This is a genomic window from Pantoea sp. FN0307 (assembly GCF_050113815.1).
Lineage (GTDB): Bacteria > Pseudomonadota > Gammaproteobacteria > Enterobacterales > Enterobacteriaceae > Mixta > Mixta alhagi.
This window is the reverse complement of sequence record NZ_JBNJSO010000006.1, coordinates 111607-168748: the sequence shown is the minus strand read 5'-3', so window position 1 is coordinate 168748 and position 57142 is coordinate 111607. Positions and strand designations below refer to the sequence as shown.

The 57142-nt window shown below is 54.2% G+C and carries 53 protein-coding genes and 1 pseudogene (2 of these 54 running past the window's edge); 28 read left to right on the top strand and 26 right to left on the bottom strand.

The annotated features are described in order from the left end of the window. The 4 genes in view from ACQE3Z_RS16890 to ACQE3Z_RS16875 are tightly spaced (at most 1 nt apart) and all read left to right on the top strand, a layout consistent with a single transcriptional unit that may run on beyond the window. Window positions 1-1939 carry the 3' end of a hemagglutinin repeat-containing protein gene (locus ACQE3Z_RS16890; protein ID WP_426974675.1) on the top strand. Its footprint begins 9902 nt before the window's first position, so only the last 1939 of its 11841 coding nucleotides appear in the window; its start codon lies off the left edge, out of view; it ends in the stop codon at window positions 1937-1939. A gap of 1 nt (window position 1940) precedes the next feature. Beyond that, window positions 1941-2189, top strand: coding sequence for a hypothetical protein (locus tag ACQE3Z_RS16885; protein WP_426974674.1), 249 nt, complete (start codon window positions 1941-1943; stop codon window positions 2187-2189). 1 nt (window position 2190) lies between these two features. Next, complete coding sequence (locus tag ACQE3Z_RS16880; protein ID WP_426974673.1) at window positions 2191-3249, top strand: VENN motif pre-toxin domain-containing protein; 1059 nt, start codon at window positions 2191-2193, stop codon at window positions 3247-3249. Further along, window positions 3246-3707 carry an immunity 42 family protein gene (locus ACQE3Z_RS16875; RefSeq protein WP_250652002.1) on the top strand — a complete coding sequence of 154 codons (462 nt, stop codon included), beginning with the start codon at window positions 3246-3248 and terminating at the stop codon, window positions 3705-3707. Before ACQE3Z_RS16880 ends, ACQE3Z_RS16875 begins: the two co-directional genes overlap by 4 nt. A gap of 47 nt (window positions 3708-3754) precedes the next feature. Here ACQE3Z_RS16875 and ACQE3Z_RS16870 read toward each other — a convergent pair whose 3' ends face one another. From ACQE3Z_RS16870 to norV, 4 genes are all read right to left on the bottom strand, one after another. Continuing rightward, a complete protein-coding gene (locus tag ACQE3Z_RS16870) occupies window positions 3755-3934 on the bottom strand; it encodes a SymE family type I addiction module toxin (protein ID WP_426974672.1) in 180 nt (59 codons plus the stop codon). A gap of 157 nt (window positions 3935-4091) precedes the next feature. Then, the gene (gene tehB, locus ACQE3Z_RS16865; RefSeq protein ID WP_426974671.1) at window positions 4092-4955 is read right to left on the bottom strand and encodes an SAM-dependent methyltransferase TehB; all 864 of its coding nucleotides are present in this window, start codon (window positions 4953-4955) and stop codon (window positions 4092-4094) included. A 14-nt stretch (window positions 4956-4969) separates the two neighbouring features. Beyond that, window positions 4970-6103, bottom strand: coding sequence for an NADH:flavorubredoxin reductase NorW (gene norW / locus ACQE3Z_RS16860; protein WP_426974670.1), 1134 nt, complete (start codon window positions 6101-6103; stop codon window positions 4970-4972). A gap of 4 nt (window positions 6104-6107) precedes the next feature. Continuing rightward, window positions 6108-7574: an anaerobic nitric oxide reductase flavorubredoxin gene (norV, locus tag ACQE3Z_RS16855; protein WP_426974669.1), complete on the bottom strand. Its 1467-nt coding sequence runs from the start codon at window positions 7572-7574 to the stop codon at window positions 6108-6110. Between the two features lie 157 nt (window positions 7575-7731). Between norV and norR the strand changes: the two genes are divergently transcribed. The 5 genes from norR to ACQE3Z_RS16830 all read left to right on the top strand — a co-directional run bounded on the left by norR (window position 7732) and on the right by ACQE3Z_RS16830 (window position 15218). Beyond that, window positions 7732-9249 (top strand): nitric oxide reductase transcriptional regulator NorR, encoded by a 1518-nt coding sequence (gene norR, locus ACQE3Z_RS16850; protein WP_426974668.1) that lies wholly within the window; start codon window positions 7732-7734, stop codon window positions 9247-9249. Between the two features lie 180 nt (window positions 9250-9429). After that, the gene (locus ACQE3Z_RS16845) at window positions 9430-9951 is read left to right on the top strand and encodes a DUF2778 domain-containing protein (RefSeq protein ID WP_426974667.1); all 522 of its coding nucleotides are present in this window, start codon (window positions 9430-9432) and stop codon (window positions 9949-9951) included. A 443-nt stretch (window positions 9952-10394) separates the two neighbouring features. Then, window positions 10395-11774 carry a glycoside-pentoside-hexuronide (GPH):cation symporter gene (locus ACQE3Z_RS16840; protein ID WP_426974666.1) on the top strand — a complete coding sequence of 460 codons (1380 nt, stop codon included), beginning with the start codon at window positions 10395-10397 and terminating at the stop codon, window positions 11772-11774. After that, complete coding sequence (locus ACQE3Z_RS16835; protein ID WP_426974665.1) at window positions 11771-13813, top strand: glycoside hydrolase family 31 protein; 2043 nt, start codon at window positions 11771-11773, stop codon at window positions 13811-13813. The genes ACQE3Z_RS16840 and ACQE3Z_RS16835 overlap by 4 nt, the downstream gene beginning before the upstream one ends. A gap of 427 nt (window positions 13814-14240) precedes the next feature. Continuing rightward, on the top strand, window positions 14241-15218 hold the full coding sequence (locus tag ACQE3Z_RS16830; RefSeq protein WP_426974664.1) for an Rpn family recombination-promoting nuclease/putative transposase: 978 nt from the start codon (window positions 14241-14243) through the stop codon (window positions 15216-15218). A 149-nt stretch (window positions 15219-15367) separates the two neighbouring features. Here the strand turns inward: ACQE3Z_RS16830 and ACQE3Z_RS16825 are convergent, their stop codons facing one another. The 3 genes from ACQE3Z_RS16825 to ACQE3Z_RS16815 form a co-directional block, all read right to left on the bottom strand. Next, a complete protein-coding gene (locus tag ACQE3Z_RS16825; RefSeq protein WP_426974663.1) occupies window positions 15368-16162 on the bottom strand; it encodes an SIR2 family protein in 795 nt (264 codons plus the stop codon). Then, entirely contained in the window at window positions 16159-16719 is a 561-nt protein-coding gene (locus tag ACQE3Z_RS16820) for a non-canonical purine NTP pyrophosphatase (protein WP_426974662.1), read from the bottom strand. The genes ACQE3Z_RS16825 and ACQE3Z_RS16820 overlap by 4 nt, the downstream gene beginning before the upstream one ends. A gap of 155 nt (window positions 16720-16874) precedes the next feature. Further along, window positions 16875-20678 carry an NAD(P)-binding protein gene (locus ACQE3Z_RS16815; RefSeq protein ID WP_426974748.1) on the bottom strand — a complete coding sequence of 1268 codons (3804 nt, stop codon included), beginning with the start codon at window positions 20676-20678 and terminating at the stop codon, window positions 16875-16877. A 695-nt stretch (window positions 20679-21373) separates the two neighbouring features. Between ACQE3Z_RS16815 and zapE the strand changes: the two genes are divergently transcribed. Together zapE and ACQE3Z_RS16805 are read left to right on the top strand one after the other, a co-directional pair. Beyond that, window positions 21374-22405 (top strand): cell division protein ZapE, encoded by a 1032-nt coding sequence (gene zapE / locus ACQE3Z_RS16810; protein WP_426974661.1) that lies wholly within the window; start codon window positions 21374-21376, stop codon window positions 22403-22405. Window positions 22406-22565: 160 nt separating this feature from the next. After that, a complete protein-coding gene (locus ACQE3Z_RS16805) occupies window positions 22566-23423 on the top strand; it encodes a glucose 1-dehydrogenase (protein WP_426974660.1) in 858 nt (285 codons plus the stop codon). Window positions 23424-23470: 47 nt separating this feature from the next. Here ACQE3Z_RS16805 and ACQE3Z_RS16800 read toward each other — a convergent pair whose 3' ends face one another. From ACQE3Z_RS16800 to ACQE3Z_RS16780, 5 genes are all read right to left on the bottom strand, one after another. Continuing rightward, window positions 23471-24292, bottom strand: a complete 822-nt coding sequence (locus ACQE3Z_RS16800; RefSeq protein ID WP_426974659.1) for a Cof-type HAD-IIB family hydrolase — start codon at window positions 24290-24292, stop codon at window positions 23471-23473. A gap of 164 nt (window positions 24293-24456) precedes the next feature. Continuing rightward, on the bottom strand, window positions 24457-24792 hold the full coding sequence (locus ACQE3Z_RS16795) for a hypothetical protein (protein WP_426974658.1): 336 nt from the start codon (window positions 24790-24792) through the stop codon (window positions 24457-24459). 59 nt (window positions 24793-24851) lie between these two features. Further along, window positions 24852-26240, bottom strand: a complete 1389-nt coding sequence (gene sad / locus ACQE3Z_RS16790) for a succinate-semialdehyde dehydrogenase (protein WP_426974657.1) — start codon at window positions 26238-26240, stop codon at window positions 24852-24854. Between the two features lie 576 nt (window positions 26241-26816). Continuing rightward, complete coding sequence (locus ACQE3Z_RS16785) at window positions 26817-27053, bottom strand: hypothetical protein (protein ID WP_085067774.1); 237 nt, start codon at window positions 27051-27053, stop codon at window positions 26817-26819. 148 nt (window positions 27054-27201) lie between these two features. Then, window positions 27202-27372: a hypothetical protein gene (locus ACQE3Z_RS16780; RefSeq protein ID WP_249893730.1), complete on the bottom strand. Its 171-nt coding sequence runs from the start codon at window positions 27370-27372 to the stop codon at window positions 27202-27204. 479 nt (window positions 27373-27851) lie between these two features. Here ACQE3Z_RS16780 and ACQE3Z_RS16775 point away from each other — a divergent pair, with 479 nt between their 5' ends. Next, window positions 27852-28046 (top strand): hypothetical protein, encoded by a 195-nt coding sequence (locus ACQE3Z_RS16775; RefSeq protein WP_085067772.1) that lies wholly within the window; start codon window positions 27852-27854, stop codon window positions 28044-28046. 53 nt (window positions 28047-28099) lie between these two features. Here the strand turns inward: ACQE3Z_RS16775 and ACQE3Z_RS16770 are convergent, their stop codons facing one another. The 6 genes from ACQE3Z_RS16770 to ACQE3Z_RS16745 all read right to left on the bottom strand — a co-directional run bounded on the left by ACQE3Z_RS16770 (window position 28100) and on the right by ACQE3Z_RS16745 (window position 33848). Beyond that, on the bottom strand, window positions 28100-28774 hold the full coding sequence (locus tag ACQE3Z_RS16770; protein ID WP_426974656.1) for an ABC transporter ATP-binding protein: 675 nt from the start codon (window positions 28772-28774) through the stop codon (window positions 28100-28102). Further along, on the bottom strand, window positions 28767-29606 hold the full coding sequence (locus tag ACQE3Z_RS16765; protein WP_426974655.1) for an ABC transporter ATP-binding protein: 840 nt from the start codon (window positions 29604-29606) through the stop codon (window positions 28767-28769). The genes ACQE3Z_RS16770 and ACQE3Z_RS16765 overlap by 8 nt, the downstream gene beginning before the upstream one ends. Next, window positions 29596-30453, bottom strand: a complete 858-nt coding sequence (locus tag ACQE3Z_RS16760; protein ID WP_426974654.1) for an ABC transporter permease — start codon at window positions 30451-30453, stop codon at window positions 29596-29598. The genes ACQE3Z_RS16765 and ACQE3Z_RS16760 overlap by 11 nt, the downstream gene beginning before the upstream one ends. After that, entirely contained in the window at window positions 30450-31502 is a 1053-nt protein-coding gene (locus ACQE3Z_RS16755; protein ID WP_426974653.1) for an ABC transporter permease, read from the bottom strand. Before ACQE3Z_RS16755 ends, ACQE3Z_RS16760 begins: the two co-directional genes overlap by 4 nt. Next, window positions 31502-33070, bottom strand: a complete 1569-nt coding sequence (locus tag ACQE3Z_RS16750; RefSeq protein ID WP_426974652.1) for an ABC transporter substrate-binding protein — start codon at window positions 33068-33070, stop codon at window positions 31502-31504. Before ACQE3Z_RS16750 ends, ACQE3Z_RS16755 begins: the two co-directional genes overlap by 1 nt. 121 nt (window positions 33071-33191) lie before the next feature. Then, a complete protein-coding gene (locus ACQE3Z_RS16745) occupies window positions 33192-33848 on the bottom strand; it encodes a CPBP family intramembrane glutamic endopeptidase (RefSeq protein WP_426974651.1) in 657 nt (218 codons plus the stop codon). 216 nt (window positions 33849-34064) lie between these two features. Between ACQE3Z_RS16745 and ACQE3Z_RS16740 the strand changes: the two genes are divergently transcribed. The 3 genes from ACQE3Z_RS16740 (at window position 34065) to ACQE3Z_RS16730 (ending at window position 38052) form a co-directional block, all read left to right on the top strand. Continuing rightward, entirely contained in the window at window positions 34065-36677 is a 2613-nt protein-coding gene (locus ACQE3Z_RS16740; RefSeq protein WP_426974650.1) for a bifunctional diguanylate cyclase/phosphodiesterase, read from the top strand. A gap of 262 nt (window positions 36678-36939) precedes the next feature. Further along, window positions 36940-37236: an I78 family peptidase inhibitor gene (locus tag ACQE3Z_RS16735; protein WP_426974649.1), complete on the top strand. Its 297-nt coding sequence runs from the start codon at window positions 36940-36942 to the stop codon at window positions 37234-37236. Between the two features lie 273 nt (window positions 37237-37509). Next, window positions 37510-38052, top strand: a complete 543-nt coding sequence (locus ACQE3Z_RS16730) for a GNAT family N-acetyltransferase (RefSeq protein ID WP_426974648.1) — start codon at window positions 37510-37512, stop codon at window positions 38050-38052. A 44-nt stretch (window positions 38053-38096) separates the two neighbouring features. On the opposite strand, the gene ACQE3Z_RS16725 is transcribed toward ACQE3Z_RS16730, so the two are convergent. Next, window positions 38097-38351 carry a biofilm development regulator YmgB/AriR family protein gene (locus ACQE3Z_RS16725; protein ID WP_085067763.1) on the bottom strand — a complete coding sequence of 85 codons (255 nt, stop codon included), beginning with the start codon at window positions 38349-38351 and terminating at the stop codon, window positions 38097-38099. 398 nt (window positions 38352-38749) lie between these two features. On the opposite strand from ACQE3Z_RS16725, the gene cspE reads away from it, so the two are divergent. After that, entirely contained in the window at window positions 38750-38962 is a 213-nt protein-coding gene (gene cspE, locus ACQE3Z_RS16720; protein WP_085067762.1) for a transcription antiterminator/RNA stability regulator CspE, read from the top strand. 184 nt (window positions 38963-39146) lie between these two features. Here the strand turns inward: cspE and ACQE3Z_RS16715 are convergent, their stop codons facing one another. Further along, complete coding sequence (locus ACQE3Z_RS16715; RefSeq protein WP_250652022.1) at window positions 39147-39320, bottom strand: general stress protein; 174 nt, start codon at window positions 39318-39320, stop codon at window positions 39147-39149. Between the two features lie 487 nt (window positions 39321-39807). Here ACQE3Z_RS16715 and iraP point away from each other — a divergent pair, with 487 nt between their 5' ends. Then, window positions 39808-40062, top strand: a complete 255-nt coding sequence (gene iraP / locus ACQE3Z_RS16710) for an anti-adapter protein IraP (RefSeq protein ID WP_085067761.1) — start codon at window positions 39808-39810, stop codon at window positions 40060-40062. Between the two features lie 44 nt (window positions 40063-40106). On the opposite strand, the gene proC is transcribed toward iraP, so the two are convergent. Beyond that, window positions 40107-40919, bottom strand: coding sequence for a pyrroline-5-carboxylate reductase (proC, locus tag ACQE3Z_RS16705; protein ID WP_426974747.1), 813 nt, complete (start codon window positions 40917-40919; stop codon window positions 40107-40109). Between the two features lie 157 nt (window positions 40920-41076). Here proC and ACQE3Z_RS16700 point away from each other — a divergent pair. Together ACQE3Z_RS16700 and ACQE3Z_RS16695 are read left to right on the top strand one after the other, a co-directional pair. Continuing rightward, a pseudogene (locus tag ACQE3Z_RS16700) lies at window positions 41077-41187 on the top strand (YetF domain-containing protein); the annotation flags it as partial. 11 nt (window positions 41188-41198) lie between these two features. Then, window positions 41199-41684: a YaiI/YqxD family protein gene (locus ACQE3Z_RS16695; RefSeq protein ID WP_426974647.1), complete on the top strand. Its 486-nt coding sequence runs from the start codon at window positions 41199-41201 to the stop codon at window positions 41682-41684. A gap of 102 nt (window positions 41685-41786) precedes the next feature. Here ACQE3Z_RS16695 and ACQE3Z_RS16690 read toward each other — a convergent pair whose 3' ends face one another. Continuing rightward, entirely contained in the window at window positions 41787-42518 is a 732-nt protein-coding gene (locus ACQE3Z_RS16690; RefSeq protein WP_426974646.1) for a DUF2076 domain-containing protein, read from the bottom strand. 260 nt (window positions 42519-42778) lie between these two features. On the opposite strand from ACQE3Z_RS16690, the gene aroL reads away from it, so the two are divergent. The 4 genes from aroL to ppnP all read left to right on the top strand — a co-directional run bounded on the left by aroL (window position 42779) and on the right by ppnP (window position 45523). Continuing rightward, complete coding sequence (gene aroL / locus ACQE3Z_RS16685) at window positions 42779-43303, top strand: shikimate kinase AroL (RefSeq protein ID WP_426974645.1); 525 nt, start codon at window positions 42779-42781, stop codon at window positions 43301-43303. Between the two features lie 185 nt (window positions 43304-43488). Next, on the top strand, window positions 43489-43680 hold the full coding sequence (locus tag ACQE3Z_RS16680; protein ID WP_250652027.1) for a YaiA family protein: 192 nt from the start codon (window positions 43489-43491) through the stop codon (window positions 43678-43680). 802 nt (window positions 43681-44482) lie between these two features. Continuing rightward, the gene (locus ACQE3Z_RS16675) at window positions 44483-45160 is read left to right on the top strand and encodes an AroM family protein (RefSeq protein WP_426974644.1); all 678 of its coding nucleotides are present in this window, start codon (window positions 44483-44485) and stop codon (window positions 45158-45160) included. Between the two features lie 78 nt (window positions 45161-45238). Beyond that, window positions 45239-45523 carry a pyrimidine/purine nucleoside phosphorylase gene (gene ppnP / locus ACQE3Z_RS16670; protein WP_085067753.1) on the top strand — a complete coding sequence of 95 codons (285 nt, stop codon included), beginning with the start codon at window positions 45239-45241 and terminating at the stop codon, window positions 45521-45523. 79 nt (window positions 45524-45602) lie between these two features. On the opposite strand, the gene rdgC is transcribed toward ppnP, so the two are convergent. Next, window positions 45603-46514 (bottom strand): recombination-associated protein RdgC, encoded by a 912-nt coding sequence (gene rdgC, locus ACQE3Z_RS16665; RefSeq protein ID WP_250652029.1) that lies wholly within the window; start codon window positions 46512-46514, stop codon window positions 45603-45605. Between the two features lie 144 nt (window positions 46515-46658). On the opposite strand from rdgC, the gene mak reads away from it, so the two are divergent. Next, window positions 46659-47567, top strand: coding sequence for a fructokinase (gene mak / locus ACQE3Z_RS16660; RefSeq protein WP_426974643.1), 909 nt, complete (start codon window positions 46659-46661; stop codon window positions 47565-47567). A gap of 16 nt (window positions 47568-47583) precedes the next feature. On the opposite strand, the gene ACQE3Z_RS16655 is transcribed toward mak, so the two are convergent. The 3 genes from ACQE3Z_RS16655 to sbcD all read right to left on the bottom strand — a co-directional run bounded on the left by ACQE3Z_RS16655 (window position 47584) and on the right by sbcD (window position 52926). Beyond that, window positions 47584-47955 (bottom strand): cell envelope integrity protein TolA, encoded by a 372-nt coding sequence (locus tag ACQE3Z_RS16655; RefSeq protein ID WP_426974642.1) that lies wholly within the window; start codon window positions 47953-47955, stop codon window positions 47584-47586. A gap of 70 nt (window positions 47956-48025) precedes the next feature. Further along, window positions 48026-51700 carry an SbcC/MukB-like Walker B domain-containing protein gene (locus tag ACQE3Z_RS16650; protein ID WP_426974641.1) on the bottom strand — a complete coding sequence of 1225 codons (3675 nt, stop codon included), beginning with the start codon at window positions 51698-51700 and terminating at the stop codon, window positions 48026-48028. Then, window positions 51697-52926 carry an exonuclease subunit SbcD gene (gene sbcD, locus ACQE3Z_RS16645; protein ID WP_426974640.1) on the bottom strand — a complete coding sequence of 410 codons (1230 nt, stop codon included), beginning with the start codon at window positions 52924-52926 and terminating at the stop codon, window positions 51697-51699. The genes ACQE3Z_RS16650 and sbcD overlap by 4 nt, the downstream gene beginning before the upstream one ends. Window positions 52927-53162: 236 nt before the next feature. On the opposite strand from sbcD, the gene phoB reads away from it, so the two are divergent. The 4 genes from phoB to ACQE3Z_RS16625 all read left to right on the top strand — a co-directional run. Beyond that, on the top strand, window positions 53163-53852 hold the full coding sequence (gene phoB / locus ACQE3Z_RS16640; RefSeq protein WP_085067747.1) for a phosphate response regulator transcription factor PhoB: 690 nt from the start codon (window positions 53163-53165) through the stop codon (window positions 53850-53852). 14 nt (window positions 53853-53866) lie between these two features. Continuing rightward, entirely contained in the window at window positions 53867-55186 is a 1320-nt protein-coding gene (phoR, locus tag ACQE3Z_RS16635) for a phosphate regulon sensor histidine kinase PhoR (protein WP_426974639.1), read from the top strand. A 12-nt stretch (window positions 55187-55198) separates the two neighbouring features. Next, the gene (locus tag ACQE3Z_RS16630) at window positions 55199-56116 is read left to right on the top strand and encodes a PstS family phosphate ABC transporter substrate-binding protein (protein ID WP_250652035.1); all 918 of its coding nucleotides are present in this window, start codon (window positions 55199-55201) and stop codon (window positions 56114-56116) included. Between the two features lie 194 nt (window positions 56117-56310). Continuing rightward, window positions 56311-57142: the 5' portion of a cobalamin-independent methionine synthase II family protein gene (locus ACQE3Z_RS16625; RefSeq protein ID WP_426974638.1), read on the top strand. It continues 272 nt past the right edge of the window; the window shows 832 of its 1104 coding nt (coding positions 1-832); it begins with the start codon at window positions 56311-56313; its stop codon lies beyond the right edge, outside the window.

Below are 57142 nucleotides of genomic sequence, written 5' to 3'. Positions count from 1 at the left end.
TATCGGGCGTGACCTGGCAATTAGCAGCCAGCAGGACAGCGATCGTTACGACTCGAAGCAGACCAGCTTTGGGGCGGGCGGTAGCTTTACCTTTGGCTCGATGAGTGGCTCCGGTTACATCAGTCTCAGCCAGGACAAAATGCGCAGCCGCTACAACAGCGTGCAGGAGCAGAGCGGCATCTTTGCCGGCGACGGCGGCTTTGACATCACCACCGGCAGCCACACGCAGCTGGACGGCGCGGTGATTGCCTCCACGGCAACTGCGGATAAGAACCGCCTCGACACCGGCACGCTGGGCTTCAGCGATATCGGCAACGCGGCGGACTATAAGGTCAGCCACAGCGGCATCAGCGCCGGGCTTTCCAGCGGTGGTTCGCTGGGCGGGCAGCTGCTCTCAAACGCGCTCTCTAACACTGCCGGCACGCTGCTGGCGGGGCTGGGTGGTAAAGGCCATGCGGAGGGCACCACGCAGTCGGCGGTGGCCGACGGCACTGTCACCATCCGTAATCAGCAGCAACAGCAACAAAATCTGGATGACCTGAGCCGCGACACGGAGCACGCTAACGGCAGCATCAGCCCGATATTCGACAAGGAGAAGGAGCAGAAGCGGCTGCAGATGGCGCAGATGGCGGGTGAAATCGCCGGTCAGATGAGCAATATCGTGCAGACCTATGGCGATATTCAGGGGCTGGAAGCGGCGAAGGGAGCCGGTATTAAGGGCACGGCGAAGGAGCTTCGTGAAAGCCCGGAGTATAAAAAGGCGCAGCGTGATTTCGGCACCGGCGGGAAGTGGCAGAGGGTAACGCAGTCGGTAAGCGGCATCCTTACCGGGCTGGCGGGCGGTAATGCGGCGCAGGCGGCGGCGGGCGGGCTGAACCCGTGGGTGGCGCAGGTCATCAAACAGCAGACCACCGACGCGCAAGGCAACGTGAACGTGGCGGCGAATGCGGCAGCGCACGCGGTGTGGGGCGCGGTGGCAGCACAGATGGCGGGCGGCAACGCAGCGTCCGGTGCAGCGGGCGCCTTCAGCGGCGAGCTGGCGGCGCGCTATATTGCTGAGCATTATTATCATGTTGATTTGTCAGAGCCGGGCAGTCAGCTGACGGAGGCTCAGCGTCAGGAACTGAGCCTGATGAGCACGCTGGCAGCGGGCCTGGCGGGCGGCCTGGCCGGCAACAGCACGGCAGCGGCAACCACCGGTGCGCAGGCCGGGAAGAATGCGGTTGAGAATAATGCGCTGAGTGATTTGACCGATGCATTAGCGACAGGTAAGACACCGCAACAGCAGGCAGACGAACGCGTCGAAGCCGAAAATGAACGCTATAAAAAGGAAAACTGCGCAGGGATGAGCGCAGAAGCGTGCTCAGTGAAAATGTACAGTCAACGACGGGAAGAGTTGAAAGATATCCTGTCGACGGGCGCAGATTTTGTGCCGGTTGTTGGTGATGTGAAAGGTTTCGCGGAAGCACGGTCAGCGATAGACTATCTTGCGGCAGCAGTTGGACTGATTCCCGGCGCAGGTGATACGGCAGGTAAGGCCATCAAAGCGGCAGAAACAGCGCTGAAGAAAGGAGATATAGCTGAAGCATCGAGGCTGATCAATAAGGCCAGTAGCGACATATCAGCCACTAGTTCTTTGCAAGGTGCCAAACTTAAAGAGTATTACAGGCAAGCCGAAAAATATGGGCAGGATAGCGTTAAAGAATTAAATGATGGGCGCTTCCGCTTTTACGGAACTGTAACCGCAGCGAAAACTAGTGGTGAAATGGCTGGGGCAAGACTGGTCAGAGAATGGAATCCGAAATCTGGACAAACTCGAACGTGGTACGAAACTTTAGATCATTCCGGGAATGTTAGAAGCGTCGCACCTAAGCCAGTAACGAACGGTAAAAATCACCGTATCTTTGATGAAAATGGCAACTACCAAGGCCGTAGATAAAATGACAGAAAAGAAACCATCAAGAGAGGATCTCCGGGAAAAAATAATTCAACTCATATCTGGAGAATCGGATCGTGAAGAAGTATCTGAATGGGCATTCTCAATTATTGATGATGACCACACTTATGTTGATGACCAGGTGACTTGGAAGATACTGCAATGCTTAGGAGCTGTAGATTTACCAGACATAGATCGAGATTTTTTATACGGAAAAGAAGACTTCGAGAGTTGGTTAGAAGAACTTAACTAGTATGAATCCGGCTTTCAGGCCGGGATCTTTTACCTTCCTACGCCTCAGACGCCCATCCTGCGCGACGGGCGCCTTCAGTGGAGAGCTGGCGGCGCGCTATATTGCTGAGCATTATTATCATGTTGATTTGTCAGAGCCGGGCAGTCAGCTGACGGAGGCTCAGCGTCAGGAACTGAGCCTGATGAGCACGCTGGCAGCGGGCCTGGCAGGCGGCCTGGCAGGCAACAGCACCACGGCGGCAACCACCGGCGCGCAGGCCGGGAAGAACGCGGTTGAGAATAATGCGCTGAAGGTGCCGGAAAACCAAGACCGAGCAAAAGAAATGACTCAGTGTCAGGGAAGAGAGGCTTGCACCGTCGTAGTTGAGAAATACAAGAAGATTAACGCTGAACAGCATGAAAGTGTTGTGAACTGTACCGGTGCCCAGAACTGCGTCGATAAAGCAAATGAAGTTGGCAGGCTACAGGCTGATTATGCTAATCGCACCAATGAGTTGCTTGAAAAATCGCGTGCTGAAGGCGGTCTGAGTCAGGCAGATCAGGATGAGCTTTCAATCCTTCAGGTGACGACAGTCCAGCTTGAGGCAGACAGAAACGCAGCCATTCATAACGCGTTGATGTCTGGTGACTCATCCGAAGCGAAGCAGCTTGCGATAAACAGTCTTGCTCAGGCGGCAGGAACCAGTGCAGCGGGAATTGCGGCTGGGATTGGGAAGGCTGGGAAAGGAAGCCGCTTACCTACGCCACAACCAACTGTTGCATCTAATGGTTTGGTATATAAATCGAATCCAAAGCATACTCCAGGTCAGCCAAGTAATAGACCTAATGCAGGTATTGAACCTCAGGATTCACTAAAGCTTTTTGAGCAATCAATTCCGAGCACAAAACAATACCCAAATAAAGAGGTTCGCTTTGCTGTTGATAGCCAGGGGAATGTACACCGTTTTGTTGGTACGAATGGTGAGTATCACTGGAACGGAAGTACCGCAGATAAGAATGCTTTGACCAGTGACCAAATACCGACCGCAATCCAGAAAAAATTAGGAGTCAGAATAAAATGATTTATGGTGATCCGCTTTGTTTTGCTCTCCAGTTTGATATTGTTGAATGCTGGAATGAACCGGATGATATCTGGAAAAATGGCCTTTTTACTTTATATATTGAGGGTAAAAAACTGTTTGATGTAGTAGATGTTTTTGAGTTGCGAACTACGTTTAGCTTTTATTCAAATGCACCAATTAATGAATTAGTTATCAATGAGTTGAATGTAAGTGCAGTTGAGCTATACAAGAATGCTAAAGATTATTTTCTTGGCGATGGTGAAGAATTGATTAATGGTTTATTTGATATGACTTGTGTTCCGATGGAAGATAATCGTTGCTACCTATATTTTATCAAGACAAATACTGGTGATAGGCTTGTATGGAGCACTGATGCTGGCGATAGTATAAACGAAACAGTTCTCCCGTCCGGGACAATACTTAATGTAATTAATAAATTAAAAGTCTGCCCTTTATAAATCAATCCCGGCCATCTCGCCGGGATTTTACTATGCATACCAGTCAGTTACCATTCCTCAGCCAGCCGTATCACCAGTTGCCCCGGCTGGCTGGTGACGTCCACCTTCTGCTCGGTCTCAAAGCCCATCTCAGCCAGCCAGTGGCCCTTAAGATGCAGACCGGGCGACTGGCTGTAATACAAAAACTCCCCGCTGCGCGTCGCATGTCTGCGGCTGATATAGCCCACAGTGTACCGGCGGGTTGTGGTTGTGACGGTCTCTGGCCACCGCTGCCCTTGTAAATAGACCCGTTTATCTGGCTAAGCCGCGTCGGTTATTTAATCTGGCTGACCGCCGCATGGCTCAGGTAAGCGCTACCCGCAGTACCGTTGAGCAGACAGATACTCAAACCGGCCTGCGCGCCAGCAGCGTTGCGAAGCGCAGCTTAATACGATTACCTTGCGCGTCGGTTTTATGCAGCGCGCCGGGGTTCTCGTTGTACTTCAGAATATCCCAGCCGTCGTAATAGCCCAGCAGCTCGCTGCGGCTAAAGGTAAAGGGGAACGGCATCGGACAGGGATAGTCCGGCGTACTCATTGCCGCCACAATCAGATTGTGGCCGCCCGGCGTGGTGGCCTGCTGCATCTGAGCAATCAGCCCCGGGATCGTCTCCGGCTGCAAAAACATCATCACCACGGTAGAGAGCAGAAAATCGTACTGCTTCTCAATCGTGACCTGATTTAAATCGCACTGCTGCAGGCGAATCCCCTCCAGCGCCTCGGTGGCAATAATCTGTCGCAGGCCATTCAGGCTGTCGCTGTTTTTATCCCAACCCTCAACCTCAAACCCCTTCTGATGCAGATAAAGCACATTGCGCCCGTTGCCGCAGCCTAAATCCAGCACGCCCCCCGGCGGAATGATTTTTGCCGCTTCCACCACCTCAGAATGCGTCGGCGTTAGCTGATAGCGGCGGTGATAGTAATCCTCCGGCTTGCAGTAAAGTGCCAGCTGGCACTCCATGTCCGGGCTGAAACCGGTCACGCGATGCAGCTGCTCCGGCCCCAGACGCGGCGGGCGGGAATCAGCGGTTAAGGTTAAGGTCTCGGTTATCTCGCCCAGCTCAGTCAGCAAGGCGAGATCCAGCGTGCCTTTATACAGCTTCGGCTGCGCCCAGCTGCCCGCCTCGGTGCGGTAAGGCTGCTGCCAGGCGGGCGGCAAGGTATCACTGTTCCAGCGCGGCAGCGTTTGATAACAAATCAGGTCGGTCATGTTTGGCTCCGTGTTTAACGGGTTAACTGTTTCAACAGGGGAAGCGCCTGCTTCATATGATCTTCACTGACCACGAACGCTTTGAGCTGTCCGACAGCGTCCACTCCTTTTGCCACAATGCCCGCTTTACTGAACTGCATCTCCCAGTTCAGATCGGGATCGCCCGCGCTGCCTGCCAGGTGCAGCGGCAGATCCGGCGTTTTAACCCTTACCAGCATCGCCGGCAGGCTCAGGCTGGCGCTGTTGCCGGTCAGGTTTTTCGCCAGCGTCATCGCTGCCAGCTGAGCCGGTTGCAGGTACGGCATCAGTTTGCCCTGGATCTCTGCACAGTCGCCCAGCGCAAAAATATCGGGATGCGACGTGGTCAGCCGATCGTCTACCACGATGCCGCGCCGCGTGGTCAGGCCCGCCTGTTGGGCCAGCGCAATGTTTGGACGCAGGCCAATGGCGCATACCGCCGCATCGCAGGTGATCTGCTGGCCGTTGCTCAGCGTGGCGACCAGCGTATCGTGATAGCGCGCCAGCGAAGCCAGTTCGCTGTTAAAGCGCATCTCCACGCCTGCTTGCAGCAGGCGATGTTGCAAACGACCGCTGATTTCCGGCGGCATCAGCGCGGATAACAGGCCGCCGCTGCGATCGATTACCGTTACCTGTTTACCGGCGCGATTAAGGTCCATCGCCAGTTCAGTGCCGATGAGTCCGCCGCCAAGCAGCAGCACGCGTTGCGCGCCCTGCAGGCTCTCTTCACACTGCCGATACTCCTGCTGGCTGTTCAGGGTATACATCAGCTCACTGCCGCTGACCGGCGGCACCAGTGCCTCGGCTCCGGTAGCCAGCACCAGCTTGCCGTAGGCGAAGTCGCCTGCCGTGGTCTCAATGCGATGCGCGGCGGCATCAATACGCGTTACCCGAGTATGCGGATGCAGCATGATGTTGTTCTTCTCCGCATACTCAGCGGCGGTAACGCGGGTCAGATCGTCGGCCCGCTGCGCCAGAGAGAAAACGTGGCTCAGCTCTGGCTTATGGTATTCATCGCAGCTGTCCGCCGCGATCATGCGGATAGCGATCTCTTTATTCTGCTGACGCAGATTTTTAATCAGCTGTCGGGCGGCAAAGCCGGAGCCGATAATGACAATATCTGATGACATAGTCTTAGCCCTCGTACGGGTCAAAAACGTCTTTACCCATGCCGCATTCCGGGCAGAGGAAGTCGTCCGGTACGTCAGCCCAGGCGGTGCCCGGCGCAACGTCCTGAGAATCTTCGCCGGTCGCCGGGTCATAGACCCACAGGCATACGCTACAGATCATCTTTTGTTCAGCATCGCCTGCGGCGGCGCTTTCCGGCGCGGCGCTAATCGGCACATTCAGCGCGGCGGCAGGTGCAGCGGCAGGCTCCGGCTGGGCAACGTTTGCCGGCAGCGGAGAGAGTGCCCACTGACGCGCAATAGTGCGGCCATGCTCACGGCACGCTTCCAGCGCTTTGCCGTCCGGACGCCATTTAGTTTTCAGGCTAAGGGACATCTCAAAGCCTGCGTCCTGTAAGCGGGTAGAGAGGCGATCCACCGCACCGCCGCTCCAGCCGTGCGAGCCGAAGGCGCTGGCGTGTTTGTTGCGGAAGCGCAGACCGGTCATCTCTTCAACCAGCCCGGCGATTTTCGGCATCATCACGTTGTTCATGGTAGAGGTACCCACCAGCACGCCTTTTGAGCGGAACACATTGGTCAGCACTTCGTTTTTGTCGCTGCGCGCCACGTTAAAGATTTTCACTGCCACGCGCGGGTCAACTTCGTTAATGCCCTGAGCAATGGCATCGGCCATCATGCGGGTGTTGTTGGACATGGTGTCGTAGAAGATGGTGATGCGATCTTCCTGGTAGTCCGCCGCCCATTTCAGGTACAGCTCTACAATCTGCGTCGGGTTATCGCGCCATACCACGCCGTGAGAAGTGGCGATCATGCTCACCGGCAGGTTAAAGCCAAGGATTTCATTGATTTTCGGCGTTACCAGGCGGCTGAACGGCGTCAGAATGTTGGCGTAGTAGCGCTGGCACTGCTCAAACAGCTCAGTCTGGTCTACTTCGTCATTGAACAGATGTTCATCGCAATAGTGCTGACCAAAAGCATCGTTACTGAACAGCACCGCATCTTCGGTCATATAGGTCATCATGCTGTCCGGCCAGTGCAGCATTGGCGTTTCCACAAAGATCAGCTTTTTGCCGTTACCGATATCCAGCGAGTCGCCGGTTTTCACCACATTAAAATTCCACTCCGGATGATGGTGATGACCATTAATTGAATCGATAGCGTTTTCAGTGCAGTAGATGGGCGTATTGGGAATACGCGTCATCAGCTCGGTCAGCGCGCCCGCATGGTCTTCTTCCGCATGGTTGATGATGATGTAGTCGATTTTATCCAGATCGATTTCCTGCATCAGGTTGGTCACGAATTCACGGCTGAATTTATGATCGACGGTATCAATCAGGACGTTTTTCTCTTCTTTGATCAGATAGCTGTTGTAGCTGCTGCCTCGCAGCGTTTTATATTCGGTACCATGAAAATCACGTACTTCCCAGTCACGTTGGCCTACCCAGGTAATGTTATTTTTAACGTGAATGCTCATTTTGGTTCCTCAACAGGTTCATAAAGTTTCTTTTCTTATTGCATGCGGCGTGCCAACTTTTATTTTATTGATATTTAAGCGTTTTAATTTTTGTGATTGTTAAAGTGACAATTGAGGTTTATTGTGTTTTCAACAATGGCATTGTGGAAAAGACAGCATGACTATCTCAGTTGAAGGCCTGGCCGCGCTGGCCGTAGAGATCCAGAACGGACTTTCCCGCTCCGATCGTTTTAGCCGGATGATCGCCAGTATTCATCACCTGCTGCGGTGCGATGCCACCGCGCTGTTGCGCTATGAGGCGCAGCATTTTCGTCCACTGGCGACCGCCGGACTGGCGCCGGATGTAATGGGGCGTCGTTTTAAAATCGAAGCGCATCCGCGTCTGGAAGCGATTGCCCGCGCCGGAGATGTAGTGCGTTTTCCGGCGGACAGCGATTTACCCGATCCCTATGATGGATTGATCCCCGATCGGCATGAGCTGCATGTGCACGCCTGCGTTGGGTTGCCGCTGTTTTCCGGTCAGGATCTGATAGGTGCGTTGACGCTGGACGGCATGAATGCCAGCCAGTTTGATGATTACAGCGATGAAGAGCTGCGTGTGGTGGCAAGCCTGGTCGGCAGCGCTCTGAACAACGCGCTGCTGCTGGAACAGCTGGAGCAGCCGGGCAACGCCTTTACGCTCGGCGCTCACCGGCAAAGCACAGGCGAAAGCAGCGAAATGATTGGCGAGTCGCTGCCAGTGCAGCAGCTAAAGAAAGAAATTGCGGTGGTGGCGCCTACCGATCTTAATGTGTTGATCAGTGGTGAGACCGGTGTGGGGAAAGAGCTGGTGGCGCAGGCGCTGCATCGCCAGTCGGCGCGTGCTGCCAGCCCGCTGATTTATCTGAACTGTGCGGCACTGCCGGAAACGGTGGCGGAAAGCGAGCTGTTCGGTCATGTGAAAGGGGCTTTTACCGGTGCGGTACACGATCGTACCGGCAAGTTCGAAATGGCCGATAACGGCACGCTGTTTCTGGATGAAATTGGTGAGCTGACGCTGACGCTACAGGCAAAATTGCTGCGGGTACTACAGTATGGCGATTTGCAGCGCGTCGGCGAAGACCGACATCTGAAAGTGGACGTGCGCATTCTGGCCGCCACTAACCGTGACCTGCGGCAGGCGGTGGCGGAGGGCAGTTTCCGCGCCGATCTGTATCATCGTCTGAGCGTATTTCCGTTGCAGGTTCCGGCGCTGCGCGAGCGTGGCGAAGATATTATTTTACTGGCCGGTTACTTCTGTGAGAAATGCCGGGTGAAATTTGGCCTGCAGCATATCGCGCTCAGCGCGGCGGCACGCAGCATGTTGAGCGGCTACGGCTGGCCTGGCAATATTCGTGAGCTGGAACATGCTATCTATCGCGCCACTATCGTTGCGCAGGCGGATGCCCGCAACGGTGATATTTTGCTGATGCCGCAGCATTTTTCCCTGGATAGCGCAACGGAAGTGGCGGCGACGGCGACGCTGGCAGAAACCCTGCCGCAGCAAAGCCTGCAGGACGCTACGCGGGATTTTCAGCGACAGTATATTTCCCGGGCGCTACAGGCCAGCAATAATAACTGGGCCGCCTGCGCCCGGCGGCTGGAAATGGACGCGGGTAATCTGCACCGTCTGGCGCGCCGGTTAGCGTTGAAGTAGGGGCAAAAGGCAGCTATGAGCGGCCCTTTTGCTACCCAGCTGTAAACAGGAGAAATTACAATATTCGGTTACTTTAACGATTAACTTATTGAAAAACAATCAAAATAAATATTTACAGCGGGGCGTGGGTGCGTATTATTTGTGCATAGTGAGGATGATATGCAATGCAGGGAGGTATCCGTGCCGCTACATGGAAAGTTCGTTATTAACGATGCTGATTACTCGCCGTTGACAATATATGGTGTTGGCACCTTTATGGCCTGGTCGGGAAACGATATTTATCGTAATAAAGGAGGCTGCGTGGCTATACCCGATAATGGCCCTTTACCACCGGGTAAATACTGGATCGTGGATCGCGCATCCGGTGGCGCAGGCTCTATAGTCAGAGCGCTGATAAAAGATACCGCCAACGGTTTTTTAGGGGATCCCTCTAATCATTGGGAGTGGTTCGCCCTTTACCGTGATGATGCAAAGATAGATGATTTTACCTGGATTAATGGCGTGCAACGCGGTCAGTTTCGTCTTCATCCAGCTGCCGGGCAAAAACAATCGTTGGGATGTATCACTTTATTGCATAAACCAGATTTTCAGCTGATTCGTACTCTGTTGCTTCACACCAATAAAATTAAAGTTCCGCGTGCTGAAGGGCTTTTATCATATGGCACTATTGAGGTAGTTAGCTATGGCAACAGCTGTCCGTAAAACCCGGCGAGTTATACTGTTTATTGCGCTGTTTCTGTTTTCGCTACGCTTTATCCATCCGTACCCGATACAGTTCACGATCAAACAGTCTGGCCAACTGACTCAAATCGCAAATCGCCTGGGTTTCCGTGATCCGGAGATGTTTTATCTACTGGCAGTTATGCTCATCAATACGCTTATCACCTGCACGCTCTATTTTATAGCCGTGCGTGGCTGGCGGCTGTGGCGGCAAAGAAAAGCGAAACCCGAACATCGTAACCCGTGACGCAATTTATCGTGGACGGTCACCACAATCTACAGTCAGCTTGTTACCCGTATCACATAAAATAAAAAACATAAGACTTTAATCAGATCCCGCAATTGTTGTCGTTTGCCTGGCTCCCTATAACTGCTTTTCAGAGCCAGGGAGGGTGCCCCTTTGCAAACCAACAAGGCGGACCAAGATGCGAGCAACCTTATCGGTTAAAGAAAAAGTCAGTTACGGTCTGGGCGATATGGCAAGCCATATCGGCCTGGAAAACGTTATTATTTTTCTCACCTTCTATTACACCGACGTGGTCGGCTTACCGGCAGTGTTTGTCGGCACGCTGTTTCTGCTGGCGCGCATGGCCGATGCCATCGTTGATCCGGCGATGGGGCTGATCGCCGATCGCACCCATACGCGCTGGGGGAAATTTCGCCCCTGGCTGCTTTGGCTGGCGGTGCCGTTTGGTATCAGTTGCCTGTTAATTTACGCCGTACCTGAGTCGCTGTCGCTGACCGGCAAGATGATTTACGCCAGCGTAACCTACTGCCTGATGATGCTGCTTTATACCGCCATCAATATTCCCTACTGTTCGATGGGCGCGATCATCACCTCTGATGATACCCAGCGTGTTTCTCTGCAATCCTGGCGCTTTTTCCTCGCCACGCTGGGCGGAGCGATGTCCACTTTCCTGATGATCCCGCTGGCGGAGTGGCTGGGCGGCGGCAATAAGCTGGATGGCTATTTCAACGCCATGGCGGTGATGGCGAGCCTGGCGGCGGTAATGTTTTTGCTCTGCTTTTACAACACCCGTGAACGCGTCAGCGTCAAAGGCACCCATGAAAACTTTCGTGCCGACCTGCGCGATATGTTGCGTAACGATCAGTGGCGTATTGTCGCGCTGCTGGTGTTTTTTAATATCGCCTTCGGCGTGGTGCGCCTTGGGGCGATGATGTATTACGTTACCTATTATCTGGGCGATGCCAGCCTGTTTATGTGGCTGCTGGCCGCGCATATTGTTGGCAAATGTGTCGGCAGCGGGCTGGCAAAGTGGATGACCCGGCATCACAGCAAGCTTAAAGCCTTTACTTTTAGCGCCGTCGCCTGCGGTTTGTTAAGCATTTCCATTCTGTTTCTGCCAGCAACGCTGACGCTGCTGGTGGGCATGACCTTTATCGTTTCCAGCTTCTATCAGGTCACCACCACGCTGATGTGGGTCATGATGTCCGATGTGGTGGACTACGGTGAATATCGTCAGGGTAAACGCATGGACGGCACCATTTTTTCCACGCTGCTGGCGGTGCTGAAAATGGGCATGGCGGTGAGCGGAGCGATTGTCGGCTGGACGCTGGGGCTCAGCGGCTACGTGGCGCAGGCACCGCAGCAAAACCCCGCCGCTATGCTGGCTATCATTGCGCTTTTCTCCGTGATCCCCGGCGTGCTTTCACTCTGTAGCGCCCTGACTATGCGCTGGTATCGGCTTAATGACGACACGATGCGCCAGATTAACCAACATAAAACCGTGGCGGCGCAGCCCGCCGACGGATCCAACGCTTTGCAGCCACAGGAGTTGTCATGAGTGAATTACGTGCAGAATCGCACCGTCTAATCTGGCAGTTCGATCGTCAAACGCTCATTATCGAGCCGTGGGGAGAGAACAGCCTGCGGGTACGCGCCAGCTGCCAGCCTGACATTACGGATACTGACTGGGCATTGCTGCCAACGGCACCGCTGCCGGTAGAAATTACACAAGGAAACGAGACGCTTAGCCTGCGTAACGGCAATATTACCGCCACGCTGAACCAGCGCGGCCAGCTGGCTTTTTATAATCAGCACGGCGAACTGTTGCTGGAAGAGTTCTGGCGTCAGCGCACCACGGTAGGTATTGGTGCCACGGAGAAAAGTCAGGATAAATATATCAGCGCGCTGAAGCTGGATGGTCGCGAGTTCCGTCCGATTCCGGGCGGCAAATATCAGCTGACGGTGCGTTTCGAGGCGCGGCGTGACGAAAAGATTTACGGGATGGGGCAGTATCAGCAGGAGGGGCTGGATCTCAAAGGATGTACGCTGGAACTGGCGCAGCGTAATTCTCAGGCCAGCGTGCCTTTTATGGTTTCCAGTCTCGGCTATGGCTTGCTGTGGCATAACCCGGCTATTGGCGAGGCGACCTTCGGTAAAAATATTACCCGCTGGCAGGCGCAGGTCACCGATCAGATGGATTACTGGATCACCGCCGGCGATTCACCAGCGCAGATTGTGCGCCAGTATGGCCGCGCGGTAGGCACTGCGCCAATGATGCCCGATTTCGCTACCGGTTTCTGGCAGTGCAAGTTGCGCTACCGCACCCAACAGGAGGTGCTGGAGGTAGCGCGCGAGTACCGCAGGCGTCAGCTACCGCTATCGGTCATTGTGATCGACTTTTTCCACTGGCCGAATCAGGGCGACTGGTGCTTTGATCCGCTCGACTGGCCAGATCCGGCGGCGATGGTCAAAGAGCTAAAAGAGATGGGCATCGAAACCATGGTCTCGGTCTGGCCGACGGTGGATAGCCGAAGCGCCAACTATGCGCGTATGAAATCGCGGGGATTGTTAGTCAACAGCGATCGTGGCGTATCGGTTAATCTGGATTTCCTCGGCAATACCACCTTTTTTGATGCCACGCATCCGGCGGCGCGAGAGTTTGTCTGGCAGGAGGTGCGGCGCAACTATTACGATCTCGGTATTCGTACCTTCTGGCTGGACGAGGCGGAGCCGGAGTATCGCGCTTACGATTTTGATAACTATCGCTACCATCTGGGGCCGGTGCTTGAGGTGGGAAATATCTATCCGCAAAAGTTTGCGCAAGGCTTTTGGGAAGGACTGCAACAGCAGGGCGAAACGGAGATCGTCAACCTGGTGCGCTGCGCCTGGGCGGGCAGCCAGCGTTATGGTGTGCTTGCCTGGTCGGGAGATGTCCATTCCTCATTTCATGCGTTGCGTAATCAATTCTCGGCTGGTCTGAATATGGCGATGGCCGGTATTCCCTGGTGGACCACCGATATTGGCGGCTTTCAGGGCGGAAATATTCACGATCCCGGTTTCCATGAACTGCTGATCCGCTGGTTCCAGTGGGCGGTATTCTGTCCGGTGATGCGTCTGCACGGCTATCGTGAACCGCAAATTCAGCCGCAAGAGGCCTGGCGTAACGGCATTGCGCAATGCAACAGCGGGTCGCCGAATGAGGTCTGGAGCTATGGCGAGGAGAACTACGCGCTGATGAAGGAATGTCTGCTGTTGCGCGAGCGTCTGCGGCCCTATATTCGTCAGCTGATGCAGGAAGCGCATCAGCAGGGCGATCCGGTGATGCGTCCGCTGTTTTATCACTATCCGCAGCAGGCGGAGAGCTGGCAGATAGAAGACCAATATTTGCTGGGACAGGATCTGCTGGTGGCGCCGGTACTGCATGCCGGTCAGCGTGAGCGCCGCCTTTGGTTGCCCGCAGGCGATTGCTGGATTACGCGCAGCGGGACGCAGTATCAGGGCGGTCAGTGGCTGACAGTAGAGACGCCATTGCATGTCATTCCGGTGCTGGTACGTGCCGAGGCTGACCCGGCGTTGGTGGCGGCGATGCGCGCCTGATTAATCGTAACCCTTTGCCTGAGGAATAACACCTCAGGCAATCAACTTAGCCAGAAACGCGCCAGCGTCTTATATGGCGCATCCTCCTTCGAAACACACTTCGTACCATCAGGCTCAATCCATTTTTATTAGCGCGTTATTAGCGAAAAAAGTGGCTGGGGATAAATTATAAATAGTGACGGAATAGCAAAGAAAATAATTTGTCTTTTTTAAACTTGCCCGCTAATAAGTAATTATTTTATGATAATTGAAATTATTTGACTGTTTTTTAAAGAGATTGATAATTATAAGTCATAACGTGATGCGTTAATTTATTTTGCTGATAATTACGTTATATTCATCGCTCAGAATCGTAATGTTGCCGGTAAATTAATTCAGGGAAGTTAATTATGAAGGGCTCTGTTTATCATTTTCAAAGTATGCGCGGATGAAGAAAAAAGGTTACACGCCAACGCCGCACGATGCCACGTTCCGGCTGTTTCTGACGCAGCCGGAGATCGCCCGGGATTTCATGGAACTCCATCTTCCGAAGGAGCTGCGCGTCATTTGCGATCTTAATACGCTAAAGCTGGAATCCGGCTCTTTTGTCGAGGATGATCTTCGTCAGTACTTCAGCTATGTGCTTTACAGCCTGAAGACCTCCGCGGGTGATGGCTATATCCACGTCCTGGTAGAACATCAGTCGGCTCCGGATAAGCATATGGCGTTCAGACTGATACGCTATGCCGTGGCGGCGATGCAGCGTCATATCGAGGCGGGCCATAAAAAGCTGCCGCTGGTGATACCCATGCTGTTTTACACCGGTAAACGCAGCCCCTATCCCTATTCCACCCGATGGCTGGATGAGTTTGATGATCCGGCACTGGCAGAAAAACTTTATAGGAGCGCTTTCCCACTGGTGGATATCACTGTAATACCTGACGATGAAATTATGAACCATCGCAGCATGGCAGCACTTACGCTGCTGCAAAAACATATTCACCAGCGTGACATCGCTACTCTTATTGATCGTCTGGCTACGCTGCTGATGGCTGATTATCTCTCTTCACCCCAGGTAATGGCACTGATACACTATCTGTTACAGGCGGGTGAGTCAGCCGATGCCGAAACCTTTGTTCGAGAACTGGCACAGCGTGTGCCGCAACACGGAGACGCACTTATGACCATCGCACAGCAGCTTGAACAGAAGGGGATTGAGAAAGGTATCGAAAAAGGGATTGAGAAAGGTATCGAAAAGGGGATTGAGAAAGGTATCCAGCTTGGTGAACAGCGCGGCATTGAAAAAGGGCGTAATGAAGGCAAACTTGAAGTTGCACGCAGCCTGCTGAAAATGGGCATGTCTCGCGAGTCTGTTTTGGAAGCCACCGGCCTTACTGAACACGAGCTGGCACAGCTTCGTCACTGATGTTTCATCCTTTACACTCCCTGCCTGGTCGTCAGCATTAGAGTAAAATGTCGGCCACATAAAGGGAGCGTGCGCTGCTCTTCCAGCAAAAGAGGCGATTTACCCCATCTCCTCTTTGTGGCCGTGCATAGCCACCCGCAGGGTAAGCCTCAGGCAATCAACTCAGCCAGAAAATCCCCCAGCGCCTTACGCGGATCATCCTCTTCCGAAACAATCATCTCAATACCCCACTGGCCTAATACCTCTTTTGCCACCGGATTACTCCGGTTAGTAAACAGATAAGAAGTGGGACGAGCGGAAGCCAGTCCGGTGCGGCCCCACATTTTTGTCAGACGATAGAACAGCAGGCGGATATTAAAATCGCTGATGCTGTAGCCGACAAAAAGCACTGAATTACCCATGACATCGTGCGTCAACTTAATATCCAGCGGCGAATCAAAATAGAGACGTTCAAAATAGCTGCTTTCATCCAGCACAATAGAGGTATCGTCATCAAAATCGCCGTGCAGCTTAATAATATGACGGCGGTTTTCAGTAAGTGAAACCAGATCGGCGGCGTTCGCCACTTTGTAATAGGGCACCTTGTGCGCGTCATGCGCCATCTCCAGCCAGCGATCGTAGTTGGTGGTATAGATGCGTGAAAAATGTCCCTGGGTAATCATGGTGTGAATTTCTGAGGAACGCACATCAATATCAGGACGGTGCCACTCGCGATCCATCCAGCTGCGCAGCGGACCCAGCGATCCCTTTTTCTGCTTGTAATACTCCGCCAGTGACAGATGGGTGCCGTAAGTATTGAAAATTTTCGGATCGTAGCCCAGCTCCTGTGCAAGATGAGCAATCAGCTCATGCCACTCCGGCAGGCCCAGGTTGCGTGAAACGCCTGCCCCGGCGAAAAGAATTAACTTTCCGGCATCGTAGGCACGTTTCAGTTCAGGTTTCATGGCAGATTCCTTGCGGTTTTCAAAAAGGCAGCAAAGCGATCCAGCGCCAGCCGCCGCATCGAAATTTCATGCTTTAGCTCACCCATTTCGGCAAAAGTCTGCGTATGGCCTTCCGGCACAAAGATGCAATCCCAGAGAAATTCACGCGAACCCGCAGGCTCAGCGATGATCTTACCGCGTACCTCGCCGGAAAACTGATACATTTTGCGCCCGTCGCAGTAGCCCAGAACGGTTTTCGCCGTGGCGCTCTGGCTGTCCAGCGCCTGCACCAGCGCGGTAAAGCGATCGGCATCCAGTCGATGCCAAAAAATGCGTGTCAGCCCGGCGGGCAGGCCGTTCAGCCCGTCCAGGTAAAGACCGGTATGCTCGACAAACAGCGGCCGCCCAATCAGGGAAAAGGCTTTGGTAAGTTTGTCGTGTACCAGCTCAACTTCATCTTCCGTTTGTATTTCCTCAATCCGACAGGCCACGGAGAGCACTTCTACACCGATGGGCTCAAGGATTTTACGTACTTCGTCCAGCTTGAGTTCATTACTGGAAAGAAACCGTATTTTCATTGCTTCACCTAATTCTGTCTCTGCCGGTATGGTTATGATTATGTGCGCAGGAAAGCGCCGACCGGTGTCAACCAGTGTAGACCAGATAGGGATGGGAAGGCAGCAGGGAAAAGCAGGGAAGGGGCATCGGGCAGAAAACCCGATGCCAGTTAATTTTAGTAGCCGGTTTCCTGTGTTTTCAGCGATCCTGCACGCTCTTTAACAAATTCCGCCGCGCGCTTACCTGCAAGGAAAGCGTGATCGGAGTTGTAGTATTCCCACTCGCTGTAGCGCCCCGATAGCAAAATATCCTGCTGTAGCAGCCAGTCGCGAATCAGCGCAATACTGGCTTTACGCGCATGATCGTACACCACGTAGGCATAGGGAATATCAATCTGATTAGCAGTAAGAATCGGGTCGTCGGCGGTAATCATACCCACCGCGATACACTCCTGGATGCAGCGCTCAATTAACGCATCGCCCTCTGCCGGCAGCGGCTTATCCGGCGAATAGCTGATCTCGAAAGTTAAACCGCAGCCTCCGAGCGGATTACAGAGCGGACTGGCATTACCCTGTACAAAGATGCGATGAAACAGGGTATCGCCCGGATAATAGATCCAGTGCTTCTCGGTTAGATTGGCGCGTCCCACGCCGATATTGACGCAGCGAATGGATACGTGACGCAGTTTTGCCACCGCATCGTGGATCTCCTGCGGCGCTTCATCACCGATCATTGCAATCAACTGTGGCAGCGGCATGGTACTGATCAGCTGATCGTAGCGATAGCGCCGTCCGTCAGTCAGCACGGCGATATGCTGTTCAGGATGCAGTTCGGCCAGCATGCTGTTGGTCTCCAGCTCACAGGCGAGATGCGGCAGAAAACCGTTCATCAGCGCCTGGAAGCCGCCTTCCAGCGGATAGCCAAAGCGCGCGTTCGGCCCCATGGGTTTCTCCAGCGGTGCCAGCGCGCCCTCGATGATTTGCGCCAGATCCGGCAGCGGTACGCGTCCGCCCAGCCAGGAGGTTTCCATCTCCGTTAGCGGCAGCGCCCAGAGTTTGCGGTTATATGGCAGGGCGAAATGTTTAGCGATGCCGCGTCCCCAGGTACGGAAAATAAACTGTTCAAAGTTCTCTGGCTGCGTCGTATTTTCCTGTCCGGCGAAGAGATCGCCATCTGGCACCGTGCCGTCGGCGCAGCAATCATGGCGTCTGGTTACCGATAGCGCGCTATTTGACGCTTCTGCGGCTTCATGGCTGACGCCGTAGCGCGCCTCAATTGCGCCAAGGATACACTCTTTAATCACCTCGGCAGGCAGGCCATAGAGTGAACCCTGGAAGGGGTAGCGGGTATAAATGCCGTCGTTATAAACCCACGCTTCGCGCATCTGCCAGTGCAGGTTATCGCCCAGCAGCATTTCATACATTTTCAGGACATATGGGTCCTGCGAAAACATGATGTGTCCGGCATAGTCAAAGGTGAATCCTTTGTCCGTAATCGAACGACACCAGCCGCCTGGCGTGGCATTTTTTTCCAGTACCACGGCGCCTTTACCATAATGGTAGCCCGCGCTCAGTCCGGTTGGTCCGGCACCGATAATCAGACAGGGAACCACTGACTGTTGCTCGGTAGCAGGATTCAGGCGGCGGGTGATTTGCTGTACTTCATCGGCAATCACTGGCATGACGCTTTCCGGCACGGGCATAGGTGTTTTGGCAGCCCCTTTTTTCATCAGCGAGAACATCTGTTCCGCTGCCGCATCCCACGATGTGGCTGCCACCACCGCCTGCATGCGCTGCGCCAGCTGCTCACGATCGTCGGGGCTGATGCTCAGCGCCCGCTCACAGGCGTGAATAAACTCTTCGGGACGGTAAGCGATTGCGACCAGCTCTGCATAATGTCGTGCGACATCGGTAATCGCGGTGCTGACAATGGGCAGTTGGGCCGCCATATACTCCAGCACTTTGGTCGGGCTGATAAATTTTGTTGAGGCGTTTAAAGCGAAAGGCATCAGGCACACATCCCAGCCGGCAAGAAACTGCGGCAGCGCCTCGTAAGGTTGCTGACCCAACCAGTGGATATTAGCGCGCTGCGGCAGCGTAGCCGGATCGATTTTCACTACCGGACCAACCATCACAATTTGCCATTCCGGGTGCGCATCGGCCAGCGCGGCTACCAGCGACAGATCGAGGCGCTCATCAATTACGCCGTAATAGCCAAGGCGCGGGCGCGGTAGCATCTGCTGCTGTGGATGTCCGTTGCTGCGATCCAGCGCCTGTTCAAAATGAATGGCATCGACGCTGCTGGGAAAGCAGTAAATGGCGTGATGCTTGTGCTTTTTCGCTTCATACAGGCTGGAGCCGCCGGTAAACACCAGATCGGCACGCGCCATCAGCGCCGATTCACGTTGCTGAAGCTGGCGCGGAGCCATATTAAAGGCGGAAAGCTCATCCATGCAGTCATAAACCACCAGCGAAGGTGTAAAGGGCGTAAGCAGAGGCAGCGCCATCGGCGTATAGAACCAGACGACCGGTTGCTCTTGTTCATCCACCAGTGACGTCAGTAACAGCTGCAGCGTTGCGATTTGATCATCATGAAAACCCGGCGCGGCGATTGGCGTATGCGGCTGAATAACGGTGACGTTGGGAGCAGGATTCGAATAATGCAGCGCTGGCGATCCCGCCTCGTAAATCGGCTCTTCAATAAACAGCACGCGATAATGCTGTGCCAGACGAGACAGCAAATGCTGCGGACGCTGAAAAACAAAACCCCAACGCAAATGGCTAAAAACGATCAAAGTCTTTTGCTGCATACCATTCTCCTTATTCTCCGCGGTCGGAGCGATAAATGACTGAAAGTTCTGTAAAGTACGCTGCGCCTGGCAGAGCGCCGTGGCGTAGGGTTGATTGATAATGCGAAGAAAAGGATCGGGGCCATGGTGGTCGAGATCCCACAGCCCGCTACGCGGCCAGGCAAGCGGGTCATTCCATGCTGGTCGGTCGATAATGGGATAGAGGCAGACGCCGCACAGCTCAGCGCCGCTGAGCTGTGCCTGCGCAATATGCGCGGTCACCTCCGCGATCCAGGCACCGCGTCCGCTGCCTATATGGCTGGTTTCCGAGAGCAGTACCGGGCGTTGATAACGCTGATGCAGCTCCGTCAGCATTTGATGCAGCGGCTTGCGCCGACGATCGCCCAGATGCCAGTGCAGCCGATTCATGGAAGGGAATGCCCACTGATTATCGTGATAATAATTCGCGCCGATCAGGTCGAGATAGTGCGCCGCCCCGCCCAGCTCCGGCGCCAGTCTGCCGCTCAGCATATCCCATGCCTGAAACTGCGCGTTACTGTGGGACTGTGCCGTCAGCTTTGCCTCTGGCGTATCCTCTTCTGACACCAGATGGATAATGGGATCGCAGTGCAGAATGCGCGCCCGGCTGTCGGCCTGCCAGATTGCGTCGCAGGCGGCCAGTGTCGCCTTAACTAACTGACGTTTACAGGCGTCGGCGGGATCGGATTCCGGCAGGTTAGCGCAGGGAAACAGTCCAACGGCAATCCCCCAGCTCAGGAAAGAGATTTCATTTATCGGCGAGTAGATCGGCAGTGTGGAATAAGGCGCAAGGAAACGCACGGTGGCCGCGCAAAAGGCGGCAAAGCGTGGAATAAAATCGTCAGAGAAAAGAGTAAGATCTTCTGGCCAGCCATAGTGACAGAGTGTCCAGCAGATTTGAATGTCCTGCTCCTGCGCCGCCTCGATACGCGAAACCAGCGAGGAAAAATCATATTCACCGTTGCGTTCGATAAGCCGCCAGCCCACACTTTCACGCACCGAATTAATATTAAAGGCTTTTAGCGCTGCATAATCCTCTTTAACCCGTATCAGGTGAGCGTTAGTGTCATTCATCGCTAACCGGGTGCCGTGCGGGTTAATATGATCCGCGCCTTCATAACCTGCCTGCCAGAATGAGGCAAAGGGTGTCATCATTATTTCTCCTGCAGCTTTGCCAGCATAATAAAGCGCGCAGCCGCATCCGCTGAATCAAAAGTAACGGCAAAAGCCGCTCAAATTTGTAGGCCATTAAAAAGCATGCCAGAAGGCAGAACCTGGTGGCTGTATAAGCAAGAGTAGAGGCTGGGGAGCCCTGGCAAATTAATAAAGTGATAAAAGACTAATTACGGTTACGCTTGTTTATATTGATTTAATTAAATAATTTAACAATGAGAAGGGTTAGCTTAAGTATAGGCAAGCCTGATCGCTGCGCAAGAAATGCGCGCCTAACCCTAATAAGTTAGGAATATCCTTATAGTGGTAAAGATAAAGAGGTGATTTTTATTAATGCATTTAGCAAAATAAGCGTGACGGTAACAGCGCCAGCTTATTTATTAATAAACGTCGCCAGAGAAAATTAAAATGATAAATAATAGAGTGTTGAAAAATGGTTTCGCTTTTTTTCCAGTAATAACCGGGCATGCGCGTGTTATGAATGTTTGAGCTACTTAAGCGCTTTGGTTATATATAAAAAAGCAGAAAGATGAGGGGCAATTTTAAAAAGATGGATGCTAAATTCTGTAACCGCATAACGCTCGGCGTTTTCCTCTACAGCGCGCCTTCGCCCTGCTGTTATTACTTTCTGCCCCGGCTATGATAGCGAAGAGATAACGCAACGGGACAGTGAAATGATGGAAACACGGCGGCAGGATACATCTGTTTTTCAACAGGTCATGCAGCAGCAGGCCGCAGAAAAAAACATCGTTCTGGACGGGCAACAGCTACAGCTTATTACCCGTCTGGATGCGTTAATCGCACCGGTGCTGTCACGCGCTCAGCGGTTTCATCACGGGCTCTACATCTGGGGCGAACCGGGACGCGGCAAATCATTTATTGCTGATGCGTTTTTTAACTGGGCACCGCTGGCGCAGAAAAAACGCGTGCACTTTCATCTTTTTTTCCGCGAACTGCATCAGATAATTGCGCGCGGCAGTAGCGTTGAGGCCGCGATCGAAGCCTGCATTGGCCGTTGTCAGCTGCTCTGCTTTGATGAATTTCATCTGCATGATATTGGTGATGCGATGCTCATCAAGCCTTTGCTGGAGCTGCTGTTTCAGCGCGGCGTATTGCTGGTTGCGACCTCAAACCATCCACCGGAAAATCTGCTGGCTAATCCGCTCTATCACCAGCGCTTTCTCTCATCGATTGCGTTAATCAGAGAGAAAATGGAGGTCATCGCACTAACCGGAGAAAAAGATTACCGCACGCTAACGCATGAAGCTCAGGGCGCGTTCAGATATGGCGGACTGCTGATTGGCGCCACGCAGGCGCAGCGGCAACGGCTGGAACTGCCTGCACCGGCAGAAGCACCGCTGCCGTTAAAGGTAGGCTATCGTATCCTTGAAACGCTCTCACCTGCCGGGGCGTTTCTGCATTTTTCTTTCAGCGCGCTGTGCGCCGCGCCAACAGCGGTGATGGACTATTTGCAGCTCTGCGAGCAATACCCGCAGTGGCTGGTGGAAGATGTGCCGCCGTTGGCCCAGGTTTCGCCTGCTATTCAGCAACGTTTTATTAATGTGATTGATGTGCTCTACGATCGCCAGTGCCGGCTGTTTTTAACCACGGATTATCCCCTGACGACGCTGACGCAGGGTGTGGAGCTGGATGATATTCAGCGCACCCACAGCCGCCTGAATGTGCTGCCGGTTTATCAGAGATAATGCCGCTGCGCTTGCGTTACGAGCGAGTCAACTATACTGAAACGGTATTCGGTTATTCAGTCATAGCAGCTTATGCTGCTGTATTAACTGAATAATAAGATGTTCCTGCATTGTATTGACGGCCTTTGTCGCCGTTCACCTGAAAGGAGACGTTTCTGTTATGACCAGTCGACCACAGCCGCCGCAGCCAGAGCAGCAGCAAGATGTACCCGGCACTATTTTTGATATGCAGCCAGCGCCCGATCACGGTGAAACCAGCTATAAAGGTTCGGGCCGCCTTGCGGGTAAAAAAGCGATTATTACCGGTGGCGATTCCGGGATTGGCCGCGCCGTGGCTATCGCCTATGCACGTGAAGGGGCCGATGTACTGATTTCCTATCTGAATGAGCATGAAGATGCCAAAGATACCGCTCGCCTGATTGAAGAAGCAGGGCAAAAAGCTGTGCTGGTGCCGGGCGATATTACCGAAGCGGAACACTGTCGCCATATTATTCAGCAGGCGGTCAGCAACTTCGGACAGATCGATATTCTGGTCAATAATGCGGCCTTTCAGATGACCCGGGATTCGTTGGATGAGATCAGCGATGAAGAATTTGACCGTACGATGAAGACCAATCTTTACGGCATGTTTTATCTCTGCAAAGGGGCGGTGCCGCATATGCCTGCCGGCTCATGCATTATTAATACCGCCTCGGTTAATGCCGACCAGCCGAAACCGAAACTGATTGCCTATTCAGCAACCAAAGCGGCAATCGTTAATTTTTCCGGTAGCCTGGCTGCGCTGCTGGCTGAAAAGGGGATTCGCTCTAATGTAGTGGCGCCTGGCCCCATCTGGACGCCGCTGATCCCCTCCACCATGCCCGTAGAGCAGGTGAAAAATCTGGGTAGTGAAGTACCGCTCCAGCGCGTCGGGCAACCGGCCGAACTGGCACCCGCCTATGTGATGCTTGCCAGCGATGAGGCCAGCTATATTTCTGGCTCAACCGTTGCGGTTACCGGCGGCGTTGCGGTTATCTGATACGAGAGTACGGCAGCCACACGCTGCCGTGATTCAGCAAAGCGGGATCAGTTGAAGGGATACTCTTTTGCCAGCAGGCGTGCAATGACATTCAGCGCGCCTTCATCATCATGACTCTCTGTACGGTAGCGCGCTGCCGCCGTTACCGCTTCTGTGGCGTTCGCCATTGCAAAACTGTAGCCCGCCTGACGCAGCATTTCGATATCATTGCCGCTATCGCCGATCGCCACTACCTCGCAATCGTCGATGCCCCAACGCTGCTGAAGCAAGCCGATCCCGTGCGCCTTGTGCAGGCCAGGAATAATCAGGTCAACAAAGCCGAAACCGCTGGAAACCGGATGCACAATATTCTTTGCCGTATTAAGCGCTTTGGTTAACCGCTCAATTAGCGGAGCGACACCATCATGCGGCAGATTAAGCGAAAATTTAAAAATGGTGTCATCGATATTGTTGAGATCGGCGCACTTTTCCAGGCGACGATAGTGATTTGACAGCAGCGCCACCACCTCGTCCGGCATCGAGGGAGAGATATAAGCACTACGCTTGCCGCAAACCACAGTATGAATTTCCGGCTCTTCGGCTAAGATTGCCAGCACCTGCCGGACACTCTCCGCACTAAGCTCTCCGCAAAATACCTCTTGATTTTGATCGCTGATCCAGGCGCCGTTTTCCGCCACAAATGCGATTTCATCAGCGATTTCAGGGAAATAGCTGTGCAGCTGATAATACTGATTGCCGCTGGCCACCACAAAACGGATGTTTCGTTCTTTCAGCTGAGCATACTGACGCAAAAAACGCGTTTTGTTATAACGCTTGGCGGAATCAAGAAATGTTCCATCCATATCAACCGCAACCAATTTTACCGCCACCGGGTTCTCCTTCAGATAACAGATCGAGTTTTCGCCGCCCCGCGCCAGCAAAGGCGGAGTGGGTCGCTAAGATTAACAAGGATAGTGGCTGGAAGAGCGCTGTAAATGAGAATGTGAAAAAGCGGATTAGCGCCAGCTTTTTCACAGGGAGAAGCAGAGGGGGTTTACGGATTAACCACTAAGGTAACCAGAGCATGCTGACAGGCATTTGTATCCTGAGCCAGTTTGATTTTTTCCGCGTCAGGCACTGTTTCCCAGGCATTTATCGCCCGGTCGGCTGCGATATGGTTAAACCTGATACGTTGCAACGCATACTCATTATTACTTCCTTCAATGATATTACGCATACTCGCAGCGTAGTTATCGTTCTGCTTACCAACCACGCCACACAGGATCCCTGAATAATAATCCTGATCGTCAGGATCGACATAGGTTAGGTAGCGCCATGTCATCACGCCTGCCACGCCCAGCAATAGCAGAGCTATCCACTTTTTATACAAACGTCTGTTTCCCTTATAGCAAAGGCCTGAAATAACGCCTTTCAGGCCAGATCATGATATTAGCGACGGTTACGCCACACGGTCTGCACATTACAAAACTCATGCAGGCCGAAGTGCGACAGCTCACGACCAAAGCCGCTTTTTTTCACGCCGCCGAAAGCAACGCGTGCATCGCTGGCGCTGTAGCCATTGATAAACACGCCGCCGCACTCCAGACGTTCCGCCATGTCAGCCGCCAGCGCGTCGTCTGCGCTGTAGATGGTAGCCATCAGGCCGAAATCGCTGTCGTTCGCCAGCTGTAGCGCATGCCCGGCATTATCTGCCACGGTGATTGCCGCTACCGGACCAAACATCTCCTGACGAAACGCCGTCATCGCGGGCGTCACGTTGCCCAGCACGGTCGGCATGTAGTAGTTGCCTTCACCAGCCAGCTTCTCTCCTCCTGCCAGCAGGGTTGCGCCTTCAGCCAGCGTTGCCATAACCTGCTGATGAAGTTCATCGCGCAGGTCGTAGCGCGCCATCGGACCGACGGTGTTGTCTTCCATGCGCGGATCGCCCATTTTCAGCTGCTTTGCGGCCGCGACAAACTTTTTACTAAAGGCGTCGGCAATGTCACGTTCAATAATAAAGCGCTTGGCTGCGGCACACACCTGCCCGGTATTCTGATAGCGTCCGGCAACGGCAGCCTGCACCGCCGCATCCAGGTCGGCATCCTTCAGAACAATAAAGGGATCGGATCCGCCCAGTTCCAGCACGCATTTTTTCAGCGCCGCGCCAGCCTGTGCGCCGATAGCCGCTCCGGCACGTACGCTGCCGGTAACCGTTACCGCCGCAACACGCGCATCGTTAATCGCCTGACTTACGCCGTCGTTGGTGGCGTTAATCACCCGGAGCAGGTGAGAAGGTAAACCGGCATCGTTAAACAGTTCCTCAATCAGCAGAGCGCAGCCCATTACGTTCGGCGCATGTTTCAACAGATAACTATTGCCCGCCAGTAAAATCGGTATGGCGCCGCGCAACACCTGCCATAGCGGAAAATTCCAGGGCATTACTGCCAGCACCGGGCCAAGCGGACGATACTCAATCACGGCCTGATTATTTTCTACCTGCGTCGGCTCGGCTGCCAGCATGGCGGGGCCATGTTCAGCATACCAGTCGCAGAGCTGCGCCGATTTTTCTACCTCGCCGCGCGCCTGCAGTATTGGTTTACCCATCTCGGCGGTAATCATCTGCGCCATCTCTTCGCCACGCGCCCGGATAGCGGTAGCCAGATCGCGTAATTTTTGCGCACGCTGCGCCAGCGGCTGCTGTCGCCATTGCTGGAAGGCCTGATGGTTTTCGGCGATAGCCGCATCAACCTGCTGCGCGCTGATGTAAGCAAGGGCGGAAAGAATTTCGCCGCTGGCAGGATTGCGCGAAATAGCATGCGTTTCTGGGGGAAATGACATAAGGGTTCCTTAAATATTTATATTGCTGATGGACTTACCTTAACGGTGATGAGTCGTGATGAAAAGTGAATAATGATGAGGGAATTGCTGTCAAAAAAAGAATGGTTGCTGTAATTGTGCACCAGAATTGGAACAGCTTTTGTTATTGTCCCGATCGGATAGCGCTTCCTGCCTGCTAATAAGCGTCCGGCACAGAGGCAACTGCTGGGGAAAAGTCAGCTGGCGCGATAAAAGCAGGCATGAAAACAGCGAGGCCAACGTTTTATCTACAGTAACAAAGCTTATTGATATGTTCGGCTGTGTAACGTCCAGGGAGAAGGTGATGTTGCTGAAGCTACTGATTAATCTGGCGTAACAGGATTTTCCTTACGATTCCTTAACGCCAGAATAGTTAAGATTGTGTTATCTTAACTGCGCACTGCTGGTGATGTGGCATTGTGCGCTTCAGTTTGCCATTTATGATGGCTTTTTCCCTTTGAGGTATGGAAACACTTTCCCGACGCGTATTTACGGTCGGGTTTTTCATCAGTTACAGGGGAAGCGATGACATTATGCGTAACAGACAGATTTATTACTTCAGGCCGCTTCAGGCCAGTGCAGACGGCGTGCCGGACGATTACCAGAGCCGGGAACGCGCCAGGCCTTGGCCGGATCGCCCGCGACAAACTCCAGCGTGGGTGAGAAATAGAACGGCAACCAGCCGTCGTAACCACTTTCCCACTCCCAGCGTACCGGGCAGGGCCAGAGAATACCATCTTCCAGAATGTAATAAATCCATCGTCCGCTGGGACGACGGGGCTTACGATTTTTCATGGGATTCACAACGATGTTGGTAAGTGCAATAACAGCTCATATTTTGACCTTTTAAATGGCGGATAGCAACCTGCCATCCGCCATTAAAGGAGATGTTTACGTTCTCTTACCTGATGCCTGGTGAACAAGAAGGTGCCCGCACAGAGCATTAACGATGAACTTCGCCACACAGCAGAACCGCATTAGGGCGGCGCTGATGAATACGCGCGGCCATGTGTTCGCAGGCGGCACGGGTGGGATAAATATGTTCGGTAACCGGCAGGGCATCACAGGCGTCATGACCACAGGCGCTAACTAAAAGCACAAATCCAATCAACATTCTCAGCTCCTTTTGCGCGCCCGGTGTCGGCTTCTTTTTTTCTTCCGTTGTTAAGTATAGCTGATAAGGCTGTATGAAGATTTGTTTACCTGAGCTAAGCCTGGTCCTGACATTACGCTAAACAACGAAACCCGGCGTAATCTCACAGGAGTGCAGGCTTATTCTTTTAGCCTTAGCACTGCGGATTGCCAATAAAAACTGCTGTCTGTCAGGAATAAGGAAGCGATGCCATTCTAAAAAACAGACATTCAGTGAGACGTCTGATAATCAGCGGATCGTCGCAGAACCTCAATAGTTGAGGGTTCGTTATCCTCATGCGCAGCAGATAAAACGCATTATTGGTATTGGTAAAAATAAAAACAGAGCGATTTATCTGATTCAATAAAAATCAGCCAGCTAACGTCACGTGCAGGCGCGGTTTTTTGGCGGCGTTTAGGCTAAACTCTGCCATTTCCACCCTTAATGACAGGAACGTTTTTATGTCGAATGAAATTGCTCATCCTTCCAGCAGCCCAAAACAGGCTGCGCTGCAGCTGGTAATTGAACTGGTACGCGCCGGCAAACTTAGCCCGCTTCAGGGCGATGCCAGCAACATGATCTCTATTTATGAGCAGTTCAAAACGCATTTTGAATCAGACAAAAAGAAAGACGCCTCCGATTCTGCGATCTCCTGAGTAGCTTAAAGCGCAGCAGGTACAGAGCAAAAGGTTACGTGTCCCGCGCCGTTTCAGGCGCGGGTAGCAATAATACGGCCTTCCGCCATCTGTACCGCGCGATCGCACATATGATCGATAACATCCGGATCGTGGCTCACCAGCACCATGGTTAAGCCGTCCTGCTGCTTTAGCTGATTAAGCAGATTGAGGATTTCCGCCTGTACCGACATATCCAGCGCGGAGGTCGGCTCATCCAGCAGCAGCACTTTCGGCTTTAACAGCAGCGCACGCACAATCGCCACGCGCTGACGCTGACCGCCGGAAAGCTGATGCGGGTAGCGATCGGCCAGCGCCGGATCCAGCCCAACGTGGTGAAAGCCTGCATTAATGCGATCGTTAATATTATCCTGCTTCAGCAGTTTTAACGGCTCGGCCAGAGTACGGCGCAGCCGATGGCGCGGATGCAGCGAGGCATACGGATCCTGAAAAACCATCTGCACCTCGCGACGCAGGTCGCCGGTAAAGATTTTACCCGGCAGTGCCTGGTGTCCGGCCAGCTGCATCTCTCCCTGCCAGTGCGGATTCAGGCCCGCCATGACCCACAGCAGCGACGACTTGCCGCAGCCGGAAGGCCCGACCAGCCCAAAGCATTCACCAGCGTTTACCGTCAGAGAAACCTCATGCACCACGGTGCGTAAATCGTAGCCCTGGCGATGTGCCACGCTAAGGTTCTGCAAATCAATCATGCTCAGGCTCCTTCTCCAGCATGCTGCGATCCAGCACCGGCAGCGGCTGACCATGCGTAGCCTTGCTGGGGCGGCATGACCACAGCGTGCGCGTATAAGGATGGGTAGCGCGCGGTAGCTCGGCGGCGGGCAGATTATCAAGCAGCTGACCTTTATACATCACCATCACCCGTTCACAATGTTCAGAAACCTGTTGCAGATCGTGACTGATCAACAACAATCCCATGTTGCGTTCTTCAACCAGTCGGCGGATCAGCGCCAGCACCTGATCGCGCATCGCATGGTCAAGCGCGGAGGTAGGCTCATCAGCGATCAAAAACTGCGGATCGGCGATCAGCGCGATCGCCAGCATCACGCGCTGCCCCATGCCGCCCGAAAGCTGATGCGGATAGCGTGTCATCAGCTGAACCGGCTGCGGCAATCCGACCGCAGCCAGCATCTCGGTAACCTTTTCCCGACGCTCGGTGCGGCTCAGACGATGGTGCAGTCTCAGCGGCTCCTCTACCTGCCAGCCGATGGTACGCGTGGGGTTAAGGGCATATTTGGGGTCCTGCATCACCATCGCCAGTTCGCTGCCGCGCAGCTGGCTCCAGCGTTTTTCATTCAGCGTCAGCGCATCGCGTCCGGCAACCTGCAGCTGCCGCGCCTGCAAATGCAGACCCGGGGCCAGCAGACCCATCAGAGAGCGTGCCGTCAGCGATTTCCCCGAGCCGGATTCGCCAACCAGCGCTACGCGCTCGCGGCCCAGGGTAAAACTTACCTGCCGTACCAGCGGTGTGACATGGCTGTGAATCGTCAGGTTATCGGCGATGATCAAAGGTTCAGTTGCCATGGCGGGTATCCAGTCGGTCACGCAGGCCGTCGCCTGTCAGGTTAAAAGCAAGGCTGGCGAATAAGATGGCGCAGCCCGGCGCAGCCGCCACCCACCACTGATCGAAAATCACTTTACTGCCTTCCGCGACCATTGAGCCCCATTCAGCGGTAGGCGGCTGTACGCCCATGCCAAGAAAGCCAAGACCGGCGGCGGAAAGAATAATCCCGCCGAGGCTGAGCGCGGCGCGCACCACGGCGCTGGGCAGACAGAGCGGCAGAATATGCCCAAACATCAGGCGCAGCCCGGTTATGCCCTGCATTCGCGCGGCAGCCAGATAATCACTGCGGCGCAGCGCCAGCGTTTCCGCACGCGCCTGACGCGCAAAGGGCGGCCAGCTGGTTAACGCCAGCGCCAGTGCGCCGTTAAGCAGGCCGGGACCGAGGATGGAAACCAGCGCCAGCGCAATCACCAGATTAGGCAGCGACAGGAAAATATCAGTGATCCGCATCAGCACACGCTCGGTCCAGCCGCCGAGGTAGCCCGCGACAATGCCGATCAGCAGCCCGAACGGAATGGTCAGCACTAAAATCAACGACACCAGCAGCAGCGTTGGGCGTGCGCCATAAATCACGCGCGACAGCAGGTCGCGACCAAAGCCGTCGGTGCCAAACCAGTGAGCGGCAGAAGGGGGCAGCAAACGGGCAGAGATAGTTTGCGCATTGGGATCGAAAGGCGCCAGCAGCGGAGCCAGCAGCGCGGTCAGTACCAGAATGGCCACCAGCGTGGCGCCAACTGCCAGCGTCGTCAACCGACGGCGGCGCGGTGCCGGCGTGACGATTTCCGCGTCGGATAAATGTTGTGTCATCGGGTTCTCGGATCGGTTAACCAGGTCAGCGCATCAACCAGCGCATTAAGCAGCACAAAGCAGCTGCCGATCAGCAGCGTTGCACCAAGAATGGCGGGCACGTCGGAGGCAAACAGCGCGGTCGTCAGATAGCGGCCCAAGCCGGGCCAGGCAAAAACCGTTTCCGTTAATACCGAGCCTTCCAGCAGCGTGGCGTAGGAGAGCCCCAGTACGGTAATCAGCGTGCCGCGTACGTTAGGGAAGATATGACACAGCAGAATACGCCCGCGACTGGCGCCTTTCGCCCGCGCCAGCGTGACATACTCTTTGCTGTTTTCTTCCAGCAGGGCGGCGCGCAGCAGGCGGGTAATGCCCGCCATCGACAGCATCCCCAGCACCACCACCGGCAGCCATAAATGTGCAATGGCGTTGCGGAACATCTCTCTGTCGCCCGACAGCCAGCTGTCAATCAGCACAAAGCCGGTTTTCGGCTCCAGCGTGTAGATCCAGATGTCATCCAGCCGTCCCGGCCCGGCAGACCAGTGCAGAACCGCGTAGAAGAGCAGCAGCCCCAGCAGCCCCAGCCAGAAAACCGGCACCGAATAGCCCAGCAGCGAAATCAGACGCGCCAGATTATCCAGCAGGCTGCCCGGCTTCCAGGCTGCCAGCAATGCCAGCGTAATACCGAATACCGCGCCGAAAATCATGGCGCAGGTGGCCAGCTCTAACGTGGCCGGAAAGGTGCGCGCCAGATCGCTGGCGACCGGCTGGCTGGTGATATTGGAGACGCCCAGTTCGCCGTGTGCCAGATGGCTCAGATAACGCCAGAACTGTACCGGCAGCGGCTTATCCAGACCTAAATCGTGACGCACCTGCTGATAAGTGGATTCGCTGGCGTGATCGCCTGCCACCTGTAACACCGGATCGACCGGCGACAAATGGGAGAGCATAAAGGTGAAAGCCAGCAGGCCCAGCAGCGTGACCAGCAAGGAGAGCAGGCCCGTGACGAGACGACGGCCACCGCGCCAGAATTGCCGGGCAAGCCCGGCATGCGTTGTGCGGGTTGCCATTACTTACTGACCTGGCTGTAGTAAACCATATCGGGGTTGATGCCCTGAACGTAGCCTTTCAGATTATCGCGTACGGCGATCAGGTTACGTGCCTGCAGGCCGACCACGTAAGGAGAGTTTTTCATCACTTCGCGCTGCATCGCCTGATAAAGCGCAACGCGCTTCGCCGGATCGCTTTCTGCGGTAGCGGCCAGCGTTTGCTTACTCAGCTCAGGAATATGCCAGTTAGAGCGCCAGGCGAGGGTTTTGCTGCCATCTTCCGGGTTATAGGCGAAGGCGGAGGCGTTGGTATTCGGATCGAAATAGTCCGCTCCCCAGGCGTTTAACGTGGCCTCATATTTATGCGCTTTCACATTGGTCGCGACTTCGGTGCTCAGGCCGGGGATCAGCTCTACCTTGATGCCGCCTTTTGCAAAGCTGGCCTGCAGTGCCTGGGCGATATCCAGATAGGGCGGTTGGTTACTGACCACCAGTTTAAAGCTGACATTGTTCAGCCCCGCTTTGGCTAAAATCGCCCTGGCTTTTTCCGGGTCGTACTGATAGGGCGTTTCGTTCAGCGCGCCCGGGAAGCCTTCCGGCAGGAAGGATTGATGCACCTGGAACTGGCCTTTCAGCAGGTCGTTGGCGATACCCTGATAGTCAAACAGGTAGCGTGCAGCCTGCCACAACGCCGGATTTTTCAGCGCGGGCTGCGCGTCGATGTTGAACTGCATGTAGTAAAGCGAGGCCATCGGGATCGCCAGCGGTTTGACGCCCGGTTTGCCTTTCAGCGCGGAGATCTGGTCAACGCCAAGATTACGGGCAATATCTGCATCGCCCTGTTCCAGCAGCAGGCGGCGGGTCGCTGCTTCCGGAACGTTTTTGATCAGAATATTTTTCAGCTTCGGCGCATCGCCCGGAGAACGGGGATTGGCGGTCAACAGCACCACTTCATGCGGCACAAAGCGACGGATCTGGAAGGGGCCGCTACCGGCGGAATGGGTAGCCAGCCATTTGTTGCCCAGATCGTTATTTTTCTGGTTAGCCAGTACGGTTTTGGCATCCACAATCGAGGAGACCGGCGCGGCCAGCAGGCTCAGCACATAGGTTGGGCTGACATTGGCCTGCCAGCTAATCTGCACGTGGCGATCGTCGATTTTCTTCAGCTGGCTATCCACATTCTCTTTGGTCCAGCCGAGCTGGGTAAGAATAAAGGAGGGATCAAGGTTCAGCTTAACCACGCGCGCAAGGGAAAACATCACATCTTCCGGACGCACCGGATTGCCAGAGGCAAAGGTAGCGCCGTCGCGCAGCGTAACGATCAGGCTACGGTTATCTTTGCCCGCTTCCCAGTGGCTGGCCAGGGTTGGTTTCAGCTCGTTAGGATTCTGCGGATCGGACTGTAACAGGCGTTGATAAAGGTTGGTAAAAGCCTGCACGGAGGTGAGTTCAAATCCTTCAGCCGGATCGAAGCTACTGGCATCATCAATTGACTGGGCGATCACCAGCGTATCGGGAGGCGTTGCCGCGTTAGCAGCAAAGCTGGCGCTCAGGGCCAGCGTCAGAACTGCGGGAGCAAAAATTTTCATGACGTTCCTTACCGTTTTTTTCGCGAGTGTAAGGGAACTGAACAGCAGGCTGATAGTAGATTATTCGCTATGCTTAGCAGAAAAAGTTATAAAGCCGTTAAAATAGTTATAAATCCGCACTTCAGGCGTGTTGCACAAACCAGATGGACGGCAGCAGGGCAATCAGATTATTAAGCATATGCAGCACTACCGGCAGCAGCAAACCGTTGCCGCGCAGGCGCGCATAACAAAGCAGCACAGAAAATAGCGTCAGCACCGCCAGGGTTTGCCAGTGGATATATTGCGTATGCATTACGGCAAACAGCAGCGATGTCAGCAGAATGCAGGCAAAGCGGCTACGCGGCGCCCACAGCAGAAATGCCTGCAGCAGAAAGCCGCGAAACAGAATCTCTTCAAAAATCGGTGCCAGCAGCACGGCCGAAAACAGCAGAATGCCGAGCGAAAACGGCGTCTGTTGCGCCTGATCTTCCAGCCAACGCTCCGGTTGTAAAAACTGCGTTTGCGCCACCATCAGCCCCAGCAGCAACAGCATAAACAGCAGCGTGGTTTTCGGCTGCAGCCGTCCCAGAGGAATATCACTGCGGCGCGTTTGATAAAAACGATACAGCGGCCACAGCACGGCAAACTCAAACAGACAGAGAACCGGCACCAGCAACCCTTGTTGTTGTAGCGCGCTGTAATTGGGAAACCAGGTGATCGCAAGGGTAATCAGGTAATAAAGCGCAAAACTGCCGAGGTAAAACAGCGTCAGAAAGACTCTGCCGTATTGGCTTTTCATAGGCGGCTTAAACAAAAAGGGAAGAAGGGAAGTGTAACAACCGCCAGAATCGCTGTCGAGACGTCGGAGCGGCGCGCTTTTTTGCTAAACAGTGGCCGCCAGAGGCCGATAAGGAATATACGCGTGAAAAAAGCAGGAGCATACGCCGCGCCGCGATAGTTGCTGCGTAATGAATAGCGGAGGTTACGTAAACGCATTATTACCGGGGTTTTGTTGATGAATCTACCTTCTTTATTATCTTTTAACCTTCGCACTGAGGACACGCCCGCGACGCTTTTTACGCGTCGAACGCTGTTGGTTCTGGGCTGTATGTTTGCCACCGTGTTCCTGACTACCGCAGTGTTTATTATCGCTATTGCGATGCGGCAGAATACCACCGCACTGACGCAGGAGAAGTTCTTGTTGCGCAATGCCTGGCAGGATCGCCAGCAGTCTATTCTGAGCGATATCCGTGATTACGCATTCTGGGGCGAGGCCTGGAATCATCTGCATTTACAGGTAGATAAAGAGTGGGCCTTTACGCAGCAGAATTTTGGGCCGGGGCTATATAAAGAATATCACTATGAAGGAATCTTCGTTGTGGATGGCAGCGGTCGGACGCGCTATGCGGTGATTGATGGCCAGCTCTCCGATATGCCCATTGAATCACTGCTGGGCAAACAGGGCACCGTCATCGTGCAACAGGCGCGATCCTTTACCAGCGGAGATAACGCCCTGATCAAAAACGCACGTATTAAAGGATGGCCTGCAATTGTTGCCGCTGCGCCAATTACACCGGGTAAAGTGCCGGGGCTGGGGACGATTCCCGGACCGCCATCGGTGATGATTTTTGTTGACCGCTATACGCCGAATAAACTGCTGGCGCTGGGCCACAGCATTGGTATCAAAAACATGCATGCCCCTGTTGGATCGCAAACCGTAGCGACAGGCCTGATGCTGACGATAGAGCAGAGCGAACCTTTGCTTCTTGCCTGGGATAGCAGTACGCCCGGACACCATTTGTTAATGGTGACTGTGCCGCTGCTGGCGCTAACCATGCTCATGCTGGGTATTATTTCCCGGCGGGTGATCCAGCATGCGATGGATAACGCCCGGCTTTCCGACTGGCGCTTTGAGCAGCTCCGTCAAAGCAAACGTGAACTGAGCGACAGCGAGGCGCGCTTTCGCGATGTGGCGGAGGCCTCTTCTGACTGGATATGGGAAACCGACTCACGGGGCGTGCTGACCTATCTCTCCTCACGTTTTACGGCTGTAACCGGCTATGAGATTGCGATACAGCTTGGCAAACCGATAGATTGCCTGCTGGGCAGCTGCAGCCAGCCAGTTTCGGAATGGATACAGCGACAAAATAACAGCAACGACCGGCGTACGCTGCGCTGCCATTATCATTCGGCACAGGGCGAAGAGCGTATCTGTAGTCTGGTGGCGAAGCCGATAGAGGTGCAGGGCATAAAGGTCGGCTTTCGCGGCACCGTCTCGGATATTACGCTGGAAGTAGAAGCTCAGGCGCGTATCCAGTATCTGTCGCAACACGATACGCTGACCGGCCTGCCGAACCGCCACCGGATGAATGAATTTTTAAACGGCAAACTGCAGGAGCAGCCAACCGCCGCACAGCCGCTGGTAATGTTCAGTCTCGATCTCGATCACTTTAAGCCGATTAACGATCTGTATGGTCATGCCGCTGGCGACCAGGTATTAAACGAAGTCTCGCAGCGGCTGCGCGTCTGTCTTGGCGAGGAGGATCTACTGTCGCGACAGGGCGGCGATGAGTTTATTTTGCTGCTGAGCGGCCTGAGCAGCCATGAAGAGATTGAAGCGCGCTGCCGTTGTTTGATGGATGAGATCCACAAACCCTTTAATGTTGCCGGACAGTTGGTGAATGTTGGCGCCTCGATCGGGATTGCGTGTGCGCCGCAGGATGCGCTACAGCCGGAAGAACTGCTCAGAATGGCTGATATTGCGCTGTACCAGTCTAAAAATCTGGGGCGTAACCGCTGGGTTTTTTATTCGCCGGAAATGTCAGAGCAGCTGGTGCGGCGACGCGAAATGGAGCGCGCGCTGGGCCAGGCGGTGGTGCGCGATGAGCTGCGCCTGTTTTATCAACCGCGCTATTCGCTGCACAGCGGCAGCATGGACGGCGCGGAGGCGCTGCTGCGCTGGCAGCCGTCGCCGCCTGCGTTGGTGATGCCTGATAGCTTTATTCCACTGGCGGAAGAGACCGGACTGATTATTCAGATCAGCGACTGGGTGCTGCAGCGCGCCTGCCGTGATGCGTTGAGCTGGCCTAAGCCCTTCTATGTATCGGTGAATATTTCGCCGGTTGAGTTTTGCCGTGACGATCTGGCGGAACGTGTTGCCACGGTTTTGCGGGTAACCGGGCTGCCTGCGGAGCGTCTCGAACTGGAGATCACTGAAAATGTCACGCTTGAAAAGCCGGATAAAGTGCTACGGATTATGCAGCGTCTCAAGGCGCTTGGTGTGCGGCTGACGGTCGATGACTTTGGATCGGGCTATGCCTCATTGGGTTATCTGAAAACCTTCCCGTTTGATGGCCTGAAGATGGATCGCTCTTATATGAGAGATTTCCCGCATTCGCAGCAGGCGCACTCTATCGTTAACGGCATCATTGGACTGGGCAAAGCATTTTCACTGGTGATTACCGCTGAAGGCATAGAAAACGCGGAACAGTTTGCCGAACTGCAGGCGATCGCCTGTGATGAAGGGCAGGGATATTATCTTGGCCGACCAATACCCGCTGCGGATTTTATACATATGCTGGAGACGGTCGGGCAGAAACAAGTCAGTGAAACGGGTCAGCCGGGCTGACCCGTAGGGCGCTTAACGAACACGGATGGCCACGCAGGTCATCAGCACCGCAAAGCCGATAAAGACAACCAGTTCCATACAGCACCTCCTAAGAATAATCTTAGAAAATTATACGAATGGGGTGGTTGTTTTTTAGGCGATTTGTGCCGTTTTTATGACTGGGATCACAGTTCACTGTGGGTTAAGCCTTTCTGCACGTGCCAGACGATCGGTTAGGCTTTAAGGTCGGTAACTGAACGACTGGCCAAACAGGAGAATCGTGGTGAAATTTTATGGAAAGCTCGCGCTGATTACGGCGCTGGTTACGCTGGCGGCCTGTCAGCATGGGCAAAAAAATAGCGATAGCGCGGCGGTGACCGATCCTGATGCCGATCGCTGCGGCGCATCTGCCTATCAGAATTATGTTGGGCAGCCTTTATCGGCGCTGAGCAAGTTGCAGTTTGAGCATCCGGTACGGGCGATCCCTTACAATTCAGCCGTAACGATGGATTTCAATCTTAACCGGTTAAATTTCCTCGGCGCTAAAGATAACGTTATTACCCGCGTCTATTGCGGCTAATAGTGTAACGGGCATGGCCGGAAAGTGTTTATGTCATCACTGTCACGCTGTTGTCATCATTAGCCGCCAGGATACAGGGAAACAGAATGATCTCCCCGTCATATAACACTGCAATGCTCGTCTTATTCATCCCGCCGCGTGCGGGATTTTTTTTGCCTGTTGCGTATCGCAGAATACAGCACGACCACAATCGGCTACGCTTGAAAAAAACGGCGCAGTGGCCGGATGGTTATAGCGATAGCGATAGCGATAGCGATAGCGGGAGCAGGGAACATGCAGAAAAAAAGTACAGAGGTGATTGAGGCCACCACCGATTTGCTGGCGGCGCTACAGTCGCTGGACTACCGTTTTACCATTACCCAGGAGCTGGAAGCCGTTTTCGATCGCCCGGTGCGTGATGGTCTCTATTCCGTTACGCCGCGGGAGAAAAATTATTTTAACGATCCGCAGCAGTTTAGCCCGTTAGTTGATAGTCGCGACGGCGCGCTGTATGTGGCGCGGGTAGAAGGACAGCCAGCAGGTTATCTGGCGGTAAGGCGCAACTGGAATGGTCTGGCGCTGGTGGAGGATATTGCCGTTGACGGCGCTTTCCGGCGCTGCGGCTGCGGCTGCGCGCTGTTACAGCGTGCCATCCGTTGGGCGCGTGAACAACAGCTGGCTGGCGTGACGCTGGAAACGCAGAATACCAACGTGGCCGCTTGCCTGCTGTATGAAAAAATGGGGTTTGAGCTGGGCGGCATTGATCGCCAGCTTTATCGGGCGCTGCATGCGCATCCGGCGGAAACCGCGCTCTACTGGTATCTGTGGTTTCATTAAGCGCTTCGCCGCCGAAAGCAGAGTTGTTACAGCTGCGCCACTGGCTAAGGCATTTCGGCGGTGCTACTCATCAGCTGCGCCAACACATTACGATAGCTCTGCAGAACGCTTTCATCTTTTTCTAAATCCAGCTTCTTGATGACGCTGGCAATCAGCGCCTTATCGGTAGTGGGTTGGCCCGTCTGCATCAGCTCCGTCATAATGATAGCTAACAGCTCCGCTTCTTTGGGGGCATGCCATGCCGGGCTGTTAAAATAGTCGGTTATTTCCCGGCCAGCGCTGGTGGATTGTGTTCGCATTGTCAACCTCCAAAAACGCAGCATCGACCCACCATAAAGCGGGCCGTCAGATAATTAACAGGAAAAGCATGCCTTCGTCAGGCAAAACCGAGGACGTTGTCATCGTCTGTAAATATTGGCTATTTTTTAAACATAGAAGCGACAGCGAAAAAAGTCAGTAACAACCTGAAATATTTTTAGCGCGAAAATCTTGCTTGCATTGCCCCAGCGATTATGAGTAAATGCATCGTCGGTTTGTTAAACAGAACCGGGTATGCGAGCAGTTTTAGTAAAGCAGTCTGCAGTGTAAGAGTTATCTCTGATATCCCTTCTTCAGTATCGCCTTCCTGAGTGCCCCATAACATCTGTACACAAACCTGTTGCCCTCAGGGCGTTAATATCGAATGAAGGAAAGACAAATGTCTGCAAAACTGACTGGTTTAGTAAAATGGTTCAACGCTGAGAAAGGCTTTGGCTTTATTTCTCCGGCTGACGGCAGCAAAGATGTATTCGTACACTTCTCCGCCATCCAGAACCAGGGTTTCAAAACGCTGGAAGAAGGTCAGAGCGTTGAGTTCACCATCGAAAACGGTCCGAAAGGCCCGGCTGCTGCTAACGTAAACGTACGCTAAGCTGCCAGAATTCAAAAAACCCGCCTTTATGGCGGGTTTTTTATTGCCTGTTTTTTGCCGTCAGGTGACTTAGCGACCACTGCCGCCGTAAAAACAGACAAAAAATAACCCCGAAACAGCATTACTGCTCCGGGGTTTTAGTATCCTGCATTACCACAGCAGATAGCTTGGCAATGAAACCGGGTCAGGACTTACGGCCACTATTGCTGCTTTGTCCGCCTTTCTTACCCGCTTCGGAGGCTTTTTCACGATCGTTTTTGAAGTTGCCGCCGCTCTGCTGACCACCTTTTTTACCGGCTTCAGAGGCTTTTTCTCGGTCTTCTGCGAAGTTTCCTGAACCACCACGACGTTCTGCCATTATCGTCTCCTGATTACTTTTCCAGTTTGGTAAGCATCTTAGAATATGTATTATCAGTTGATTAATGCATATTCTGCGTTGTATCAATATGAATAATAGATGACTTCATTGATACTTCCAGTTATTGTAATTTACGGTTTCGTTTATTTAATTGATTGTTTTTAATAGAATTTACGTAAGGGTTTTTTTTGCATTTTATATAAGTGACTGATGGTTAACAGAATAAATAATATTCAACCAAAGGTTTTACTTATCCTTTCAGGATCAATCTTAATAAGGTGCAGGGTTATATTTCGCTACGCTTGTTAAATGAATTAATTTGTGGATTATGAAGGCTAAATGCGATCTCAGCGCTCACTTATGTATAAAAAATCATCCTTTTTAGCAAAGCTATTCTATAAATATTGAAAAATATCAGCACCATCTGCTGTCATTTTGTTAACTGTAGTGATAGTGTCTGCGTTTACATTGTTACTGGGATCGTGTGATGAAACAGCTCATTGCAGAACTACTGGTTAAGTTGGCGGAAAAAGAAGCAGAGTCTAAAGAACTGGTTGCCCAGGTTGAAGCGTTAGAAATTGTGGTAACAGCGCTACTGCGTAAATTGGGTGACGAACAGCGTCAGGAGCTAAACAGAGGTATCAGCGAGGCGTTAATCGTCGCCTCGGACGGCGCCAGCGCCGAAGATGCCAATTTGCTCCATGGCTATATCGACAAGCTGCTTAATCATCCCCGCTATTGATAGTAAAACAGCCACATCGCAATCTGCGATGTGGCTGGTTGATCTCAACGCTTGCTTAATGCTTCCGAGCGCGCCATGCAGGCCTCCATTGAGGCGATCACGGCCGAGCGCAGCCCTTTCTGTTCCAGCACTTTAACCGCCTCGATGGTGGTGCCGCCTGGCGAACAAACCATATCTTTCAGCTCGCCGGGATGCTTGCCGGTTTCCAGCACCATTTGCGCGGCGCCTTTTACCGCCTGTGCGGCAAATTCATACGCCTGAGCTCGCGGCATTCCGCCCAGGACTGCGGCATCCGCCATTGCCTCAATAAACATAAAGACGTAGGCCGGCGCCGAGCCGCTAACCCCAACCACCGCATGGATAAGATATTCTGGTACAACGGCAGCTTTACCAAAACTGTTGAAGATCGCCACGATTTCGTCGACTTCTTCCGGGGTGACCAGCGGATTCGGCGTAACAGAGGTCATGCCTTCGTTAACCAGTGCAGGCGTATTGGGCATAACGCGCACAATTTTACGATCGTGTCCCAGCGTCATTGCTAAGGCATCCAGCGTTACGCCTGCGGCAATCGAAACCACCAGCGTCTCTTTATTCAGCGCGCCGGCCGCATCCTTAAGCACTTTCAGAATCACATTGGGTTTTACCGCGCCGAATAAAATATCCGCTTCTCGCGCAACCTCGTCGGCGCTTTGCGCGGGGGTAATGCCATATTGCTGCGCCATAGCCTGGTTGGTTTCTGTTTTATGGTCATAAACCCAGATGTTTGCTGCATCAACCTGGCCACCTGCAATCAGTCCGCCAATTATTGCTTTGGACATATTTCCGCAGCCAATAAAGCCTATTTTTTTCTCCAGCATGGTATTTCCCTCTGCGTAGCCATTTTTCATTACGCATCAGCTTACGTGATTCTGCCGCTTTATTCAGCTTCAGCTAAACTCCAGAGAGGTATAAGGAGAAAAAATGGAAAATTTTCAGCAAGATGAAGATAAAGAATGCCACTATCCGGGAACCGCAGAGCGTATCCTGACTTCAGCGCGAAATAGGCAGGGGTTGGAGCGCCTTGATCAGATAAAGTTTGCCATTCTGGAGAAGAACGGCAAAATCAGCATTATTCCTCAATCCTGACAGGAAAGCCGATGCCAATTTGGGTGGATGCGGATGCGTGTCCAAAAGTCATAAAAGAGGTGCTCTATCGTGCCGCAGAGCGCAGTCAGACAGAACTGATTCTGGTAGCTAATCAGCCGCTCAGCGTGCCGCCATCACGTTTTATTCGTACGCTGCGTGTCGCGGCCGGTTTTGATGTAGCGGATAATGAAATCGTGCAGCGCGTGAGCCGCGAAGATTTGGTTATTACTGCTGATATTCCGCTGGCGGCGGAAGTGCTGGCAAAAGGGGCGGCGGCGCTGAATCCTCGCGGTGAACGCTACAGCGATGCCACTATTCGTGAACGCCTGACGATGCGCGATTTTATGGATACGATGCGCGCCAGCGGTGTGCAGACCGGCGGGCCGGCAACGCTAAATCAGCGCGATCGGCAGCAATTTGCGGCAGAGCTGGATAAATGGCTGTTACAACAGCGGCGTCATCGTGAGCAGGGCAACGCAGCGGGACAGCGTGGTTAGCAAATAAAAACGCCGGTGGGAGCTATATTCCACCGGCGTTACGCTTTAGCACTGGCTTGTCAGCCTGACGGCTGTGTGGCTTATGCGCGTCAGGAAGGCGCTTCAGATAAAGCTGTCATCGTCATTGAAATCGTCATTGCCGAAATCGTTGCTGTCGAAACCGGCATTATCATCCTGCTGCCAGCTGGCATCCTGTAAAAATGCCCGATCGTCGACATTATTAAACGTATCCAGGCTGGTATCGAGCGGCTGAGGATCGGGCAGGGCAGGCTCATTAATAATGTTCACAATCTCTTCCGGCTGGGAGTGATGGAACATGCTGGTCAACATATCCGCCATTACTACACCACCCGCCACGCCCACTGCCGTTTGCAGCGCGCCGCCAAGAAAACCGCTACCGCCGCGTGCGGCGCCGTAAGGCTGCTGTGCATAGGGCTGCTGCGGGGCATTATTGTACGGCTGTTGCGCGTAAGGCTGCTGCGGGGCGTTATTCCATACCGGCTGCTGCGGCGTAGACTGGCGCTGTCCGCCGCCAAACAGGCTGGAAAGAAAACCGCCGCTGCTCTGGCGAGCCGGTTGTTGCTGTGCCTGAGATAGCTGCTGTTGCGCCTGCGTCAGCTGGTTTTCCAGTTCGGTAACCTGTGCGCTCAATTTTTTCATTGCCGCTTCCTGAATCAGGATCGCCTGCGCCATATAGTAGGGCGCAGAGGGCTGCTGGCGGAGCTGCTGTTCAATCAGGCGCTCTGCTGCGGCATCACGTGGCGCAGACTGGCTTTCAGCCTGTTTTAGTCGGCTAAACAGACTTTCAATTAGACGTTGTTCTTCGCTCTGCATGGAACCTCCTTAAACAAGCGGTATCTCTTTATTTTGGTCGCGCTATGGTGAAAGTAAATTAGCACTGCGTAAGTAAATATTGCCGGGAAGAACAGAGCATTCCGTTTCTGCTAAAAAGCGATGCATGGTTAAAAGCCTTTCCGATGCGTAAAAACAACGTTACAGCTGGCCCACAATATTTTTTCTCGGTATGATGCCCGCCATGCATAATTTGATGACCAGCTGCGGCGGAACGCAGTCATGGCGGAGGACATGCTGTCATGTCGTTACCCATTTTTCTCATTGGCGCTCGGGGTTGCGGTAAAACCACGGTAGGTGAATCACTGGCGCAGGTACTGGGTTATGCTTTTTGCGATACCGATCATTATCTGCAGCAAAGCACAGGAAAAACGGTAGCGGAGATTGTCGCTGCCGAAGGCTGGGAAGGGTTTCGTCAGCACGAAACTGACGCCTTGATTGCGGTTACCGCACCGGAAACCATTATCGCTACTGGTGGCGGCATGGTGTTGGCGGAAGCCAATCGTTGCTTTATGCAGGAGCGGGGGCAGGTTATCTGGCTACAGGCCAACGCTACGGTGCTGGCAGCTCGTCTGGCCGATTATCCGCAAACCTCGCAGCGTCCTACTTTAACCGGCCGTTCTATCACTGAAGAGATGGCGGAAGTGCTTGATGAACGCGCAAGCCTTTATCAGCAAACCGCACATCATATAATAGATGCCATGCAGGCACCTGAACGGGTTGTCATGGCTATCCTGAACGCCTTACCCGTGGCGCGCGCCAGCTAAGCATGAGCCTCGCCTGCGGGGCCGTCGGTTATTAATCCGTCTGTTTTTGTTACCTTTCTTTTCCATTTCCCTGCCGCACTGGCGTGATTGTCTATACTTACTGCTACGCGCGCAAAAGCGAACGTTCTCGGCAGCAAGCGGCCTGAGAGTAGCGGAAACCACTTTCACCATAAGAGGGAAGAAAAATGCCAACAAGACCACCCTATCCACGTGAAGCCCGGGTTGTTCAGGTTGATAAAGGCGCTACAGGACAAGGCGCAACGCGCTACGAACTACGCGCTGATCACCCGAAACCCAACTCGCTGATTAGTGAGCATGAAAGCGAACAGGAAGCGCTGGATGCGAAAGAACGTTACGAGAATAGCGACAAAGAGTAATTCAGTCGGGCAGGGATGCCTGTGTAATAGCCTGCCGGATATACCCCGCTTAATAAGCCTGTTATTTGATCAATTAAATTAATCTTTCTCCGATTTTCTTTTGTTATTTTATCCAGATATTTTGCTAACCCACTCCTCTTACTAAACGCGACTTGATAAAAATTACTGTTCTCTTTGAGCGTATAAAGGATCTCGCCTCAATGGCGGTTAAGGCTTGACTCCTTCCGGTTGATATTTTATTTTGCCCCTGAATTAATAATCGCCTGTGCTATCTACGTTTTACAGCTGTTAACCTCTGATGTCGTTTTTGTCATAAAACTGCTACCCTGCTGGTCAGCCTTTTGAAAGAAAAATGTTGGGAGTTGAGCATTTAATCGCTTAATATTCAGTCAATATAAGCCTGAAGAAAATGATGACCAGAAATAATCGATTTTTCAGTGATTAATCATCGAATCTGCGGGTGGTTTTTCATCAATTGTTATGCCAGGATAATATTAAATCGCTGATTGATTTATTAGCAGAATAATATTTTATTAATTTGCCATTACGGCAGTTAATAAGCCTGTTGCAAATAAATGACCGGGCTACCGTCATTAAGGGTACGATGATTTTTATTAGTACAAGGTTAAATAACCTTTATGAAAAAGCGGTTTTTTATTGGGCAGAAATAATTAAAATCAGCGGCAGAAATATTGCCGGGCACCTGTTTTACGCCTGTTGCCGGTAAAACGGCACCCTAATGGCATAACGAATAGCTGGCCTGTAACCGGCCCGGCAATTTACTTGTATCGAAGAAGTAAATATGAAACAGACACTGGTAATACTTACCATCGCATACTCGCCGGACTATGATATCTCGCCGTTACTGTTGGAATCGCTGTCTGAAGCACAGCTGGAGCCAGTCAGTCTGCTGAACGCGCTTTCCTGCGAAGAGATAAATGAAAAATATGCTCCGCGTAAGGGCGAGAAGGCGCAGATAGTGCGGTTAGCGGAGGGCACAGAGATGCTGCTCGCGACCAGCCGCATTGAGCGGGGTCTGCAGCAGCTTATCAGCCAGCTGGAGTCGCGCGGCGTTGAAAATATTCTGTTGCTGGGTTGCGGGCAGTTTACTGAACTGCAAGCCCGCCATGCGCTTCTTATGGAGCCGGACCGCCTGATCCCTCCGCTGGTCGGCGCGATTGTCGGCGGCCATCAGGCGGGCATTATTGTTTCGGCTAATGAACTACTGCGTCAGCAGGCAGGTAAATGGCGCGTTCTGCGTAAGCCCGCCTGTTTTGCCGTTGCCGATCCGCTGCAGAGTGATAATCAGGCATTATTTGATGCCGGACTGATGCTGCTGGAGCAGGGCGCGGATGTGGTGGTGTTGGACAGCCCGGCCTATCACTCGCACCACTGTGACAGCTTACAGCAGTTACTGGGTATTCCGGTGCTGCTCTCCTGGCAATCGCTGGCGGAAATGGTCGCCGGAGTGCTGGCATAATCGACAATTTCAGATGACAAAACACGCGTTTAGCCCCTACACTGCCGATTCATCTATTGTGGTTTCGGGGGACGATGCATGCTGAACGTAAGCGAGTACTTTGAAGGAAAAGTGAAGTCGATCGGTTTTACCAGTGCCAGCACCGGACGCGCCAGCGTTGGGGTGATGGTGGAAGGTGAGTATGCTTTCGGAACCGGTCAGCCAGAGGAGATGACGGTGATCAGCGGCGCATTAAACGTGCTGTTACCCGGCGAAACCGAATGGAAAATCTATGAAGCGGGCGGTGTGTTCCACGTTCCCGGTCACAGCGAGTTTCATTTGCAGGTCGCAGAGCCAACCGCCTACCTTTGCCGTTATCTGTAACGCTAAATGTGCGCCGCCAGCGGCGCACATCCGTTATTAGCGCAGGACTCGGGAGACATCCCGCGCTGTGCAGCGCTGATTAACGCTGCGCCTCGCCGCCTAACGCTTCGGTCAGGTTGCTGACCAGCGCCGCCAGTTCGCTGGTCATCAGAATAAAGTCTGCATCGAAACGCTGCGCAAAATCTTCCCGATCGATATCATCGTTTTGTTCACGTAGCGTATCGGCAAACTTCAGGCGCTTCAGAGAGCCATCATCCGCCAGCACCAGCTGAATACGTTCCTGCCAGTCCAGCGCCAGTTTGGTTACCAGCTTGCCTGCTTCAATATGGTTAGCAATCTCATCGCAAACCAGATCCTGTTTCTTACAGCGGATAACGCCGCCATCTTCCAGAATGGCTTTTAGCTCCGCTTCATCCATCAGTGCAAAGCCTGCCGGCAGATCGCCGGAGCGTACCCATTCGGTTAAGGTCAGCTCAATCGGGTTTTCCAGCGTCAGCGGCACCACCGGCAGCGAACCGATGCTTTTACGCAGCAGCGCCAGGGTATCTTCCGCTTTTTTCGCGCTGGCGCAGTCCACCATAATCAGGTTATTGACGCTGTCGATCCAGAGATAAGTCTGGCTGAAGCGGCTAAAGGCGCGCGGCAGCAGACTATGCAGCACCTCATCCTTCAGCGAATCTTTTTCTGTTTTTTTCAGCTTGCGCTGCTGCTCTGCTTCCAGTTTCTCAATTTTGGCTTCCAGCGCCTGCTTGATCACCGGAGAAGGCAGGATTTTCTCTTCTTTACGGGCGCAAATCAGGATCTGTCCGTTATTGACATGCGTCAGGGCTTCACTACGCGAACCCATTGGCGAAACCCAGCCGGTTTTCGCCATATCCTGACTGCCGCACGGGGAAAAGGAAAACGCAGCGAGTTGTTTTTCCAGGTCGTCTGCGGACAGTGGAATGTCACGATTCAGACGATAAATCATCAAGTTTTTAAACCACAACATAGGGTTTTCCTTTGCCGGATGTGTATAAATTCACAGGTCATAAACGGTGCGCGCATGATAGCGAAACATCGGCGACGGGTCATTGCCTTTCCGGGCGCTGCCTTCTAATGTAACGCTCATCCTGACAAAAAAGAGGAATATCCTGTGCGTATTGGCATTGATTTAGGCGGTACCAAAACAGAAGTGATTGCCCTTTCTGATGCCGGTGAAACCTTGTTTCGCCATCGCGTTCCGACGCCGCGCCATGACTATCCGCAAACGCTACAGGCGATTGTCGATCTGGTCCGGCTGGCGGAGGAGAAAACAGGTCAGCAGGGCAGCGTCGGGCTGGGTATTCCCGGTACGCTGTCGCCTTACAGTCAGCGGGTTAAAAATGCAAACTCCACCTGGCTGAACGGCCAGCCGCTCGACAGAGATCTGGCGCGTCTGCTGGATCGTGAAGTGCGCATTGCCAACGATGCCAACTGTCTCGCGGTTTCAGAGGCGGTAGATGGCGCGGCGGCGGGCAGGGCGCTGGTTTTTGCGGTGATTATCGGCACCGGTTCCGGCGCGGGTATCGCTATTAACGGTGTCAGCCATGCTGGCGGCAACGGCAATGGTGGTGAATGGGGGCATAATCCGTTGCCGTGGATGGATGAGGATGAGCTTCGTTTCCGTGAAGAAGTACCGTGCTACTGCGGGCAGAAAGGCTGTATCGAGACCTTTGTGTCCGGTACCGGCTTCGCGACTGATTACCAGCGTCTGAGCGGGAAAAGCCTAAGCGGCGCGGAGATCGTTGCGCTGCTGAACCAACAGGATCCCTTAGCTGAACTGGCAATGAGCCGTTATGAGTTGCGTCTGGCGAAGTCGCTGGCACAGGTGGTTAATCTGCTCGATCCCGATATTATCGTACTGGGCGGCGGAATGAGTAACGTTGAGCGCCTCTATCAGACATTGCCAACGTTGATGAAGCCCTGGGTGTTTGGCCGTGAATGCGAAACGCCAGTGGTGAAAGCGCAACACGGCGACTCCAGCGGCGTGCGCGGCGCCGCCTGGCTGTGGCCGCTGGCCTGATCGAGGCGGAAAGCGCTTAGCCAGGGCGAAAGGTCACCATAATATTTTGCGGCGCGCCCGCTGGCGGCGTGGGGAGCTGCCGATCGCTGCTGACAGCCTGCCAGGCTTTCAGACAAAGCGCTTCGTCGCCCTCAGTGCGTAACACCTGATAGCCGCGCCGGGGATCGTAACCGATCGTTACATCGCAGCGCTGACCGTGATAACGATCCGCACGATCAAAATGGCGGGATACGCGCTGTTCTATTTCATTCACCCACGCGCAGTGCGCATGCTCCGCGTCGCTACAGCGGGCGGCAGAGTCAGGATGCGCGGGAGCGGGCTGAGGCGAGAGCTGACAACCGCTCAGCGCCAGCAGGGCAAACGCCGGGGCGAGGCGAAAAAACCACATATTTTTTCCTTACAGACTGATGAGTTGCTCAGCGCACGGTATCATGCGCGCTGCGCCGACAACAGGCGCATCAGACTGAAAATTGCCGCTCCAGTCGGCTGTAGCCAAGGCCGTTAACCTTACGCACTTTTATCTGTACCGGAATGCGCTCTTTCATCGCCTCGACATGGCTGATCACGCCAATGGTTTTGCCACTGGCGTTTAACGCATCCAGTGCATCCAGCGCGGTATCCAGCGTATCCGCATCCAGCGTACCGAATCCCTCATCAAGGAACAGGGATTCAATCCGGGTTTTATCACTGACCAGATCCGAAAGCGCCAGCGCCAGCGCCAGGCTTACCAGGAAGCTTTCGCCGCCCGACAGCGTGCGCGTATCCCGCCTGGCATCAGCCTGCCAGGTATCCATTACCTGCAGCTCCAGGGTATCGCTTGATTTACGCTGCAGCAGATAACGCCCATGCAAGCGATCAAGCTGCTGATTCGCCAGCCAGACCAGGTGATCAAGCGTCAGACCCTGCGCAAAGCGCCGGAATTTATCGCCGCTGCTGGAGCCGATCAGCTGATTAAGGTAACCCCAGTCTTCGACCTGCTGGGTATTCTCTTCAATTTGCTGCAGCAAACTCTGCTGCTGCTGACGCTGCGCATTATCGCTCTCCAGCTGCTGACGCCGTTGCCCTTGCTGACGAACCGTGTCATGCAATAGCTGCTGCTGCGCTGCCAGTACGGCTTCCAGCTCCGGTAGCGTGAGGTTTACATCATCAGGACGTTCAAGCTCATGCTGCGCCAGGCTTTGTTCAGCGCGCAGCGCCAGCGTCATGGCCTGCTGACGCTGCGCCTCCAGCTGCTGACAGCGCTCACGCAGCGCCTGCGCCTCCTGCTCATCCAGCAGTGCGGCACGGAAAGCCGCTTCATCACTAAAATGGCTCGCCTCCAGTGCCTGATTAAACTGCATTAACCGCTCGTCGTAACGTTTCTGTGAGGTCTCCAGCTGCTGCGCCAGCGAATTATGCTGTCCGGTCAGATTATTTAATTGGTCCTGACTTTGCTGCCAGCGCTGTTGCTGTTCACGCGCCTGATTTTCCGCCTGCAACAGACGCTGCTGCCACTGCTGACGAACTTCGGCAATTGTGCTGTCACCCAATAGGCCGTGGCGTTGCTGACGCAGCGTCTCCAGCTGCTGCTGCTGTGACCGCAGCAGGGTTTCAGCACGTTGTTTCTGCTGCGCCAGCTGGGCCAGCTCTTCGTTGACCGCGTTCAGCGCCGTATCGCAGGCGGCGAGGCGCGTCGCAATATCGGTAAGTACTTGCTCGCTTTCCTGCCAGCGCCGCCATTCCTTCTGACGCGCTTCCAGCCACGCCTGTTCGGCCTGCGGCTCCGGCGGCGTAAGCTGATGCTGAGCCAGTTCCTGTGCCAGCGTTTCAGTAAACTGTTGTCGCTGCGTCGTGAGTTGCTGACACTGCTGTTCCGCATCCTGCCGCTGCTGCTGACCGTAGCGCAGCTGCTGTTCCGCCAGCTGGCGCGCCTGTTGCTGTTGTTGCCAGCGTTGCTGACAGGCCGCCAGCGCCTCTTTTGCCTGCTGCAGGCTGCGGGCAGCCTGTTCCAGCTGCTGAAGCTGCTGCTGTAGCCGCTGCTCCTGCTGCTCCTGCTGGCCGATCCAGGCGCTAAGCCCCGCTTCATCCTCCAGAGACAGCGCCAGGTTCGCCGCTGCCAGCAGCGTTTGCCATTCATCCTGCTGGCGCAACAGCTCGCTATGAAGCGTCTGCTGCTGCTGGCTTAGTCGCGCCTGCTGGTTTTGCAACGCCTTTAGCTGTTCGCTACAGGTGACGCCGGCAATTTTTAACTGCTCCTCCTGCTGGCGTATCTCTTCAAGGCGCTGCTGATTTTCCGTTAAGGTCAGCGTCTGGTAGCGTTCCACCGCCGGATGCTCGGTGGATCCGCATAGGGCGCAAGGCTCACCGGCGACTAAGCGCGCGCGTTCCTGCTCAAGGCTAACAATGCGGCGTTCCAGCTCCAGACGCTTTTCCAGATCGACGCGATGCTGATGCTTCTCTTTCCACGCCTGGCGCTGCTCTGTAAGCTGCTGCGTTTGTAGCAAGATTTGCGTATCCAGCGCCTGCAGCTCCTGCTGTTGCTGGGCGTAACGCTGGCTCAGCGGGCGCAGCGTAGAGGAGACGATAGCCAGTTGCTGCCGCAGCGGGCGCTGCTGCTGTAGCTGCTCCAGCTGGTAACGCAGCGTGCTTTCCGGCTGTTGCTGAAGTGCAGTAAGTGCTTGCTCTGCCTGCTGTACCTTCTGGCGCGCCAGCTCCAGTTCGCTTTCCAGCGGAGCGGCCTGAGTCATCAGTTGCGCAAGCTGATGTTGCTGTTCGTCGCACTGTTGCTGATGCTGGCGCTGCCGGTTCTGCAATATGCTCAGGTTCTCCTGAAGCTGTTGCTGTTGCTGAAAACGCGCACGCCAGCCGCCCAGCAGATCGCCCCAGTTCACAACCTGAGCATGATCGCTGCGCCACTGTTGCTCTTGCTGCTGTTGCGTATGCAGCGTCTGATGTTCACTGCTCAACTGCTGCTGACGCTGTTGGCGCTGCTGTAGCGCCTGTTGGTTTTCCTGCAGCGTTTGCTGCTGAAGGCTAAGCTGCTGCGTCAGCGTATCAATTTGATGGTCAAGCGGGATCACCTGTTCGTTGATCAGGCTTTCCTGCTGTCGCCATTGCGTATTCAGCTGCTGCTGTGCCTGTTCAGCCTGTTGCTGTTTGTTCTGTAAAGTTTGTAACTGCTCACTGGCCTGCTGAAGTGAAGCGGAGAGCTGCTGTGCCTGCTGGTTAAGCTGTGCCAGATCCTGCTGTAGCTGCTGACGCTGCTGCCAGAGCGGACGCAGTTTTTCCGCCGGTTCCGATCGCGCCAGTTTCTGACGTTCCGCCTCGGCACATTGCCAGTTATTTTCCGCCTGCTGCTGCGCGCTGCGCGCCTGGTTTTTTTCTTGCTCCAGACGCTGCTGCTGACTCAGCCACTGCTGCTGCTGTCGTAGCGCGTTAAGCTGGAGATGCAGTTGGTTTTCCTGCTGCGCCAGCGCCGCTATTTCACTTTGCAGCGCTATTCGCGTCGCTTCATCCAGCAGCGCCATGCCAGCGGCGCGCGCCCGAAGCTGATCCAGCTCCACGCGCGCCTGTTTATGTTGCTCATAAATACGCGATGAGAGCTGACCGTAAATCTCAGTGCCGGTCAACTCTTCCAGCAGCTCGGCACGATCGTTGGCGTCAGCGTTCAGGAAGGCGGCAAATTGTCCCTGCGACAGCATCATCGATTTGGTAAAGCGGGCAAAATCGAGACCGGTTAACTGAGCGATCATCTCCAGCTTATCTTTCACCTTATCAGCAACGATGACGTTATCCGCACAGCGCGCCAGCTCCACACGCGGCGCCTGCAGATTGCCGTCCACCGCGCCGCGCGCCCGGTTCTGGCTCCAGAAGGCGCGCCAGGCTTCACCTTTCACCTCAAACTCCACTTCGGCGAGGCATTCGGCGGTATCGCGGCTGATCAGCTCATTTTGCGTTTGGGATATTTTCCCCAGACGTGACGTTTCGTGATAAAGCGCCAGGCAAATCGCATCAAGCAGGGTGGTTTTACCGGCACCGGTTGGGCCGGTGATGGCGAAAAGTCCGCTGCTGGCAAAGGGCTCGCGGGTGAAATCAATTTTCCATTCGCCTTTGAGCGAGTTGATGTTTTTAAAACGCAGGGACAAAATTTTCATGGCTGGCTCTCCTCGCCCTGATAAAGCGCATCCAGCGTGCCGCTAAATAACTGGCGTACGCGCGTGCGCCGCGCCTCATCCATTTCCTCTTCCTGTTCCAGGCGTCGTTCAAAAACCTCCTCTACCTTTAGTTCGTTCAGCGTCTCATTTTGCAGACGAGCAAGCGCTCGCTCACGCTGTTCGCGGCTGCGGCGCATCAGCAGCACCTCCACCGGTAAACCTTCAGTTAGCGCCTGGATATGCTGCTGCATGTTATGCAGATATTCCTGAGTGGTGATTTCGATATCCAGCCACACCGGACGTGACGGAGAGGCATTGGCAAAGGGTTTTAGCTGCTGCTCGATCTCTGCCAGCGTGCCCTTGATGGTCTGCATTGGCTGAAAACCAGGCACCGGCAGCGGCTCAACGCTGGCCAGCTTGCCGTCGGCAAAACTCACCAAAAACACGCTTTTCTCGCTGCCCAGCTCATCGAAGCTGAGCGGCAGCGGAGAGCCGCTGTAGCGAATATGTTCGCTGCCGGCGATGCGCTGTGGGCGATGAATATGCCCGAGGGCAATATAGTCAGCGGCGGGAAACGCCTGCGCCGGAAACGCATCCAGCGTGCCGATATAGATATCGCGCACCGCTTCGCTTTTGCTGACGCCGACGGTGGTCAGATGGCCGGTAGCGATTACCGGCAGCGGTTTTTCCGCCTGCTGGCTAAGCTGACGAGCATGCTGGTAGCTGCGCTGATAGTGCTGCGTAATGGCGTTCAGCAGGCTGATCTGCTTTTGTTCGCCGGACTGACCCGCCTGGCTGCGCATAATGTCACGTGGCCGCAGGAAAGGGATGGCGCACAGCACCGCGCCCGGTGTGCCCTGGCGCGTGGTTAAGGTCAGCACCTGCTCTTCGGGATCGCTGCTGGCAGCGGCAATCACGCGCGTGTTCAAACAGGCCAGCAGTTCGCGTGATTCGTTGAGCGTGGCGACGGAATCGTGGTTGCCGCCCAGCACAATCAGCTGGCAGCCGGTGCGATGCAGATCCACCACGAAACGGTTATAGAGTTCACGTGCATAGCTGGGCGGCGATCCGGTATCAAAGATATCGCCGGCGACAATCACCGCATCGACCTGATGCTCTTCAACACGCTCAATCAGCCAGTGAAAAAAGGCCTGATGCTCGGCGGCACGGCTGCGGGTATAAAAAAACTGACCGAGATGCCAGTCTGAAGTGTGAATAATGCGCATAAAACTCCCAGCTAATAGCAGAACGCCGGGGCGATTATAACCAGAGCTAAGCTGCAGAGGGGAACTGGATTGATCATTACCTGCGTCTGGGTTTCAAAAAATGGTTACTGATTGCTTCACAAAAGCGTTACGAAAGCACCATTGGGGCCGTGCATTTTTCATAAATCTGTCATAAAACTGACGCATAATGACGCCGCAAATCCCCGTGACCAAGAGTCACATTCGCAGGAGCAATAATGGCTAAGCGCATTCTGGTTGTCGAAGATGAAGCCCCCATCAGGGAAATGTTGTGTTTCGTGCTGGAGCAAAATGATTATCAGCCCATCGAAGCGGATGATTATGACAGCGCTGTCAACCTGTTAATCGAGCCATGGCCCGATCTGATCCTGCTGGACTGGATGTTACCCGGCGGCAGCGGCATTCAGTTTATCAAACATCTCAAGCGCGAAGCGATGACGCGCGATATCCCGGTCATGATGCTTACCGCGCGCGGCGAAGAAGAAGATCGCGTGCGCGGCCTGGAAGTGGGCGCCGATGATTACATCACTAAACCGTTCTCACCAAAAGAGCTGGTGGCGCGCATCAAGGCGGTAATGCGCCGCATTTCGCCGATGGCGGTTGAGGATGTGATCGAAATTCAGGGGCTGAGCCTGGATCCTTCTTCGCACCGCGTGATGTCAGATACCACGCCGCTGGAGATGGGCCCGACAGAATATAAACTGCTGCACTTTTTTATGACGCACCCGGAGCGCGTGTACAGCCGTGAACAGCTGCTGAACAATGTCTGGGGCACCAATGTTTACGTTGAGGATCGTACGGTTGACGTGCATATTCGGCGGCTGCGCAAGGCGCTGGAGCTGACCGGTCACGATCGCATGGTGCAAACCGTACGTGGAACGGGTTATCGTTTCTCCGCTCGTTACTGATCGGAGTCTGCCTCGTGCTGGAACGCCTCTCCTGGAAGAGATTATTACTGGAACTGGTGCTGGTCTGTTTGCCCGCGCTGCTGGCTGGCCTGATTATCGGCTATTTGCCGTGGTTCCTGCTGTGCGCCGTACTGCTGTTGCTGGGCTGGCACTTCTGGAATTTGCTGCGTCTGTCACACTGGCTGTGGACCGACCGCTCTATGACGCCGCCTGGCGGTCAGTGGAGCTGGGAGCCGCTGTTTTATGGGCTTTACCAGATGCAGCTACGCAACCGCCGCCGTCGCCGCGAATTGGGAAACCTGATTAAGCGGTTTCGCAGCGGGGCGGAATCCCTGCCCGATGCGGTGGTGCTGACCACCGATGAGGGCACTATTTTCTGGTGCAACGGTCTGGCACAGCAGCATCTGGGGCTGCGCTGGCCGGAAGATAACGGTCAGAACATCCTTAATCTGCTGCGCTATCCTGAGTTTTCCCGCTATCTGCGTCAGCAGGATTTTGTTCGTCCGCTGACGCTGGTGATGAATAATCAGCTGCATATGGAATTTCGCGTAATGCCCTATAGCGAAGGGCAGTGGCTACTGGTGGCGCGCGATGTTACGCAGATGCACCAGCTGGAGGGCGCGCGCCGTAACTTCTTTGCCAACGTCAGCCATGAGCTGCGCACGCCGCTTACGGTGCTGCAGGGCTATCTGGAAATGATGGGCGATGCGGTGCTGGAGGGAAAATCCCGTGAAAAAGCGCTGCAAACCATGCAGGAGCAGACGCGCCGGATGGATGGTCTGGTTAAACAGCTGCTGACGCTTTCACGCATTGAGGCTGCGCCCGCTATCGATCTGGCGGAGAAAGTGGATGTGCCGATGATGCTGCGCCTGCTGCAGCGCGAAGCGGAAACCCTGAGTAATGGCCGGCATCATATTGCGTTTCATGCCGATGCGCAGCTAAAGGTGTTCGGTAACGAAGAGCAGCTCCGCAGCGCCATCTCTAACCTGGTCTATAACGCGGTCAACCATACGCCGGAAGGCACGCATATTGAGGTCAGCTGGCAATTCTGCAAACAGGGCGCGCTATTTGCAGTGAAAGATAACGGGCCGGGCATTGCCCAGGAGCATCTGCCGCGTCTGACCGAGCGATTTTATCGGGTGGATAAGGCGCGATCGCGGGCCACCGGCGGCAGTGGACTGGGGCTGGCGATTGTTAAACATGCCCTGAGTCATCACGGCGCTCGCCTCACCATTACCAGCCAGCCGCATAAAGGGACCTGTTTTAGTTTTATCCTGCCGACAAGGTTGATTGTCAGCCAGCATCTGCCGGACAATGCGGCGCGTAAAATCTGACGGATGCAAAGTATGAAAATCATCATGGTGCTGCTGCTGCTGTTTTCCGGCGCGCTGCAGGCAAAACCCGCGCTGCTGGCAGGGAATCTCAGCAGCGTTGGCTCAGATACGCTGGGCAACCTAATGGCGCTGTGGGGCGAAAGTTTCAATCTTCAGTATCCGGGCGTTAATGTGCAGGTACAGGCCGCCGGATCCTCCACCGCGCCGACCGCGCTTGCCGCAGGCGCGGCACAGCTGGGCGCAATGAGCCGTCCAATGCAGCTTTCGGAACGTCAGCTTTTTCAGCAGCGCTACGGCTATCCGCCGCTGGCGGTGCCGGTCGCGCTGGATGCGCTGGTGGTGGTGGTGAATCAGGATAATCCGCTGACCCGGCTCAATGCGCAGCAGCTGGACGCGATTTTTTCCGTGACGCGGCGCTGCGGGGCACCCCGTTCACCGCATACCTGGGGCGATTTGGGATTACAACAGCTCAGCTGGCGCGATCGTTCGCTACAGCGGCTGGGGCGTAACTCGGCGTCCGGCACCTGGGGTTTTTTCAAGCAGCAGGCGCTTTGCAACGGCGATTTTCGTCGTGACGTGGGCGAATATCCTGGTTCTGCGGCAGTGGTGCAGGCGGTAGCGGGCAATCTTAATGCTATCGGCTATGCCAGCTTTGGCTTCCATATCAGCGGCGTGAAAACGCTGGCGCTGGCAAAAGAGGGCGAAGCGGTAATGCCCGATGCCACAACGATTCGTAATGGGCGCTATCCCTATGCACGCCCGCTTTATATCTATATCAATAAGCCGCCAGGCAAGATGCCGGAGCCGCTTACCGCCGCGTTTTTACGTCATGTGCTTTCTCCGCAGGGGCAGGCGCTGGTGACCCAGGCGGGCTACTTACCCCTTTCCGATCGGCAAATCCATCAGGCAAAGGCGCTGCTGGGATTATAAGCGCGCCGGTTTTTTCAGCATAAACATGAATATTTTTCATGTCTTGTGAATTTTCCTCCCTTGCCGCTGAACAAAAGTCATGAGACGCTGATTTCAGACATTTAGACATCCAGAAGTCTTAAATATAAAGTTCTGAAACTATTTCATCGGTAAATCAGCGGGGCGGGATCGCCTCGTTACAGGAGTTGAAAATAATGCAAAGAACAACCGCCCCTTTCCGTGCCGACGTGGTTGGCAGCTTTTTACGGCCTGCAGCGATCAAGCGCGCCCGCGAGCAGTTTGCCGCCGGAGAGATTGATGCTGCGGCGCTGCGTCGTGTGGAAGATGAAGCGATCCGCCACGTCGTAGAACAGCAGCGCGCCTGTGGTTTGCAGGTGGTAACCGATGGTGAATTTCGTCGTGCCTGGTGGCACTTTGATTTCTTTGACGGTCTGCAGGGCGTGGAGCGCTATGAGGCGGAGCAGGGGATTCAGTTCAACGGTATTCAAACCAAAGCGCGCGGCGTGCGCGTAACCGGCAAGCTGGGCTTTGGCGATCATCCGATGCTGGAAGATTTCCGCTTCCTTAACAGCATCAGCGGTGACGCTGTCGCTAAAATGACCATCCCCAGCCCGAGCGTGCTGCACTTCCGTGGCGGACGCAAGATGATTGATGCTGAGGTCTATCCAGATCTGGCGGACTATTTTGACGACCTGGCATTAACTTACCGTGATGCCATCAAAGCCTTTTATGATGCAGGCTGCCGCTATCTGCAACTGGATGACACCGTGTGGGCCTATCTCTGCTCGGAAGATCAAAAGCGTCAAATTCGTGAGCGCGGCGATGACCCGGAAGAGCTGGCGCAAACCTATGCGCGCGTACTGAACAAAGCGCTGGAAGGCAAACCAGCAGACCTGACCGTTGGGCTGCATGTCTGCCGGGGTAACTTCCGTTCTACCTGGATCTCTGAAGGCGGCTATGAGCCGGTAGCGGAGATTCTGTTTGGCGGCGTCAATATTGATGCCTTTTTCCTGGAATATGATAACG

Coding starts and splice junctions, on each gene's coding strand:
- aroL (WP_426974645.1), top strand. CDS start 42,779: ATGTCGTTACCCATTTTTCTCATTGGCGCTCGGGGTTGCGGTAAAACC.
- phoB (WP_085067747.1), top strand. CDS start 53,163: ATGGCTAAGCGCATTCTGGTTGTCGAAGATGAAGCCCCCATCAGGGAA.
- ACQE3Z_RS16725 (WP_085067763.1), bottom strand. CDS start 38,351: ATGCGAACACAATCCACCAGCGCTGGCCGGGAAATAACCGACTATTTT.
- sbcD (WP_426974640.1), bottom strand. CDS start 52,926: ATGCGCATTATTCACACTTCAGACTGGCATCTCGGTCAGTTTTTTTAT.
- ACQE3Z_RS16765 (WP_426974655.1), bottom strand. CDS start 29,606: ATGGCAACTGAACCTTTGATCATCGCCGATAACCTGACGATTCACAGC.
- ACQE3Z_RS16715 (WP_250652022.1), bottom strand. CDS start 39,320: ATGGCAGAACGTCGTGGTGGTTCAGGAAACTTCGCAGAAGACCGAGAA.
- cspE (WP_085067762.1), top strand. CDS start 38,750: ATGTCTGCAAAACTGACTGGTTTAGTAAAATGGTTCAACGCTGAGAAA.
- zapE (WP_426974661.1), top strand. CDS start 21,374: ATGATGGAAACACGGCGGCAGGATACATCTGTTTTTCAACAGGTCATG.
- ACQE3Z_RS16760 (WP_426974654.1), bottom strand. CDS start 30,453: ATGACACAACATTTATCCGACGCGGAAATCGTCACGCCGGCACCGCGC.
- ACQE3Z_RS16875 (WP_250652002.1), top strand. CDS start 3,246: ATGATTTATGGTGATCCGCTTTGTTTTGCTCTCCAGTTTGATATTGTT.
- ACQE3Z_RS16805 (WP_426974660.1), top strand. CDS start 22,566: ATGACCAGTCGACCACAGCCGCCGCAGCCAGAGCAGCAGCAAGATGTA.
- norR (WP_426974668.1), top strand. CDS start 7,732: ATGACTATCTCAGTTGAAGGCCTGGCCGCGCTGGCCGTAGAGATCCAG.
- ACQE3Z_RS16690 (WP_426974646.1), bottom strand. CDS start 42,518: ATGCAGAGCGAAGAACAACGTCTAATTGAAAGTCTGTTTAGCCGACTA.
- ACQE3Z_RS16755 (WP_426974653.1), bottom strand. CDS start 31,502: ATGGCAACCCGCACAACGCATGCCGGGCTTGCCCGGCAATTCTGGCGC.
- ACQE3Z_RS16730 (WP_426974648.1), top strand. CDS start 37,510: ATGCAGAAAAAAAGTACAGAGGTGATTGAGGCCACCACCGATTTGCTG.
- ACQE3Z_RS16780 (WP_249893730.1), bottom strand. CDS start 27,372: ATGTTGATTGGATTTGTGCTTTTAGTTAGCGCCTGTGGTCATGACGCC.
- ACQE3Z_RS16835 (WP_426974665.1), top strand. CDS start 11,771: ATGAGTGAATTACGTGCAGAATCGCACCGTCTAATCTGGCAGTTCGAT.
- ACQE3Z_RS16770 (WP_426974656.1), bottom strand. CDS start 28,774: ATGATTGATTTGCAGAACCTTAGCGTGGCACATCGCCAGGGCTACGAT.
- rdgC (WP_250652029.1), bottom strand. CDS start 46,514: ATGTTGTGGTTTAAAAACTTGATGATTTATCGTCTGAATCGTGACATT.
- ACQE3Z_RS16695 (WP_426974647.1), top strand. CDS start 41,199: ATGCCAATTTGGGTGGATGCGGATGCGTGTCCAAAAGTCATAAAAGAG.
- ACQE3Z_RS16785 (WP_085067774.1), bottom strand. CDS start 27,053: ATGAAAAATCGTAAGCCCCGTCGTCCCAGCGGACGATGGATTTATTAC.
- ACQE3Z_RS16655 (WP_426974642.1), bottom strand. CDS start 47,955: ATGTGGTTTTTTCGCCTCGCCCCGGCGTTTGCCCTGCTGGCGCTGAGC.
- ACQE3Z_RS16815 (WP_426974748.1), bottom strand. CDS start 20,678: ATGACACCCTTTGCCTCATTCTGGCAGGCAGGTTATGAAGGCGCGGAT.
- ACQE3Z_RS16825 (WP_426974663.1), bottom strand. CDS start 16,162: ATGAAACCTGAACTGAAACGTGCCTACGATGCCGGAAAGTTAATTCTT.
- ACQE3Z_RS16750 (WP_426974652.1), bottom strand. CDS start 33,070: ATGAAAATTTTTGCTCCCGCAGTTCTGACGCTGGCCCTGAGCGCCAGC.
- ACQE3Z_RS16650 (WP_426974641.1), bottom strand. CDS start 51,700: ATGAAAATTTTGTCCCTGCGTTTTAAAAACATCAACTCGCTCAAAGGC.
- norW (WP_426974670.1), bottom strand. CDS start 6,103: ATGTCATCAGATATTGTCATTATCGGCTCCGGCTTTGCCGCCCGACAG.
- ACQE3Z_RS16830 (WP_426974664.1), top strand. CDS start 14,241: ATGAAGAAAAAAGGTTACACGCCAACGCCGCACGATGCCACGTTCCGG.
- proC (WP_426974747.1), bottom strand. CDS start 40,919: ATGCTGGAGAAAAAAATAGGCTTTATTGGCTGCGGAAATATGTCCAAA.
- norV (WP_426974669.1), bottom strand. CDS start 7,574: ATGAGCATTCACGTTAAAAATAACATTACCTGGGTAGGCCAACGTGAC.
- ppnP (WP_085067753.1), top strand. CDS start 45,239: ATGCTGAACGTAAGCGAGTACTTTGAAGGAAAAGTGAAGTCGATCGGT.
- iraP (WP_085067761.1), top strand. CDS start 39,808: ATGAAACAGCTCATTGCAGAACTACTGGTTAAGTTGGCGGAAAAAGAA.
- tehB (WP_426974671.1), bottom strand. CDS start 4,955: ATGACCGACCTGATTTGTTATCAAACGCTGCCGCGCTGGAACAGTGAT.
- ACQE3Z_RS16880 (WP_426974673.1), top strand. CDS start 2,191: ATGAATCCGGCTTTCAGGCCGGGATCTTTTACCTTCCTACGCCTCAGA.
- ACQE3Z_RS16680 (WP_250652027.1), top strand. CDS start 43,489: ATGCCAACAAGACCACCCTATCCACGTGAAGCCCGGGTTGTTCAGGTT.
- sad (WP_426974657.1), bottom strand. CDS start 26,240: ATGTCATTTCCCCCAGAAACGCATGCTATTTCGCGCAATCCTGCCAGC.
- ACQE3Z_RS16775 (WP_085067772.1), top strand. CDS start 27,852: ATGTCGAATGAAATTGCTCATCCTTCCAGCAGCCCAAAACAGGCTGCG.
- ACQE3Z_RS16820 (WP_426974662.1), bottom strand. CDS start 16,719: ATGAAAATACGGTTTCTTTCCAGTAATGAACTCAAGCTGGACGAAGTA.
- ACQE3Z_RS16745 (WP_426974651.1), bottom strand. CDS start 33,848: ATGAAAAGCCAATACGGCAGAGTCTTTCTGACGCTGTTTTACCTCGGC.
- ACQE3Z_RS16840 (WP_426974666.1), top strand. CDS start 10,395: ATGCGAGCAACCTTATCGGTTAAAGAAAAAGTCAGTTACGGTCTGGGC.
- ACQE3Z_RS16740 (WP_426974650.1), top strand. CDS start 34,065: ATGAATCTACCTTCTTTATTATCTTTTAACCTTCGCACTGAGGACACG.
- ACQE3Z_RS16885 (WP_426974674.1), top strand. CDS start 1,941: ATGACAGAAAAGAAACCATCAAGAGAGGATCTCCGGGAAAAAATAATT.
- ACQE3Z_RS16630 (WP_250652035.1), top strand. CDS start 55,199: ATGAAAATCATCATGGTGCTGCTGCTGCTGTTTTCCGGCGCGCTGCAG.
- ACQE3Z_RS16675 (WP_426974644.1), top strand. CDS start 44,483: ATGAAACAGACACTGGTAATACTTACCATCGCATACTCGCCGGACTAT.